Source organism: Clostridium sp. DJ247 (assembly GCF_014231265.1).
Genome location: NZ_JABAIW010000017.1, coordinates 1 through 57,671, shown reverse-complemented (window position 1 = coordinate 57,671; position 57,671 = coordinate 1). Strand labels below are relative to the sequence as shown.

Here is a 57,671-nt window from a genome sequence, read left to right as displayed (position 1 = left end):
ATCTTCATCTCTTGTACCTTGTACAATAATCCCTATATTACTTGTGTTATTTGATTTATTAATGATATCTTTTATAAGTTTTATACCATTTTCATCAAATCTCAAATATCCATATTTGCAGCATGTTCTATAGATAATTCCATAACCACTGGCAGCATTCTCAGGTGCTAGTAAAAAGTCTTTTGTTATAGTTCCTGGTGCTCCAAGCTGCTGATATTCACTACCTTTAAAATAACTTCTAGTAGCTACCACACCACTTATCTCTTCATTTACTGGTGTCTCTGGTGTAGTTTCTGCCTTAGTATCTTCAGTAATACTTGTAACTTTAATAGTATTTCCAATCCAATACCAGAAACCTTTAGGTATTACTTTAATTTTTCCCTGTGCTGCTGAATTTTCTATAAAATTCTTGATAAGTTCATTGGAATCTTTATCAAATGGGAAATACTGTTGACCACCACAACTGTGTACATAATAACCATATCCACTAGCTACACTTTCAGGAGTCAAGAGGTCTGCTCTAGTTATATCTTTTAGCGCTTCATCTTTAGCCAATATTGCTTTTGAAGCTAATTGACCTGATATATACCTCTCACGTATTACTTTGGAGGTTATAATGTTATCACCATCTACCACTCCTTGTACTAATACTGGTATATTGCTGATGTTATCTGCCCAATTTACATACCATGACAATAAACTTTTTGCAGATTTGTTTCCAGCATCGTCAAATTTATAGAATTTGTATGTGCCATCATTTTGTTTTACTGCAATACCATAACCACTAGCTGTACTATCTGCAGCAACAATGTCATCACGCTTTACTGTAGTTGGATCACTGCTTTTTTCAAAGGTGTTCTTAGTAAGTATAATACCAATAAGCTCCTGTTCCTCTTGAATTGTTGATATTTTTAGAATATCCCCATCTAAAACCCCATTTACTTTTATTCTTAAATCTATATCCTTTGCAGTTTTATCTAAAATAGTTTCTTTTGCAAGCTTCTGACCATCTTCATCAAATTTATAGAACTTATATTTTAGCAACAATACTATCAGGAACAACCCCAACTCCACCTAAAACTTGAATATCTGATTCTGCAGTTAAATTTGATTTTAAATAACTTATAGCATTAGTGGTAGCTTCAGAAGTTTCATTATCTACTAAAACTGATGGTGCAGCATCTTTACCTGCTAGCACTGATGCAACTAAAGCATCTGCATATCCATCACCACTAGAATTTGCTACATAAATTTTACTCGTCTTTATATCATCCTTAAAAGCAGCTAAAACTTTAAGATTTGTATCAAATCTATCTATACCTCCAATTATTCTGTTAACTCCATTAATTGCTTTATAGGTATCATCATTAATAACAAAGTTAGTTCCTACTACTGTAACCTTTGATTTGTGCTCATTTATAAAACTAGTAACAGGTTTTATGTAATTCAAATCATTATTTCCAAGTAACAGTATTTCTCCTTTTGCAGCTGCAATTGGTGCAACAGACAGTGCATCTGAAAATCCTTCTCCTCCAACTAAGATTGCATTAGATGGATCTACACCTAGTTCTACAAGTTTTTTTGCCACAGCTGCATTTGTCTCATATCTATTATTTCCTTGAAGTTCCACAAGATTATATAATCCCTTTAAGGAATCTCTTACTTCCTTTGAAACAGAAGCATTTCCTCCTATAACATATATATTTTTAGGTTTCAATTTATCAAGTGCTGTCTTTGCATATATATTTAGACTTTTTGAAGTAGTTAAAAGTATTGGTGCATTTAGTTTTTTAGCTAACACAGAAGCACTTATTGCATCTGCATATCCCTCACCAGACACTAATACTACGTTATCTGAAGTTGTCCAATTGGATGTAGCTACTTGAGCAGCTGTTTGATATCTGTCAGAACCACTGGTTCTTGTTACTTGTCCAGATGCTGCTTTAACAATTTTGGAACTTACAGCAGTTGCTAAAGTTGTGATTGTTAAAGTTACTGAAAGCATAAAGGCCAATATTTTTCTATTGTTCATTATTTTACCTCCCAAAGATTGATTTTCCTAAAAATAAAAAAACTAAGAATCCCTTAAGGTTAAAGGAGAATCTTAGCCTCTAGTTTTCTAGTTAGCTATAAATATGCAATAAATCAAACGTAAAAAACAATTTCAAGCATTCCTATAGGTTTACTATTTTTTACTTATTTTAATATAATTTTTATTGCATGTCAATAAAAATTAAAATATGGCTCAACCACGACTTTTGTGAGTAATAAAGACAACTATTAATTGTATTACTAATGTTATGGCAAAAAAGTTGAAAAGCATCCGATACCTCCCATATGATTATCTTGCACAAAAAAACCAAAATAAGGTGTGATTATCGAATGCCTTTAGACTTTAATTTTATAGAAAATCTAATAGGACTACAAGATATTAAGGTAACATTTTTAAATGTAAATAATGATATAGTTGAAATATATGCAGAATCAAAAAACAATTCAGCTGTTTGTCCTAAATGCAATAAAGTAACACATAAAATCCATGATTATAGAATTCAATCCTATGATCATTTGCCCATCTGTAATAAAACAACTATCATACGCTTAAAGATTTGCAGATATATGTGTGAATGTGATTTAGATCATCCATTTGATGAAGTATTTTCGTTTATAAGAAAATACCAGCCTCATACTATACCGTTTGAAGAGTTTATCTTTAAACTTACCTGCAAAAACACTATAAAGAATGTAGCTGAATTACTTGGATTTAGCGACAATAAAGTTCAACGTATATTCAATCATTATGCAAAGATTAAGATAGCTACAAAAGAGAAAACACCTCTTGTTTTCTTAGGCATTGATGATATAACAAAATCCAAAGGATATATATATTACACAGTAATCTACAATCATGAGACTGGTGATGTAGTATCATTAATTGATGGGAGAACAAAAGAAGATGTTGTTAAATACATTACAGAAAATTTTACTAAGGAACAGCGTGAAAGTGTTTTAGCTGTATCCTTAGATATGAGCAAAACTTATGCGTCAGCAGTATTAGAGTGTTTTCCTAATGCAGCCCCAGTTACTGATAGATTTTATATATCTCAGGCACTCCATGTGGCAGTAGATGAGGCAAGAAAGCACATCCAAAATAAAATCCGTAAGGAAGATAGTGATAAAAAGAAAGTATTTGGTATACGCTGGGCCTTTTTAAAGAATCACGAGGATTTAAAAGTAGAAGAAGAAAAGCTCTTGGAGCCAGTTTGTATGTGAATACCCAATGCTACGCGCTTGTTATGAGTTAAAAGAAGAGTTTAGAACATTTTTTCACATAACAAACATAGAAGAAGCAAGTGTTTATATAGATTATTTCTCAGTTCTTGTGGATGAAAGCGAAATACCAGAATTACAATCTTTCTATAAAACTCTAAATAATTGGAGAGAATATATACTCAACTATTATTATTTATTTATAAGCAACGGCTCAACTGAGGGCAGAAATCATAAACTAAAAAACATTAAGCGTAGGGGTTATGGCTACCGTAACATTGATAACTTTAGATTGAGAATATGTTCCGAATGTGACTAAACTTGGTTATATAGTAATTCATACCTCTTAACTCAAGGATACTATAAATATAGTATTGGGAAGTAAAATCCTATATGTGTTTATCTTTCACTATTACTAAAATGTATACTGTATTACCAAAAACGTGATTCCATATCAATGGAATATGATTGTATTATTTTTGAATATATTTTTACACCTATTAGGTGTTTTCCCAAAAGTCGTGGTTGAACTATTTTTTTAGTTTACCATAAACATTTTTTATAGATCTATACTTAGTTCCTCAAAAATATCCGTTCATATGTATGCTTTGTTAACAAGTATTGCTAAACAGTTTTTATCATATTCTAAGCTCCAATAATACTTCTCTGTCATCAACATTTGCTGTAGACGGCATAGCACCTATATGTTTTCTGAAATAGACTCTGCCAAACTTATAAATATTAACATCTTCAATTCTAAGAAAGGCCAGTTATATCTAATAAATTGTATGAGAATATATCGTATTAACTCTATAATTTTATAAAAAACCTTCGGGCCTTTCAAATTTAGAATTAGTTACAAAAGCTTAAGAATAGTTATCTTAAGCTATTTCTATAACGCCGAACTTAAACATCCTCAGAGTTAACTGCCATAAGATCATCCACTAAATAAACTGAAATAATTTCACTACGGATAATTGCTGAATATTACTATTTCTTTGATTTTTAATACATGCTAGAGTTTTTCTATCTGTAAATGTTACTATTACTTTAACCAGCACAACGGGTAAACAGATCTATTGTATCGAATATATGTTATATCTTTAATTAGACAAGCTTAATAGTTCTGATAAAAAGCTACTAGTGGAAACTAAATTCACATGTGGAAAACTCTTACTCAAAGTGCATATTGAAATCATTACATCTTTACTTATGCACATATTATAAAGGAACCAATTAGAGTATCTATTACCAACCTTTACATATATACTATTTTCATTAATTTCTAACGAAAACGAGTTTAGAGGAATATATAGACCTTTACCCTCGGCTTTTATATAGCTTTCCTTTAAGGTCCAAATTTTGTAAAAGTAGTTTTGTATCAGTTCTTTCGGTTGGTTAACTATTGCATTATATTCATATTCTGAAAAAAATCTCTCTGCGATTTTTAAGTCAATCTCTTTTATTGTCTCAACATCTACACCAACTGGTGTATCATCAATAGCACAAACTACCCAGTTTCCTGAATGAGATATATTAAAATAAATTCCACAGGGTTTAACCAAGACTGGCTTACCATATTCATTTTTTTCAAAAATCAAATGTTCATTTTTAACTCCTGTCTTTTTGCATATTAGGTATCTCGCCAAAATATCTCCTAAAAGAGTCCTTTGAGAATCTTCAAACCTATGGAACCGACATATCCGTTCCTTTTTATCTTTTAGCACAAACCCTAGTAACCTGTCGAAATCACTCTTACATAAATCCTTCTCAATTTTTAATATGTATATTTCAAGCATATTGCTCCCCCTAAAATTATTACCTAAAAAATACTGTGTCTCTTCATTACTAAATTTTCTGCTCCAATTACCACGTAGCTATATAAATATTTATAAAACAAAAATGTATCATATCAATTATTGATTTCATATATTTATAACATACTCCTAAGGAACCGTGAATGAAGTTTTCTCTTTCACGGTTCCCATAAGTATTCATATCAATCTTTATATTCCTACTAACTCTAACCCTATCACCATTAACTACATTTGTAGCTACTATATTTCTTTAAACTTATTGACCTCCCCCTCATAGTATCTTTCATATTTATATCAACGTCTATAACTACAGTAAATTATTAGCACTTATTCCCTTCATAATTTCAAATTCTATTCTTTACTCATATTTTTCTATGTTAAAATACTGTTAGCTCTTTCTAATATTTCTGCTGCTCCATCCATAATCATTAATGCTATTTTATCTACATTCCTATTTTTCCATAACTCCAGATCTGTTCCTTTAACCCATTCATTGAAAGCCCCTAGAGCCGGACTACAGCTTATGTTATAATTTATTTTATTTCTTTTTTCGCCTCTAATTGCCTCCTTTTTTGAATTTTCAACATACCACTTAAAAACTAAGGCTATTTCTGGATTGCTACAGTTATTTATAATTTCTAACTCTTCTTTAGTAATATTTTTCTTACATTCTTCCAAAATATCATTAATTGATTTATTAAAATATCTCTCTTCTAGCTGAGTCTTAGTTTCGCAATCTAACTGTCCTATAGAGTTTGTATTTTTAAGTAATTGATATAATTTATTTACCCTTGCTGAAAAAAAAGACCCTTTTTTTATTACTTGAGCTTTTCGACCTAATTCAAACATCTCCAGGGATGGTATATATACTATGTCATCTACGTTTACTTGTTGCAGCAATTCCTTAACTTCAACACTAGTACCACTTTCTACTGTGCATTGATTTATAGAACCTGTTAAAATAAACTCTGCACCAATTAAAAATACTCCAGCGGCAGATTCTGGAGTTCCTATCCCCCCAGCTACACCGATTTTTATATCTTTAGCTTTAGGAAACTCTAAAGCTAACTCATTTCTTAATCTAAGGATTGTTGGAAGTAGACTTAAAATGTTTCCTTGCTCCGTTGATCCTGCTGAATCACCTTCTATACATATATCATCAGCTACAGGGATGTGTTGAGCCATTTTTGCTTCTTCATCAGTTATATCGTTATTCTTTAGAAGCTTACTTATCACTCTACTAGGTGGCGGAAGCATAAACATCTTAGCAACATGTGGACTAGAAACTTTGGCAATAACTTTATTTCTACACTCTATATTCCCAAGTTTATCCTTTCGCAAACCCTTTATTCTATATTTAACTAAATATGAGGATAACGTAATATATGCTGATGCCTCAATAACTTTAACATCCCATCTTAGTAAGACATCCACTAATGTTTTTTCTTTTTGTGGAGTTATAGGATCAAAGAATAGGTTAACACCGAATGTTCCCTTATTATTTAATTCTTTTTTAATGTATATGATTGATTTTTCTGTCTCCTCAAGACTTATACCTTTTGTCCCCAGAAACGCCATACACCCACTTTTACCTGCTTTAATAACTAGTTCCTTTGATGAGACTCCATCACTCATGCTCCCCAATAAATATGCATATTTTAACCCATATCTGTTCTTAAAATCAGCATTTCCTAATTTTCTTCCTAAATCTCCTAGGGTTTTTATCTCACCACTAACAATTCTATCTTTAGCTGTGCTCTCACCTGTATCTTCTATAACCTCTAGTTCATTTTTAAGTAAACTGATTATTTCATTAGTTTCTTCTAACTCCGCAGATTCTTGATTTTCTTGAACCTCACCATTCTCTTCTGCAATAATTAATGGCTTTGCCTCTCTCCTTATAGTTCTTATCAGTCCCTCTATAACGCTACCTGGGCCAAGCTGTGATATTTCTATATCTTCTTTTTTACCCATTAGATAACACACCGTTTCTGTCCACTTTACACTACCAACCATTTGTCCTACCATATTAGTGACTATTTCTGAATATTTATAAGGTCTTGCTGTTAAATTTGAAATTATAGGAATAGATGGTGTTGAAAACTCAAATTGAGAAATATACTCTTTAAATTCCTTTGCTGCATCGTTCATATATCTAGAGTGAAATGCACCACTTACTTTTAATATTACATAGGCTCTAGCTCCACTTTTTTCAAAGATTGCTTTAGCATTTTTAATATCCTCACCAGGACCTGATATAACGATTTGTTTTGGTGCATTTAGATTTGCTATATCTATACTATCAAAATTATTGTTTATAATACCCCTAACCTCGTATTCAGTTAAACCTATTACAGCAGCCATTGCTCCTCCAGTAGCTGTATTCATAAGTTCTGCCCTTTTTCTAACAATTTTTAATCCTGTTTCAAAACTAAAAACCCCTGCTACCTGCAATGCACTATACTCTCCCAGACTATGCCCTGCAACAAAATCAGGCTTTTCTTTCTTGTCCTTAATAGCCTTTAAATACGACAACACATTTACAACGTATAACGCTGGTTGAGTATATTTTGTTATACCTAATTGCCTATCTTTATCTTCTAAACAAAGAGCTTCTATAGAATACCCTAGTACTTCATCTGCAATTTTTACAATTTCCTGAAACTCCTTAAACAAATCCCTCCCCATACCTATAAATTGTGATCCTTGTCCTGGAAACAGATATGCTTTCATCCGCTTTTCACCTCTTTACCTTATAATATATTTTCTATACAGTATTCACTGACTTGCTTAAACTTCTTAACTTCACTACCAAATGGGGTTATAACTGATAAAATATTATTATTATATTTTTTCCCCATAATATGTTTTGCTAAATTCTCAAGTGTTCCTGATGTTCCTAGATCTATATATATATGTTCTCCTATACTTTGTAATGTTTTAATTGCACCTCTAAAATTCATAGGTTTCCTTAAGACATCCCATAAAAAATTATCATCGATGGCTTGTACAAGAGTTCCTCTAGTTGATGAAATTATATTGATATTTGGTTTATTATATTTAATATTTTTTAAATACTTTGCATACGGAGAATGTAAATTGTCAATACCACTTGAATGAAAAGCATAACGTACCGGTAATTTAAGCCCAATTATATGCTTTTCTTTCAAGAACTTTTGAATGTCTTCTACCGCATCATCATTACAAGCTATTACAAAATGACCATCATAATTTGTTGCTATAACCTCTGCCTTAGTATTTAGCTCACTATTCTCGTGATATAGTTTCACATTATCTAATATAGATATCATTGCACCATCTTCACAAGTTTCCTTTAACAAATCCACTTGTATAACTATGAGTTCCAAAACCGATTCAACATTCAATACCCCTGATACCGCCATTGATACATATTCCCCTAAGCTCACCCCTAGCAAATACTTAGGATATATTCCATTTTCTATCATAGTTTGCGCTAGTGCATATTGAACCATGAATATTGTAGGATGTGTGTAAAATATATCATCAAATCTATATTCCTTACTATCACTATAATATAATCTGTCTATACTATACTTTCCTGTTAAGTTGTAAAAAAACTTATCCATTTTATTCATCCAATTTCTAAAACTTTCACTATTTTCATACAATTCTAGACCCATCTTATTATACTGGGATCCTTGACCTGAAAACATAAAAACTAATTCTTTCCCCACTGCTTACCTCCTCCATAATAGTCCTACAATTTTACAGTCAAACCTGTTTCAGATTTAATGTTCTACTGTTATTTTCTCTATTTCTAAATCTTACAAATTTGTCTATATCATAAATTTGAAAATATATATTTGTTTCTTTCAAAGAACCTATATCTTTTCCTGGTGGTTCACCAAAAGAGTGTCCTGGATATACGTGTATATTTAAAGGTATAATCTTACTTAATCTATTAATACTATAATACATGTCTTCCGCTGATCCACCTGTTTCATTACAAAGTCCACAACCTTCTATAAATATAGTATCTCCTGTAAATAAGTTATTTCCAGTCCAATAACAGGTACTTCCCTTTGTATGTCCTGGTGTAACTAAGCACTTTATCTTTGTTTCCCCAAGACTTATTACCTCCATATCCTCTACACATTTTAAATTTGCACATTTGTAATCATAGTATTCAACTTCATTTTTTGACATATATACATCCGAATTGAAGTTGTTAACTATTTTCGTTACCATGTTAGTATGATCAAAATGCGAATGCGTAAGCAATATTTTCTTTAACTCAGCATCATTCTTATACAATATTTCTAGCATTTGTGACAAATCCCAAGAAGGATCAACAACAAATGCGCCTTTAGTAGACTTATCTATTCCTAAATAAGCATAATTACAAAATTGCATATATTTTGTTTTTATTATATACAAATCGTATGTTGATTCCATTGATTGTCCCATCCTAACATCATTTTGAAATTATTCTTTTAATTTTAGATCATTACTCTCAAAGTTTACGCGAAATACTTGAAATTCAAAATTTTTAATCATTTAAATTCAATAGATAGTTTTAATAAAATATTGTAACAAATAGATTCAATCTATTTGTTACAATTCCAACATATCGCAAAATAAACAGAAATTCAATTATACTGAAAAATTTATAATTATCTTAACTATATCTAATGATTACGAAATAATTGGAACTTTCTCACCATTAGATTCAATTATTCTGTTTCAATCAAAATTTCTAATTAGATACTAATGAAACAGCTCCAATTCAAATACTGCTTAAAGATAACTATAAATATTTCCATAGAGTTTGGATTCTTGACTATAGGCTCACTTCCATGCTAAGTGTATTTAAAAGAGGCTATATTGCTCAGCCTCTTAAATAAATACATATCTTATATTTTCCTCAAACGAAAAACTCCATTAAGTTTATCCAATTCTTCGAAGGAAGCGTGTCTTATTGCATCACGTGGTGACCACAGCGGCACCTTAGTCCAAATTGCAAGAACACCACCAGGTCTTAAGACTCTACAAATTTCCTTTGAGATTTCCTTCATAGAAATAACTGGAGCTGGTACAACACCATAAAGAAGAACTAAATCAAACATAGAATCTTCAAAGGAGGAATTCATGGCATCATCCTTTTTGACTATAACATTTTTGATATTTAATTCATCAACTTTTCTTTGTGTTTCTTCAACAGCTACAGAATTAATGTCTGTAGAATAAAGTTTCCCTTCACTACCCAACATTCTCGAAGCAGGTATGGAAAAAAAACCAGATCCACACCCAATCTCTAGGACTGTTTGACCAGGCTGTATTCCTGAACCCCTTAGTAACATCTCTGGATCGTCGTATTTTAGTCTTGAAGGACTATCCAGCCATTTTAACATTTTTCTATAAAACCTTCTTCCTCCTTCAGTTTCACCACTTAATAAAAACTCTCTTATTCCCATTATTAGACCCTCCCTAATTCTTATGTTAGCGTAGCTGTTTGCGGAATTCCACAAGTATTGACTACCCTAACTTTTAGCCGTTAGGCTTCTATACTTTCCTCCATTATGAATTAATACATGTATCTACACAAAATTTAAACGTAGTGGAGGAGAATACCATATTTGTGTGGGTAAAATTAAACAAAATACCATTAGGCAAATTTTTATCAAAGATAACTGTAACAATATACAAGGTACTTCCAATTATGGATTGATTAAAATTTTATTATTCCATAGTCTTTCATAAACCTTTAATGCAACCCTTCGTGTTATAATTGAATCTCTAACCAAACAAAAATAAACACGAAAGATTGTCATCATATTTAATTCAATTATAATTCATTCGCCTTTTTTCTATACAAAACTGCTTTTACTGAAAGCAAATCTTCTTTTATATTTGCCAATATCTATGTTATATGCCTGGCTTAACCCTCTACTCTACGTCAACTATATTATTCGCCTCTTTATGCTTAGGTTGTTTTCTGCCAGTATTAAATGCAAAAAATAACGAAAATATAAGTAGTATGCAAGAGCTCTTAAAGGTAAAATCAAACGCTTCAGAACTTTTAGTTTTTAGCGTTAATGTTCCATAATCAATCAACTTGGAAATTTCCTCTTTCTCCGCATTAAACATTGCCTCTACCTCAATTTTTTTATCGGAGCTTGTTTTTTTCAATTCATCTTCTTTTTCAGAGTCTATTTCCCGTAGTACTTCAATTTTATCTGTCTTATCTGATTTTGGCGTCAACTGACTTACATTATTAATCATATCAGCTTTCTTAGTAGGTTGTAATTTTGTTGAAGCCTGTATCTTGCTTATAAAACTTTTCTTTCCTAAATCAAAATATGAATCAACTGAATTATTTAACACAGTTACAAATATAGCTATACCCAGTAATACCCCTATCTGCCTTGACATATTGATTACACCTGATGCAATACCTATCTTTTCTTTTTCTAAAAAGTGTACTGAACCCCCAACTAACGCTGGAGCACCGCATCCCATTGCTATACCTAGTACTACTAAAATAGCAATAATTTTACTTTGAGGTGTATTAGGTGTTAACTGTGATAACAAATAGTTCCCTGCTACAAATCCCAACATTGAGATTATGATAAATAGCCTATAACCCACCTTTTGGTAGAACTTGGGAGTTATTATAGAGGCTATCATAGAGGCAATGGATAACACACATAGTGTCACTCCAATTTTCAAATTCGAGACTTCTTGAATATTGTTCATAAAAAAGTTTAACAAAAATAGAGAAGGTGATAGCGCAATACCCAAAAATACCATGCAAATAACTGAATTCCTAAAGTTTCTTTCCCTAAAAAATTTTAGTTCTATCATTGGTGCCTTTACTTTTGTTTCTGCGAAAAAGAAGAAACCTAAAAGTACAAAACTTCCTACTAACATTGAAATTATCCTTGATGATGTTATTCCATAATCGCCAGTTTTTATGAGCGCTAAAACAAATAAACTCAATCCTAAAGTAAGTAACACAATACCAATAAAATCAACTTCTTTAGATGTTGTTTCGTCGTAGGACTCTTTAATTAAGAATACAGTAATAAAAATAGCTATTAGTCCTAATGGAATATTAATTATGAAAATCCATTTCCAACTAAAATACTCTACTATAAAACCACCTACTGGAGCTCCAAAAGAAGCTGCAAAACTCGCCGTTGCACCAAATGCTGCAGCAATTAAAGCATATTTCTCTTTTCCTAAGATTTCTACTGCCATAGGTATAACTACTGGAGTTATAATCGCCGCACCAATACCCTGAATAGCTCTAAACAATATTAGCATTCCTATTGTTTCAGAACTAGCACAAAGTAAAGATGAAAGGGTAAATATAGCTAAACCTATTAAAAAAAGTTTCTTTCGTCCAAACTGATCAGCAATCTTAGCAGCTGTTACCATCAAAACACCTAAGGCCAAAGCATATATACTAGCAATCCAACTAGTGGTATTTATAGATGAATTCATATACTCTCCGATTTTAGGTGAAGCAATATTTATTATAGTTGTATCTAACTGAGCTAAAAATGTACCTATCAATATTGCTATAAACCCAAATTTTCTAGTAAGTTTCTCATTCATAGTTAACTCTCCTATTAAAATTTATATTTTTTCCTATATTTAAAATATTATACTAATTTAACAAATTTTATGATTTTATGCAAGTTTAATTAAAAATATAATACATTAGCCTTTCATTACTTATATGGAATTATTGCCTTTATTATTCAATATAAATCTCCTTTCAATGATAAAATAAAACGCTAATCTCATTTCATCATTGATTTGGAGATTTTTTAGCTCCAACGATTTGTTACAGCCTTATTGTTTCACACCAGAATAACTAATGGTTTAAAATAGTTAACACTATTCACCAGTTTCCTATAATGTTATCTTTAGTATAGATACTTCATTTCAAAGCCTTCAAAAAACTCTTTTGCTTCTTCCGGATCATTAGAAACACCCACACATAAAGGTTTTCCATTAGGTCTTTGTAGCGCTTTTATAACATGTTGAATGTACGTGTAGTTTTGGGAGAATATTGATCCCGCCATACCTTGTAATATTAAACTCATTAATGTTCCTACATGAGTATTTGTATTGTAATAAGGCATATTATTACATATGCTTATTTCTTTAGATAGCTTATCTGCAATAGGAGCAAAAAATCTGAAAAGTTTTTCAATAAACGCTTTGTTAGTATCAGCTGATATAGTTTCAGTTAACTCCCCACATTTTCCTTCTGAGTCTGTATATCGGAAGCAAAGATTTAAATCAGATACTTTTTCAACACCTCCGTTAGCTCCGTACTTAATATGTTTTTTGTAATCTGATATAATTAACTCCCAATTCACCCTAAATCCATTACTAAATTGTTGTGTGCTACACTGATTAAAATTCCCATCGTCATAATAAGAACCTTCAGAAGTTTCAACCTCATCAAATTCCTCCTTATCTTGAGTTTTGAATTGCTCCACAAAGGACATAGCACCTAATAATATTTCTTGGAAATGAAAACAATAAAGATTCTTTACTGAAAAATAAGAAAGATTCTCTATATCAAGCTTCAGTCCAATTAGTCTTTTTTGTAGAATCATAGTAAGATATTTATAGCTACATACAATACCCATACTACCAGTGAAATTAGGATCAAGGTGAATACTTCTAATAACCTTATCGTTATCGAGCGACAAAGTAATTATTACCGATAAATCAATATCTCTTTTTTGCATTCTCGTATTGGTTCTTTGCCAACCAATAACATCATACCCATCTTCTCTTCTTACAATTTTTGTACCTCTTGATCTACTAGCTATATAGTTGTCTGAAGGACAATCAGGACGATGAATGTTGTTATACGCCTTATATCTAATGTCTTCAATGGATAGATTGTTTTCTAATAAAAGATACTTTTTCCCCTTTACATTCATTGATTCTTCTCCTGTCTACTTAAAAAAATCATACGCCTGTCCAATAGTTGAAATTTCCATCAAATCATCTAGTTCTACATTCATTTTAATATTAAACTCATTTTCAATATCACCAATTAATGCATAGGTGGAGAGAGAATCCATTCCTAAATCATTAATAAAAGAAGTTTCTTTTGTTATTTTATCAATAGAAACATTAAACCTCTTTGAAATAAATTTTACAAAACCTTCATATGTTATTTTAGTATCCATACTTTACACCTCATTCAAATAAAAATTTTTCATTTTCAGGAACTCCATTTTCAGCCCAATCTTTTAATTCATTCTTTTTTACTTTTCCTGATAAAATAATAGGCAACTGCGAAATAAAGGTCACAATATCTGGTATTTTATAGTTGGCAATTTTCCCCGTACAATAAGCTTTTATATCAGTTGGCGTTAAATGCTTTCCAGCCTTTGGTATAACAAATGCTACAGTTTGTTCACCTAATACCTTATGTCGTTTCCCAACTACAGAAACATCATAAATATCTGGGTGAGTCTTTATTACTGATTCTATATCGCTAGGATAGATATTAAATCCTCCACGAATTATCATATCTTTTTTCCTACCAATAATTGTAACATTTTCATCATCATAGAATCTCGCTAAATCCCCTGTATAAAGCCAACCATCATCATCTAAAACTGCTTTTGTTTCTGCTTCTTTTTTATAGTAACCCATCATAGTATATCCACGAATGGCCAATTCACCTATTTCCCCATGTGGGACTTCTTCTCTTTCATCATTTACAATTTTCACTTCAATTCCTGGAAGTGGTCGTCCAACAGTATTAAGCCTAATCTCCTGACTGTCTCCTGGCAATGTTAACAATACAGTTGCAGTTGCTTCAATCAATCCATAAGCGTTTAACAGGATACAACCAGTTACCTCTTCAATCTGTTTTGCTAGAGCTGGAGTACAAATATCGCCAGAAACTATAACCTTTTTCAGAGATTTCCAACTACAAAATTTCAAGGTTGATGTTGTAAATAATAGTGACCACATAGTTGGCTGAGTATGAAAAAGAGAACACTCCCCTTTAGATATAGATTTTAGAATCTGATTTGGATCAAAAGTTGATAAGAATTGAGTTTTAGTTCCTCCTGCAAAATTACAAAGAAGAGCTACAAAACCCTGAGCAGCATAAAGTGGAGCTATAGAAATTCCATGATCCCCTGATATTTGCCAATAATCATTGGTAAACTTTGATGTTTGAACTAAACTTCCGTGACAAGACATTACTCCCTTTGGATTACCTGTAGTTCCAGATGTATAAGCTAATAATGCAACATCTTGTGGAAAAACTTGTTCAAACTCAATTTCTTCCTCTACAGGCTTGAAAAGCTCCTTTAGTAATACATAATTTTCCTTTACAGTATCTTGATGTTCATTTCTAATTATCCAGTTCTGTGCAGAAGGAACCTTTTCCTTTATATTTTCAAATAGAGTTACATAATCAATTACACCTATCTGATCCGCAAATATCACAGCATCAGGGTCACAATCAATTAGAACATTAGCAATTTCAGGCTCTTCCCAACGAGTACTAAGAGGAGTAGGCCATGCTCCTATTTTCATTAGAGCAAAATAAAGAAAAATAAATTCCTTACAGTTTGGTAATACTATTGCTACCTTGTGATTTTTTGATATACCAAGTTTTCGTAAGTTTTTTGCAAGAGTTACACAAATTTCGTGAAATTCTTCAAACGTAAAGTGTTCTTCATCAAATATAAGAGCTTCTTTTTTTGAATTTTTCGCACAAACCTCATCAAGCAAATGTGGCATTGTATCCGTTGCAAGATACTCTATTTTGTTTGTCATTTTATCATTTAATAACTTGTTCATACTCATAGTTAACCTCTCTCTAATTCATCATTTCATTTAGCATGCTTACTATTGATGAAGGAGTAGCGAATCTAGCAAAATCTATATTCTCCAATTCTAGGGCAATGTCGTATTTCTGCTCAAAAACCGAAAGCATTTTAATTAGATCAAAAGATTCAATAAGTCCCGAGTTAACTAAAGGTGTGTCACCTTCAATTTCTATATCCTTTATAGATTCTATATTACCTTTTAAAAGTTCAATGATTTCCTTTATTTCTAATTTATTATTCATTTTTCCCTCCATAATTTTGTATTTTACCAAACTAAACAGATACAAGCCATACTATAACCTGCTGCTGTAGCAATTATAACTACACGATCCCCAGGTTTTATTTTACTAAGTGTCGCTGCTTCATACATAGCCATAGGCACACCACCAGCACATGTATTTCCAATTTTCTCAATGATGGATATAGTTTTTTCTTGTGGAATATTGAGTGAACGACACATTTCCTTCTGCAGATATTTCGTTACCTGAGATAAGATAAAAAAGTCTACAGAATCAACTTCCCATCCTGTTTTTTCTATACATTCTTTGAAGAAAACCGGAGCTGTTTCATAATTGTCTTTAATAATCTTATTTGTCTCGCCACTTAAATAGAACTTATCCGTATCTCTAGGGAATCTTACCCCTCCTCCCCAAACTACGTTTTGATCCCAGTACTGGCCCATAGATAGTAAATGAGTATCTACAATTCCACGATTGGTATTTTCTATAGCTGATAAAACAAAAGCAACTCCGCCATCACCAACAGAAAGGGTAGCATTCTTTCTTTCCAACTCTTCTCTTGTTTCGCAATTAAACTTAATCATTCGTGAAGGTACTTCACCTGAAGCTATAAGAACATGTTTTGCCTTACCGCTTCTAATTAAACTATCTGCTAAATCAATGCCATTAACAAAAGCGTTACACGCATTTTTTACGTCAAAACAATGAGCGTTAATAGTACCCAACTTACCATGTATAATATTAGCTGTAGCTGGCTCAGCAAAGTCCTGTGTAATAGCGCAAAATATTACAACATCAATATCCTCTGGTTTTAGTCCAGAACTTTTTAAAGCTTCTTTTGAGGCTTCTATAGCCATATCAGAGCAATGTTCATCCTCTGCAGCATAGTGACGTTTATCAACTCCAGTAAATAATTTCACCATACCATTACGGATTCCAAACTTTTGGAATCCAGCCATGTCTTCTACCTCTTTACTGTCAACAACTCTTTTCGGAAGGTATCTACCTACACCTGTTACAACTGCTGAAATAGTCATTTTAATCTTTCTCCTTTTTCATTTTATTTTCCAAGTATTTGTCCTTCAACAATTCCATATTCTTTTACAAACTCATTTATCTTTATCTTTTTTAAATCACTGTTGAACAACTGGTTTACTGATATTATTGAATCTGATATACTAAAATACATTCTAGACTCGTCGATTTTAACTATTGTCCCACCTTTTACTTTTTGTTCATTGCTAGATTCTTTCCTAATTGAGCTAAAAAAGAATTTTTTTCCGTTAAAAGTAGAAGAAGGATAGACAAAATCGTTTTTCATGGGATAAAAACAGAGCCCTCGTATAAATGAATCAATTCTTTGAAAATCCCACTCATAATTTACCATTCCTTCAAAAGGAATATCTTTCTTACTATAATAGGAAGCCTTACTTTCATCTTGAACTATAGGTTTAACTCTATCATTAATTATATTTGGAACAATTTCTTTAAAGAGAAGAATTCCCTCGTTAATAGATTTCATAATAAGGGATATTGCTGTCGCATTTTCTTCTACCTTAAATAACCTCACCCCAATTATATTTCCTGTATCAACACCATCATCTACATAATGCCAAGCGACTCCATGCTCCTTTTCTCCATTTATTAAACACCAAGAACAAATATTTACCCCTCGATATTTTGGAAGCGGACCGTTATGGAAATTAATCACTCCGTATTCAGGAATATTCATTAAATCCTTCTTTATAATTTTGTAACTATTAATATTAAATATTAAATTTGTGCCGGATTCACGAATTCTATCTAGTACCGAAGATGAATTTATTTTTGAAGATTCTACCAGAGGAATACTATTATTTTCGCAGTATGCCTGAAGCATTTTAGCTGATACATTTTCTGGATCTCCAACCACCAAAACAACTTCTGCTTGTTGCTGTTCTTGCAATATTTTGATACAGTCAATAGCCATTTTTCCATTGCCGATCACAACAATTTTTTTCATGATTCCTCTCCTTATTTTAATTCTTTTACTATATTAACTCAGAATATTTATATCCAAGTTTATCAAGACTGATTTGCAAGTACTCTTCTGAAATTTCTGTATTTACCAATTCAAGAGCTCTTTCTCTTGTCATTTCGTTTCTCCTAACAAGAGTACTTAACTCAACTTCATGCTGAGAAAAGCCAAAATGATCTACAGCTAACTTTTGAGATACAAAGTTGAAAAAACAATTAGTGGAATCTTTAGGCCAACTAACAGCCGGCATCTTAAATTTCAATTCCTTTTTTAGCAATTCTATAATATTTGCTTCATTATAATCAATAAAAGAAAATGGTGATAGTGTCTTGATGTCCCCAAAATTCTTATAAAAATAGACTGCTGAATTCTTTAACACTTCAGCAATTTCTGAAAATTCATCATTTTTTGCCAACTCATTATTAACATTTTCATCAGAAATTTTATAAATTGAAAAAAGTTCTGTGTGCTTGAGATATTCCTGACCCTTTGTGTATCCCCCAAGAATCATATTAATACTATTTTGCCTTGCAATTTCTCTGAGATGTAGGTCAAGGATACTATGGCAAAGCCTACAATAATAGATAGGCTTCTTTGTAGCTAAGAGATATTTAAAAATCTTCTGATATACATTGGAACGGTAAATCAAAAGGTCGACACCCAAAATATCTGCAGCATTTTTATTATTTTCATACATCTCTGGAAGTCCAAATCCGTTATCAATAAAAACAGCTAGGGGATTAAGGTTTAACTCTTTTTTGGCAATATACAATGTCATTAAACTGTCCTTGCCACCAGATACTCCAACCATACAATCATATTTACTGTCTTTTCCCTTTGACATTTCTATCTTTTTAAGCAAAACTTCTTTATCCCGTTTTATTAATGTCTGGTTTTTTTCATTACTAATAAATTCATTGTAATCATTACAAACGTTGCAAACTCCATGCTGATCAAGCGTTATTTTGTCTTCTACCACAGGCATAACACACTTTTTACATCTACTCATTATAATCCCTCTCTAAATCAACTTACTTTTTTATCGAAACATACTTTTCAATTTCTGCTAGGGTTTCTTTGTCCCAGCGGGATACATCAATTCCTTTTTGACATAACAATGCATATGCCAGACGTTCAATACCAAAAGCGAAGCATGAAGAATGGCTAAAGCCCTGATCACTCTTTATATTATAACGTTTAGTAAAGTGAGTTCTGTGGTAATTCGCAGAAGATGCTGCAATATATGTATTTGAATGTGGTAAAAGAATCTTAAATTCTTCTTTTGAATTACCTAAAAGCTGAAAATACTTTAACTTATTATAGTTTCCTGCAAAGAAAGAATCATTTGCTGTTTCAATGCTACAATCCAAATTAAATACATCACTCCAAAAATACCATAGTTTTTTAGATCTTTCTATTGCTTTACCTATAAGTTCATCCGTTCCAATAAATACGAACTCGGCCATCGTAAACTCATTAAGTCGAGCAAGTTCTGTTATATTAGCTCCCTCATTTCTAAAACATTTTCCCTTAACAAAAAAGGATTTTAAGCCTTCGCTTTCAAGAATTGTACTATCAGCAATTAATGAATATACAGGAACACAAGAGGCATTTTTAAGTACTGATGTGGGTGTTTTGATATTTTTTAGAAAATCGTCAGTTACTCCGTTTTTGGAAAAATCATTGATAGTATTAATATCATTTCTAAGTACCGACTGAAACATTATATGATGCGGAAAGTTATCAAAATAACCCCCTTGTTCAAATTGTTTCAAAGGGTAAAGCTTTGGGAATTGTATATCCTTGTGCTCAGGGAACTCAATCTTTATAAATTCTCTTACCTTTTTAAGAAAATATCCATAGACATTTTTAAATAGACCACTATAAGCAAAAATTCCAGGCATTATCTGAATAACATCACCTTGTTCTATTAGAGTTTCAAATATAGGTTCCTTATTTATCGTGTCCTTATTAGAATTTTTATATATTGTTTTGATTTTCAGTTCTTGCCCTTTTTTTAATTCATTTGAGTTTATCATATCTCTTAATTGATTAATATTTTTCAATACTATATCCAAATACTTTTCATCCTGAAGTTGTATTTCAACCTCGTTATCAAAAAACTTAAAATCAACAATATGTTCTGAAACATAAGAAATCATTTCTTTAAAAAACTTTTTCTGCTCACCACTAAATGCGCTAATATTATAATTAATCTTTGACATATGAACCTCCAAAATATTATATTTTTTAGCAATGACCGCTCGCAGGTCCGACGATTTATTATATATCCACATGATATTTCTACTTGCGAGACTTAAAACTTCAAGTTATAGCCTTAATTAACCATTATATTCATATCACCTCTAAGCTCCCACAAATCACCCCCCTTCATGACTTTATCTGTTCACATAAGTATCATTATTGATTTATCCTTGTACTTTTTAAAACTATACTTTTACCTTATTCCTTACCATTTCCTCAACATTTTTAACCGTTAGCTCATAATGCTCCTTGATAAAGTAATCAGATAGTTGAGATATTGTTGAATAATCTAACAACAATGCCTTTGACAATTCTCCATAATAATTTTCAAGCATTCGAATTAAATTCATAAACATAACTGAGTCAATACCAAAACTCTCAAATACCTCGTCTTCTTCTATTTTTGTCAATGGAATTTTAGTGGCACTAGAAACAATATCTTTTAACAGTTCAACAGTAAGATTCTTTAAATCGTCTTTTTTCGTTGTTTTTACTTGTATAGTTTCAATCTTTTTCTCTTCAACGTTTATAGTAGCCTTTTCAACTTTTTGTACACTGTTATAAATTAATGAATTCTTAATATGTTCATTTACACATAGCATTTTATCAAATGGATATACAGGAATAGATTTTTTTAATGGTCTTTCTTCCTCATGCAAAACATCCCAATTAATCTCAATACCATCTACCCATAGTCTAGCTAACTTTTCCACTTTTTTGCTCTTAATTAAGAACTCTATTACAGCTTCGCCATCATCTCCAACAACAAGAAAATGATTGTCTCTGTTTTTACGATGCCCTTGAAAAATATCTTTTTCATTTCCTAGCTCTCCTTCATAATATCGACTAAGCAATGAAAAGAGTGCCGCCTTATCTGTAGCAATAAATGCTACTCTATGATCCATTCCTTCACGTCCTATTTGTGTCATGTAGGCTATTTCCTTTAAAGTTGCCTTTTCAATCTCTTCCTCACTAATAATGAAATCCATCATTTTTTTCACATATTCTTTTAGGCTACTTTTTTCTTTAGCAGAAAATAGAATAACTTCTCTTTTATTAGTTTCTTCTTCTGTTGATTTAATCACCGGAACATCCTGTAGTATCATAAAACAATTAGCTCCTCCTACACCAAAAGAATTTATGGCTGCATATTTTTTCTTGGATGTCCATTCTTGTGTATCATACGGAATAAAAAATGGTGAATCGCTAAGCATAATTGAAGGATTTAACTCTTTAACATTCGCACACATAGGTATTTTATTATTTTTCATACTCAAAATTACCTTTGTCAGCGAACAAATTCCAGATGCAGATTCAAGATGTCCTAAATTGGCCTTAGAACCTAATGCGCAATATTTTTTCTCTTCAGTAAATTGAGAGAATGCGTTCTTTAACGCCTGAACCTCTAGCGCATCTCCAAGGGATGTTCCCGCTCCATGTGTTTCTACGTAGGAAATATGTCGAGGGTTAACATTTGACTGCCTAATACACTTGTCCATTACTTTAACTAAGGACTTTAAATTTGGTACAAAGTGTCCTGATCCAGTACCAGAATGGTTTATTGCTGAGCCCTTAATCACAGCATAAATATTATCTTTGTCTTTTATTGCCTTTTTCAAAGGTTTTAGCATAACCATGCCACAACCTTCACCTGGAATATAGCCATTCGCATCTTTATCAAATGTTTTTTCTACTCCATCTAGGGAAACTATTCCCATATTACTAAGTGTTATATATTTATTTTTATTCAAGCTTAAATTAACACCGCCGGCTAAAGCAAGATCACACTCACCGTTTAAAATTGCCATCCGTGCCATGTGAATAGCAGTTAACGAAGAAGAACATGCTGTCTCTACAGTCAAACTTGGGCCAGTTAGATTCATAAAATATGAAATTCTATTAGCCATATCATAAGCACAACTTCCTTGATTGAAATACTTACCTGTCCTACCTGAGGCTTCAGCAGCATTCCATGTAAAGTCATCATTCATTATTCCTATATAAACGCCAACTTCCTTCTCTGCAAGGTAACGTCGCGTGTATCCTGCATCCTCTATTGTATGCCAAGAAGTTTCTAATAAAAGCCTTGACTGTGGATCCATATTTTCCGCATCAAGTGGTGATATAGCAAAGAAAAGTGGGTCAAATTTTTCAACGTCATCAATAAATGATCCCCATTTACAGTAGGTCTTTCCTTCTTTCCCTACCTTTTCATCGAACACAGAACTAACATCCCAACGGTTTGGCGGAACTTCTTCAACACAGTTGTGCCCTTCACTAACTATATTCCAGAAATCTTCTAAAGTATCAGCTTTGGGATAGCGTCCACTTAACCCAATAATAGCAATCTCATCGTCTCTGCATTCTGATACCTCAATTGCACTTAAATCTTGTTCTATTTCTTTTAGAGTAGAAGAGAATTCATCTATATCAGCTTCTATATCTTTTTCTAAAACCGATTCCTCTAGTTTTAAGTTAAACAAAGTAGATTTTATTTTATCTACTCTACCAAAAAGAACCTGCAGTCCTTCTTCGCCCATCTGAAGAGCTGTTTCAAAAGCCTTAATACCTGCTTCACTTTCCAGAAGAGTCATTCCACTTCGCTCAGCAATTAATTTTAAAGTTTCGGTATCTACATGCATCCCACCTTGCGCCCAAAGCGGCCAATTGATAGATATTGTTTTTCCATGTCTTTGTCCTTGAACTTTATAAACATTTCTATAACTTGCAAAGAAATCTAAAAAGCTGTTTGCATAAGCATAATCACTTTGAGCCATATTTCCCCAAACTCCAGATATTGAAGAAAAAAGGGCAAAAAAATCAATATTTAATTCCTTTAAAGCTTCATCAAGGTTCAGCGTTCCGAAAATCTTAGACTCTAATACAGCTCGTATATCTTCCTCTCTTTTTTCAATAACAAAAGCATCACGATTGATTCCTGCTGCATGAAAAACGCCATCAATTTTACTAAAATTTTTAATAGATTTATCAATAATCTCCTCAACAGCCTCTTTGTCACTCAAATCACAAGACAGGTAAATTGCATCTCCTCCAAGCTCTTTTAATGATGAAATTATCTTTCCCTTTTCAGCATCCATTTCTGACCGACCAACCAGTATTAAACGAGCTTTATATCGTTCTGCCAAGTAGTTTGAGAAAATAACTCCTAATCCCCCGACTCCACCAGTAATAAGATATACACCATTTTGTTTTATCTTAATTCCTTCTTCTAAATCAGCTGGTTCATCAACCACTACTGTCTTTCTAACATAACGTTTAGTGGCATCAAGTCGAATAAATTGTCCTTTCTTCCAGTTGTAATAAAACTCTTTCAAAATCAACTCGGGAAGGTTTTTGTCAATTTTTAATTCCTTTGAAATTTCCATTGAACTATAAATAAATTTTGGATTTTCAAAAGCAAGTGAATATGCAAAGGCCTGTACCGCTTTATACAGAGGATTGGAAAGCCCATTACTTCCCTCATTAAAAACAAATAATAATTCACATTCCTTTTTTATAGTCATTATAGCTTGAGAAAGAAAAGTTAAAGATAAAACACTTTCCCTTATAATGTCTTTCACGTTATCTTCATTTAAATCAGATTCTCTATCTCCCCAATAATGAATTACTTTGTCAATGGTAACCTTGTTATTTTGCAGAGTCTCAAAAAGTTTCTTATAATCTTCACTTGATGCTGAATTAATAAAATAGTTATCATTTTGAATCTTCTGAAACCTTTCTCCTGGTCTGATTAAAACTATTTTGGCGTTTCCACTCTTCTCAACATATTCTCTAAATAGTTCACCAATTTTCTTATCTCTTACAAACAAGCAGATAACTTTTTCTGCAAGAAGTTCTGGATTTAAATTTTCCATCTCCTCATTGACCATAATCTGTTTTCCAAAAATAGTTTCATCTTTTCCATCTTCGCTGATTTGTGTGGTTTCTCCATCTTCAGAATTGTAGTTATCAGCGTAATTTTTAAAAATATAATTTGAAAGTTCAAGAATATTGCTGTATTCGAAAAGCAAAGTTGGATAAAGCTGAACACCTAATTGATTTTCTAAATTTTTAACTATTTTTAGAAGTTGTGTGGAATCAAGCCCTAAGTCATAAAAACCAGTTTCTATATCTAATGAAGTACCATCCTTTGAAAGCATCTTTCCAACCATTATTGCTATATCCTTACAAATAGTTTCAATTGACACTTTCTCTTTTGTTTGCTTGATAGGAGATTGAACTTTTTCTTTTTTTGTTTCAATAGGGGATTGAGTATTCATACTTTTGTTAACCACCTTCGACTCCATTTCAAGATTTTTTATTAAATTTTCGGATCTTATTTGTTTAGCTGCTAATCGGTCAATAGTCGCAACTTCATTTCCCTCTTCATCAAGAAGTAAATAGCTACTATAATTTATGTCCTCTGAAGAACTAAATTGATTCTTTTTAAAGGCTAGTATGTAACATACCTTTCCTGTTGACTTAAAAGCACTGAATTTCTTAATAAATAGGGGTATATATGGTTTACTTGCTTTTAAACTTTTTTCATGATAAATAGCAGGGATAATTGTTGAACAGTCCAGATACGCAGGGTGAAGATATGAGTACTGAAGATATTGCTGTCCAAGCTCACTTAAACTGACTTCACCTAACAAGTAGTCATTACCATGATAAATTTTTCCTAGACATTTCATAAATTCATAATGATTTATCATGATGCCTCTAGTAAAAGCATACATTTCATCAATAGGCATAACAGATGTTGCTTCACCTATTAATTTTTTAATATTAATTTTTAGAGGAGATCTATTATTAGTAAAAGTTAACTCACATTCTAAATTAAGGTCTATCTCTTCATCTACAACTTTTCCACCAATAATAGCTTGACTTTCTGCTTTAATATTCCAAGAACCCTTATTCTCTATCATGGATAAAATTATCTTCTTATCAAATTCATTTGAAGTAACAATAGGTTTTTTAAAAAGGATATTACCAAGTTCAGCTTTAGTTGTATCAAATCCTTTTTCTCTTAACATTCTAAAAATCAGGTCCAAAAATGTGACTCCAGGCATAATTCTTACATCATGTACACGGTGGTCACGAACGATATAATCTTCGTTATTTATTCTTGTCTCAAATTTAATGATTTTTTTTCTTTCCATCAGATATCTCCATTTATACTTTACTTTATTTTTAATGAAAGTTTATTTGGCTCTTCCATTCAAATACATAAGTCATAAAAGTCTCATTTTCAATTTTTTTAAATTTTAAAGTTCTTTTAATGCAAAAGTAATACTACAAATTAAGTTTATATATTTGCGGAAGAGCCGTTTATCTTATGTGTATTTAATTCACCTATTAAATTCTAATCTTCATTAGAGTCTATACTCTTAAGGGTAAGCATAGAAGTCATCCGATTGTCGTTATGTTTTATATTTTCAGAAACTCTCTCACTTTTCTTTTCAACCCAGAAAAATTTTCTGTTTAACTTTAACTCCCCTAGCGGTTTTCGCTTTACACCTTTAACTAAAGAATGATGAGCATCAGAGAGTATCATATGAACATTAGTACCACCAAAACCAAATCCACTTATTCCTCCATAACGGAAATCACCTATAGGAATCCAGTTTCTCAATTCTGTATTTACATAGAAAGGAGAATTCTTGAAATCAAAACGTGGATTCGGATTAGAACAATTAAGTGTAGGCGGTAGTTTCTTATGATATATAGAGAGTGCAACTTTAATAATACTTGCAATACCTGCAGCACTTAATAAATGCCCTATATTAGTTTTTACACTTCCTACTGCACAGAATTCATTTTTATCTGTATTCATTCGGAAAACATTGGTTAAAGCTTTCAATTCAATAGGATCACCTATCTTCGTTCCAGTTCCATGAGCCTCAATATAGGAAACATGAGATGCTGGAATGTTTGCGTTCTCTATAGCCATTTTAATTACTTCCTTCTGTGCCTCAGGATTTGGCGTTGTAATGCCCATTGTATGACCATCATTGTTAACCGCAGCCCCTTCAATAACAGCATAAATATGATCACCATCTTCAATTGCCTTATCCAAGGATTTCAATAACACAACTCCACAACCCTCACCTGGTACAAAACCATTTGCATTTTCATCAAATGTAAAACATCTACCATCAGGTGAAATAGCACGGCTTTTACTAAACATTAAATAAGGTTTTTCATCTAATAATATATCAACCCCACCGGCAATTGCCATTTCTGATTCCCCTGATTCTAAACTTTTGCAAGCTAGTTTTACACTCATCAATGAAGAAGAGCAAGCTGTATCAACAACAAGGTTTGGTCCTTTAAGATTTAAAAAGTGAGCTAAATGTGCTGCTATGAAGTTCTGTCCGATACCAACAATAGTATCAGCTTTAGCATAATCAATGCCTTGTGAATAGTTTGAAACTCTTGAACCAACAAAAACTCCTATTCTTTTATTTGAAAGTTCCTTATTCTCATACCCAGCATCACGCAGACATTCTATTCCAACCTCCATAAACTGACGTACAAGTGGATCAATATGTGGGGCAATCTCATGCTTTAAATTGAAATAATCTGGATCAAAATATTCAATATCTTCAATAAATCCTCCCCACTTACTGATACTTTTTCCATCCTCATACTCAGTACTATAGAACTTTTCAACATCCCATCTTGCTGAAGGGACCTCTTTTATACATGAAACCCCATTTACTAAGTTGTTCCAGTATTCCTCTTTATTTTTTGCTTCTGGGAAATGACATGCAATTCCTATTATGGCAACCTTATTACTCATATTATTATTTTTGTCTAAATTAGTATTTACATTTAGCCACTTATTCTCCATAAAATCATCATCCCTCCTAATTTCAAGAGGAGAAAATTCTTTTTCTTCATCATTTTCAATGCATTCATCGCTTATGATTTCTTCATCACATGCAATATCTTCATCTAGTTTATAATCGGAATCTATACGCTCACTCAAACTATTTATAGTAGGGTATTCTATTAATATTGATGGCTCTAAGTGATCATTTATTTTTTCTTCAATCTTTGATACCAGCTCAGCAATAATTACAGAATCTACACCAAATTCTCCAAAAGGTGTATTTAAATCAAGATCCTTTACTGAAATTTGCAATTCCTTCGAAAACATTTCTACAAGCCACTGTTTTATGTTTTCTCCATTTTTACGCTTAGCTACCTTTGGTTTCTCTATTTTTACAACTTTCATTGATGGAACATCTAATTCAGCCTTAGGATTGAGTATACTTTCTTTACACGCCTTAAGAACATCAGGTTTAATCATACAAGGCATAATTACGCCATCCTGCATAGAATATTTTACAGCTTTTTCAAACAAGTTAAGTGCTTCATGATTTTTTAACCCTGACAGTCCAAACTTACTATAATAAGGATTCTTAACTTCACCCATTCCAACCTCTATCCAATTTGGCCACTGCAGAGACTTATAATAATTGTTTCCTTGAGCATTTTGGTACCTCACAAAGTAGTCCATATAACTATTTCCTGCAGCATAATCACTAACTCCAGAAGCTACTAGAGGGATTAAACCTGCAATAGATGAAAATAGTATGAAGAAATCAAGGTTATCTTGATTAAATACTTGGTGTAGCACTTGTACCCCTTCTACTTTTGGCTCTAATACGGATAGGATGTCATCCATATCTTTATTAATAAAAGATGGATTACGATTTATAACTAATCCGGCACAATGTATTACACCGCCAATTGACCCTAAATTCCTCCTAATACCGCCAAAGAAACTACTTAAATTCTCTTTTTCTGTCAATGAGCCCATATAAACCTCAATAGATACACCAGACTCTTCAAGAGATAACAAAAATCTTAACTTTTCTTTGGTTCTCTCACTTATTGAGGAATCATTAAGAGCATTACTCCAATTCTCTTTTTTAGGCAACTGCTCAATACCCATTAAAACTAGCTTTCTTGCGCCTTTACGTATTATATACTTAGCCATTTCGGCTCCTATGCCACGAGTTCCACCGGTAATAACATAAACTTTTTCTGAATCAATTATAAAATCATTTTTTAGCATACTGTTATCAGCTTCGCTAATTACTGGAGTATATCGTTTTGCATTTCTATATACCACCTCAGAATCAATGATATTGTTCAATTCTTTCTGAATAATTTCTCCCAACTGTTCTACATTACTTAAAGAAAAGTCCATATCAATTCTTTTAGTAATCACTCTCTTATATTCAGATCCTAACATTCTAACAAATCCACCTGTAACTGCACCTGTAATGGACTTAACTACAGAATTGCAACTTTCCATGTTAGCTGATATATGGATTATCTGGAACCCTTCAATCCTTATATTTTTAATACATGATTGATAAAAAGCTAGCTTGCCTAGACTAACTGGAGCATTTTCCACCTGTAACCCTAAATCTGAGATATCAATTATTCCTTGAATTTTCCTACCATTAGCTATAAATCTACCTATTTCATAACCTTCGTCTTTTTCATAATAATTAAATGCAAAATCATTACCGGTTAAATTCAACTTGTCGTTAACAATAATTACTGTTTGTAATCCTATATGTTTTATAAGATCATGTACAGAGGAAAGATTATCTTTGTTCGCTAAAATTACATAAGTGCCATCAGAATTAGGATGATAATTACTTACCAGTTCCCTTTCTCTCCAGGACTTCTCAAGTATCATGCTTGAGTAACTCTTTTTTACCTCTGCTATCCCCACAGTATTCCAATTGTTATCAAAGCTGTCTTCGAAAATCCAACAACGTTGCTTTTCAAAAGGGTAAACTGGGATGCTTACTTTTTTAGGAGCATTCTGCTTTGAATATAGTTTATCCCAATCTACGTCTACACCTATTGTCCAATATTTAGCCAATTTCACTAAGTCTTTGTTTTCAAGTAGTGAATCTATTATCTTGGATTCCTCTATGTCCTCAACGATAAGGTTAAGGGTTTCAATTGAACTTTTAGTAGAACCACTAAAGCAGTTATCCATGCTACTTTGCTTCTTGCTAAAGCTTTTTAACTTTTCTAGCAGTTCTTCCATTGAAGAACAAATAATCACCAAACGTTCATCCAGATTATTTCTTCCCACCTGAAGGGTATAGGCTATAGATTCAAGACTGATTTTTTCAACAGGAACTTTAAATATATCCTGAACTTTGTTTTTATTATTTTTTCCATAGTATGCAGAAATCTTGTCAATATTAATTATATAATTAGCAAACTCCACCAAAGAATTACTTGTCATTAATTTATTAAAGGCAATATCAGTACCGTAATAGTCATTAACTGAATTAAGCCATTTGTTTAAATTTATATGATCAACACCATATTCTGCGAATGATTCTTTAGCATCAATCTCGCATGAGTCAACATTTAATATATCTGCGTATAACTCTATAAGGTCATGAACAAGTAATTCTTTGACTTTTTCCTTATCAAAGCTAACTAAATAAGAAGTCTGTGCCAAATCAGTAGAGTTGTTAATAACCCCTTCTACAAACTTACTAAGTTGTTCTACATACACTAAAAGCCTTTCCCTATTTCTTGCAGAAATCGGAACTACTACCACGTTATCGGTGTCATATTTTGTATTTTTAGGTTCAGAATATTCTTCAATAATTAAGTGGGCATTTGATCCTCCAGCACCAAAGGCACTTAAACTTGCTCGTCTAGGATACTCCTTTATAGAACCATTTTCTTCAATTTTTGTAGTTTTCCACTCTTCACATGTTTGCTGTACATAAAAAGGAGAATTCGTAAAGTCAATATTAGGGTTCAATATCTTTGAATGTAAAGATGGAACATAAGTTTTATATTTCATTTGTAACAGTATTTTAGTTAAGCCTACAATTCCTGCTGCTGCTTCAAGATGTCCAATGTTAGATTTAATAGAACCAATGGAACAGAACTGCTTTTCATTTGTATTAAATGCATTTTCAAGTCCTGTAATTTCTATTGGATCTCCTAATGAAGTTCCAGTTCCATGAGTTTCAATATAACTAATAGTTCTTGGATTTACACCAGCTCTCTTGAAGGCCTTAGCGATTACTTCAGTTTGTGCTTGTGGATTTGGGACTGTATACCCATTTGTTCTCCCTCCATGATTAATAGCTATCCCTTTAATAACGCCATAAATATGGTCCTTATCCTCTATTGCTTTTTTTAGAGGTTTCAAAAGTACTGCACCGCATCCTTCTCCAGGCACATACCCAGTTCCACCTACTCCAAAAGTTCGACATCTTCCATCCTTTGCAGCAAATTTTCCCTGGCTTAAAAGAATATGTTTTGCCTTATGAAGAGTTAAGTTAACTCCACCAGCGATAGCCATGTCGCAATCTCCATTTTGCAAACTTTCACAAGCAAGATACATAGCATAAAGTGAAGAAGAACACATTGTATCCAACGCTAAACTTGGTCCACTAAAATTGTAAAAATATGAAACCCTGTTAGCAATAGAAGCAAATGATGATGTTGGTAACGGTCTTTTCTCTCCTATGTTTGACGCATATAGTTGATAATGATTCCACATAGCTCCTACAAAAACACCAACAGCTCTATTTTCAAGATTTTTTCGGCTATAGCCTCCATCTTCAAGAGTATGATGGACAGTTTCAAGAAATAATCTTTCTTGAGGATCAATAAGAGCAGCTTCTTTTGGACTAATATTAAAGAATAATGGATCAAATTTATCAATGTCATCAAGGAAACTACCCCACTTTGTATAGGCTTTACCTGTGGCATTTTTATTCTCATCATAGATTTCATTGCTATCCCATCTATTGGATGGAACTTCTTGAATAAAATCATAACCTTCTTTCAACTTTTGCCAAAAGTCTTCTAAGTCTTTGGATTGTGGATACCTACCACCTAAGCCAATAATAGCAATATCATCCCTAAGTATCTCTGCTTTCTGCTTAGTAAAGAATCGTGATTTTTTTATCTCACCCTCACCTATTTTATTGCTTTCTTGAGTCATCGCAACTTGTGCAACCTTTTCCTGAACCTTAATGCCGCTTTTTTCAACCAATTTATCTATATGCTTTGAAAGAAAATACTCAGTTAAGTCTGCTAGAGTTTTATACTCAAAGAAAAGCGTTTTAGATACTTTTCCAAAATCCTTCTCCAACTTATCTGTCAAGCTAAGTATCACAACTGAATCTATACCATACTTTTCAATTGGATCATTTAAATTTAGTCTAATTACAGGAAGCTTAATTTCCTCAGAAACAAGATTTTTCAGATAGTCAGAGGTATATTTTCTTAGCTTATTAATCTCTTCTTCTGTTACTGTATTTTCAACTACTTCAGCCCTTTTAGTCATAAATCGATCCTGCATAAGAAAAGGTAATCTTTTAATAACATTTTCCATTCCTTCAGCTACAGCTACTTGACTTCCTTCATACATTAAGCAGTCTTCAAAAACTTGCAATCCATTTTCTGTCTTTAGAGGAAGTAGTCCTAACTTCTCCGTAATCAACTGTTTGGCAGCGCCATCAACTTCCATACCGCCATCTTCCCATAGTGGCCAGTTAATAGAAATACATTTACCAGAGCGTTTTCCTTCACTACACAAATGATTTCTATATTCTGCATAGTTATCCTGGAAACAATTTGCATAAGCATAATCAGATTGACCAATATTTCCAATAAAGCCTGCCAATGAAGAAAACAACACAAAAAAATCCATCTTTAGTTCTTTAGTACATAAATCAAGGTTTATAGTTCCATTAACCTTTGGTTTTAATACTGCTGCCGCCTCTTCAATAGTTTTCTTTAACACAAAAGAATCTTGATTAATTCCTGCCGAATGGAAAATACCATCTATTCTGTTATGTGTTCTTATTATTCTAAATACTGTTTCCTGAACACTATTGTAGTCCGATACATCAGATTGCATATAAATAAATTCAACATTTCTACTTTCTAATTCCTCTAGCTTTGCAGCTTTTTGTTCACTTAATTGTGATCGCCCAATTAAAACAATCTTTATTTTTCCCTTTGCCTTTTCAGCAAGATATTTTGCAAAAATCAATCCAAGTCCACCAACGCCGCCTGTTATCAAATATACTCCATTTTCTCTTAAAGAAATCGCAGATTTAGAGTGTTCTATTTTGAGTTTATGCATAGATTTTACAAATCTACATCCATTTTCATACTTTACATCAACATATTTATCTTTTGCACAATACATTTCCTGCCATATATAATCTGCAAGTGATTCTCTTCTGCTGATGCAATATACATTTCTAAGTTTCAATTCTGGACATTCCAGCGTTAGTGACTTATTAAAACCGCTCATTCCCGAATAAAGCGGAAGAATTTCTTTATCATGATAAGAAACAAGAAGAAATTCAATTTCGTGTTCAATATGAAGTCCGATTAATACTTGATTAATATATAGTATATTTCTAAACTCCTCCATAAACAGACTTACATTGTTAACATCACTTTCCTCTGGCAATAAATAAATAATTTTCTTTGGATAACTTCCCTGATCCTTTAAAGTTTTAAAAAGCTTAGTTAATTGATCTTTATTAGTAGTATCAACAAAGTAATTATTGTTTACTTTTTCAAAAGCATTAGATTTATAGATAACTACCTTATCCCAATTATCCATCTTACCTTTAAAAGGTAGTAATGCTTGTTCATTGTTAGTAAAGATAGCAACTTTATAAGGCACTTTTGGAAGCGTAGTTTCTCTATTTAACTCCAAAGCACGCCACTCACTAGAATATAGCCCAATACTTGTCTCTTCATCAGACTGACCAAGACCTATATTTCTATTTTTCCTATCTATTTTCTTGATAACAAAATCACTTATGGTAACTGCTACTTTACCATCAGGGTTAATTATCTTAATATCATATTTCTTTATATCGTCAACTTCGTTTCTGCTTTCTTTATGCTTCTTAACATATGAATAACACTCTGCTTTAGGGGAAGAATAAATTTGAATATCCCCAATAGCTATAGGCATAAAGAGGAAATCCCTACTGCTATCATTTAATAAAAATCCAAAAGAAGCGTGGAGTGCACCATCCATAATTGAAGGGTGAAGTAGATATTGATCAAATTCAACATCAGATTCTTCAAAAATCTTAAGGGTTGAAATCACTTCGTCATTATTATATTTTATATCTCTAATCACCTGCATAGCAGAACCATACTTAAAGTCTTTCTTCTCTAATAAACGGTAGCATTCATCATATGAAATTACCTCATTACATCTCGACATAATTTCGTTAACATCTATATATTCTGCTGATTCTACCGAAGGATTTATTGCCTCCGCAAATACTTGCCCTTTTGTATAAATCTCTTTCTCTCCATTACTCAACATCTTAAAGATTTGAAAATTCATGTGATCATCTTCTGGTTCAAGGGTAATAGAAACACTCTGATTTTCTAATGTGTAGATAAAAGGTTTAAGCCAAAAAACATTTTTCAATCCATAAACTGTACTCTTTGTTGAAATAGTAGTAGCAACAGCTGCCATTTCAATACCTGCAACACCTGGCAACAACGCTCGATTATTCACCATATGATCCTGGAAGAAAAACTCCTTTCCCGAAAATGTAGAGCTAAATTTCAATTCGTAAAAATCTGATTCATTGTTCTGAACTAACGGGTGTATTCTCTCAATTTGTGGTTGTTTCTCTACCCCAAGTGTTTCTACAGATTCATTTATCCAATACGATTCTCTAGCAAAAGGATACGTTGGCAGGGAAACAATCTGAGGCTTTAAATTGTTATATAGTAAATCCCATGGTATATCATTACCTGAAACCCACAACCTTCCGAGTTCATTCCAATTTTTCTTTGCTAAAAGTTCCTCTATATACTGAGTATCAACACTAGTCTTTGAATCGCAACTGCTATAAAAGATATCAGATGATTGACTTTTATTGTTTACAAAAGATGATATCTTTTGTTTTAGCTCTTCTATAGATGAAACCTTGCAGGCAAAACGGGTGTCATAGAAATCCCTTCCTGTTTGTAAAGTAAATGCAATTTCCTTGAGCGTAATATTAGAATTTGTTTCAATAAAGTTGTATAAGTTTAGTAAATATTCTTTTAATCGATCATCCTGCATTGCAGAAACTATAATCAACTCTGGCTCGTTACTCTCTACAATTAATTTATTACTATATTCTTCAAAAATTATATGGGCATTGGAACCACCAGCACCAAATGAACTAATACCTGCTCGTCTAGGACATGAAAGCATCTCATCATTTTCTTCCAACTGTGGAGGTACCCAGTTTTCCAGTTTCCTTTGAACATAAAATGGAGTATCCTGGAACTTAATATTCGAATTTAGTTTTTCAGAATGGATAGACGGTACTAGTTGTTTATTTTTAAATTGAAGAAGAATCTTTGTAATCCCCGCTATCCCTGCTGCTGCTTCCAAGTGACCTATATTGGATTTAATAGACCCTATGGAACAGAACTGTTTATCTTCAGTAAAACTCGCAAAAGCCTTCTTTAATCCTGTAATTTCAATAGGATCACCAAGTGGCGTTCCAGTACCATGTGCTTCAATATAACTAATTGTCCGAGGGTTAATTCCAGCCTTTTCATATGCATCCCTTATTAATGTGGCTTGTTGATTAGGATTAGGCACAGTATATCCATTTGTTTTACCACCATGATTAAGCGAACTACTTTTAATCACACCGTAAATGTTATCCTTATCCTTTATGGCTTGACTTAAAGGCTTTAGTAAAACCGTTCCTACACCTTCACCTGGAACGTAGCCATCCCCTCCCTCTCCAAAACTTCGACATTTACCATCACTAGATGAAAAGTTGCCTTGAGCAATCAAGAGATATTTATTAGGATGAGTGGCTAAGTTAACGCCTCCTGCCAGAGCTATGTTACACTCACCTTGAGCAATGCTCATACAAGCAAGGTGGATTGCTGTCAATGATGATGAACACATAGTATCAACTGCCATACTTGGACCATTCAAGTTATAAAAATAAGAAACCCTATTAGCAACTGAAGCAAATGATGAACCAGGAATATCCTCCAACCTACCTGCCCCATATAACTGATACTGTCCCCACATAACACCTACAAAAACACCAGTCTTAGTTTTCCCCAACTTCTTTCTAGAATAACCTGCATCTTGAAAAGTACTAGCCGCAGTTTCCATGAATAATCGTTCATTTGGATCCATTAAAATCGCTTCTCTTGGTGATATATTGAAAAACATTGGATCAAATTTATCCACATCCTCAATAAAGCTTCCCCACTTACTGTAGGTCTTCCCCACTTTATTCATTGATGGATTATGTATATTTCTATAATCCCATTTACTAGACGGTATTTCAGTAATAAAATCTGTGCCAACCTTCAGTTTTTCCCAGAATTCATTTAAATTTTTAGACCCAGCATAGCGACCTGCTAAGCCTATTATTGCAATATCTTCTCTCTTCACATCTCCAGTAGTCGACGTAGATACATCGCTCCAGAAGCGAGATTTAGAGACAGAATGCACTTTTTCCGGATGTGCACCATCTTCCACCTTTTGCTCTTTAGTTTCTTTCTCTTTAAAAATATCTAACAACTGTACTTTATAGTCCTCTATAAAGTATGCTGTAAGTTCACTAATTGTTTGATATTCAAAGAATAAGGTTTTAGAAAGTTCACCAAAGTATTTTTCTAATTCCTTGGTTAAGTTAATAATCATAATGGAATCAATTCCATATTTCTCAAGAGGTGTATCAGACTCAATACTCTCTGTATCAATTTTACTTTCTGCTGATAATATCTCTTTAAGAAATGTAGACGTCTTACCAAAAAACTCTGTTTCATCAAACTGATGATTTATCTCTTTGTTTTCAATTTTTATAGTAGAATATTTCATTTTATTCAACTTCGAGAGAATATCTTGCTTTTGTCCTAAAAGAACAAGTACACGGTAACTGGAAACATTTAAAACCTCTTCAAAGGCCTTAGTACCCCAATATCGGTCTATTGGTGTTAAACCAAGAGCTTTATCAAGAGAAGAAACCTTTTCATCTATTTTCATGCCCCCAACTTTCCACAGTGGCCAGTTAACGGACAATGTTTTACCGGATCTAATATTTTTATGTCGTAACTCCTCGCGGAACTCGGAATAGAAATCCATAAAAGAGTTTGCATAAGAATAGTCACATTGACCAATGTTACCGAATAGTGCAGATATTGAAGAAAAACAAACAAAGAAATCGAGTTTTTCATTAATTGTCGCGTTATCCAGGTTAACAACACCAAGTATTTTAGAAGAAAAAACATCATCAATTTCTGTAACGGTTTTATTAAATAGGAAAGAATCTCGTATGGTACCTGCACTATGTATGATACCATTTAAAACTTGATACCTATCTTGAATACTGTTGATTAGTTCTTTTACTTCTACAATATTCGCTATATCTGCTTGGAAATAAGAAACTTCTCCACCCTTTTCCTTTAAAGTTTTTAATTTTTCTTCTTTTGCCTCATCAAGCTGTGAGCGACCGCACAATATAACCTTTGCTGAGTATTTCTCAAGCAAATATTCTGCAAAAATCAATCCTAGGCCTCCTGCTCCACCTGTTATGAGATATACTCCTTTTTCTCTTATCTTTACCTCATCAGAATTAGTAGAAAAATCCGAAATTGCATACTCGCGAATTTTTCTATTTCCATCTTCATAAAAAATCTCTCTATCCTCTTCACATAATCTTGCAGATTCAGCCATAATAACTTCTAGTAGTTGTTTACTCTCGGGTTCAACTTGACTCATTTCAATTTTTAATCCTACATTTTTATAGTTGAAATTTGGATTTTCTAAACGTATGGTCTTGGCAAATGCTGCAAAAGAACGTGCCGCTGGATTTCCTTTTTCATCTGCTTTAAAATGATATACATTAAGTAAGTTAACCTTTTTCCTCAGTTTCATAGATAACAAGGCTTTACTTAAATAAAAAGGAGAGAAAAAGCTACTAGATAACATTTCCTTTACACTTTGACTCATTGGATCAGAGTAATATGAATCTAATCTATGAATTATTAATTCAGGCAATAAGTTTCTGTCATTTAAATTCTTAAACAGATTCAAATAATCTTCTTCATTTTCAATATTAATCTCATACAAGTATTCACTAATTTTCCTAAAGGTTTCCCCAGGAGTAACCAGTATAGGGGTAACTTTGTCCATTTCAGTTTCCTGTATCAACTTCAATAACTTTTCAGTCCTATCTAAAATTAGATAACTACCCGAAACAATTTCACCTTGTTTACTAACATCCGTCAAAATATCTTTATCACTAACATATATTAACTCAGGTTTAAATGAAGGAAGTGCTTGCTTCTTAAGAACTAAATCTTGAATTCTTAAAATTGGATCCTTATCATTGTTGAATACAGTTATATTAAACTTCTTTATAGACTCATTATCTTCTTGATATTTTACTTTGAAAATATGCGCATAACATTCATCACTTAAAGAATCTATTACGTTTATTTCACCTACAAAGAAAGGTAAGTAAAGGCAGTTATCACTCTTCTCTTCCTCAAATATAAAGCCTTTTACACTCTGGAAAATACCATCCAATAGTGATGGATGCAAACAAAAATCATTACTAAACTCTTTAAGCTCAGTAGGTAATTTGATACAGGATAGCGCTTCTTCATCACCATACCATAATTCACTTACTGATCTAAATCCGGATCCATAATCAATCCCGCCCTCAGTAAAAATTTTATATAACTTATCCTTATCCATATAACCGTTAAGTTTTTGCTTAATAGTATCAATTGAAGACAGGTCATCAACCCTTTCATATTTAAACTCTTCAAAAAGAATTTTCCCTTCAGCATTAACCAATTCTTTTTCTGTTTCTGGAGAAGATATAACGTAATGGACATCTTTTCCATAGGGGTTTAATGTAATGGAAGCTGTCGTTTCCCTATCCCCGTAAATAAGTGGACTTAAAAAATAATTATCTTTTAGTGTAAAAACTTTTTTTTCTGCAGAAAGTTCACCTGCTGCCAATGCCATTTCAATATAACAGGCTCCAGGAAGTATTTTTTTACTATTAATTATATGGTCTGAAATAAAGAAATCTTTGTCGCTCAAATATGTTTTAAAACGCTGTTCATGTAAAGTAGAAACATTATCACTAACTAGAGGATGAAGTTTATTTCCTTTATTTTCAATCTTACCGTTATTATCATCTTTAATCCAATATGCTTTGGTATTAAATGAATAAGTTGGTAAAGAAACTCTACGACAATGAATATTTTGGTACAGTAAAGCCCAGTCAATAAAATAACCCTCTTTATAATAGCTACCAAGCATATCTAAATCATGTTTAAAATTTTCTAAATTAACTTTCTTCGTGGTCAGCTTTTCAATTATTGTTTTCGCATCTTTGTTGTCCAAGTCACCATCAGTTAACTTTACTGAATGGGTAAACTCCTCAAATCTATCTAGCACCTTATTTAATAGCTCAACTAACTCTTCCAGGGAAGAAACTGAAAAAAACAATCTTTCTGAAAAATGATTACGTCCAGTTGTCAAAGTAAAACTAACATCTTGTATAGATTGATCCTTATTACTCTTTAAAAAAGTATAAAACTTGTTAACACTTTCATACAATGAAACCTTCGTTTTTGCAGATAAGGTAATAGGATAAACCGGTAATAAATCGTCAGTTGATTGGGATTCTAATACTGGAGCTTCTTCAAGAATAACATGAGCATTAGTACCGCTGAATCCAAATGAACTTATAGCAGCTCTTCTTTTATTTTCTTTTTCTATATTCCAATCATGTAGTTTCGTATTAACGTAGAAAGGACTATTTTTTAAATTAATATGTTCATTTACCTTTTCAAAATTAAGAGAAGGCACAAATTGCTTATTCTTCAAACACATTACAGCCTTAATTAATCCTATGATACCTGATGAAGCATTGGTATGTCCTATATTTGTTTTTACAGAACCAATAGCACAATATTGTTCTTTATCAGTAAAGGTTCTAAAAGCCTCGGTAAGCGCTTCAATCTCAATGGGATCACCTAACTTTGTACCCGTTCCATGAGCCTCCACATACCCAATTGTCTGTGGATCTATGCCATAACTATTGTAAACTTTTAGTTCAAGATTTTTTTGTGATTCCTTACTTGGAGCTGTAATACCATTGGTACTTCCATCTTGATTTATTTCTGCTCCTTTTATAACGGCATAAATATTATCACCATCTGCAATAGCTTTTTTGAGAGACTTTATTATAACAACTCCGACTCCTTCACCAGGCACAAATCCGTCAGCTCTATTATCAAATGTATAACATTTTCCTGTAGGAGAAAGCATGCCTGCTTGGCTACTCAGTATATAAAGATTCTGATTTGAAAGAACACAAACTCCGCCAGCAAGGGCCATCTCACAATCACCCGCTAGAACACTCTTACAAGCTAATACAAAAGCAGATAATGATGATGAACATGCCGTATCTACTGAAATACATGGTCCCGTCAAGTTCATAACATAGGATATTCTACCGGATAAGACAGCAGCATCATGACCTGTCAACTTATATGAATCTGTTCTAATGCTTTCATCCTGGATATTTTCAAAATAATCTCCCTCTCTAGCACCAATAAACACACCTACTGATTTACGACTTAGTTTCTCAACAGCATATCCTGCATCTTCAAATGCCTTCCAGCATTCTTCAAGGCATAGACGTTGTTGAGGATCCATTAATTCAGCTTCTTTGGGAGAAATATTGAAAAATAGGGGTTCGAATTGTTCTATTCCAGACATAAAACCGCCCCATTTGCTAATAGACTTATTTCCTCTTTGAGGTATAGGGCTATAATATTTATCTGTCTTCCAACGTGTTTGTGGTACCTCTGTTATTAGGTCACATCCATTTTTAAGATTTTCCCAAAATTCTTCTACTGTAGCTGCTCCAGGAAAACGGCCTGATATACCTATTATTGCAAGGTCTCGTGCTTCTACATCTAAGTTAACATCTCTGGAAGCATCTAAAACTAAAAGCCCCTCCTTAACGTTATCTTTAGTATCCACATTTTTCAGACTTGAAATGTATGTTGCTAGGCTTTTTATAGAAACATAATCAAATAGAGAAGTAACACTTATATTGATTACAAAAAATAAATTAATTTCTTTTATAAACCTGACAGCATCAATAGAATCAATACCCATTTTTGAAAATTCTACATCTATCTTAATTTCAGATTCTGGTTTTTCAACAATTCCAGCAGTTATAGAAATAAGTTTCTTTTCTATATACTTAAACTGCAGATTATTTTCATTATTACCTTCATCCTCAACAATTTGTTGATTATAAAACTCCCCAGCTATTTCTGTACTCAGTTTCATTCGATCTAGTTTACCGTTAATCGTCCTTGGTAGCTTATCAAGAGCTATTATTACAGGAGGAATCATATAATTCGGCAACCTTTCTTCAAAATGTTGCCTAACATGCTCTTCTGTAATCGTTTCGCCCTCCACAGGGACAAAAAATGCAACTAATCTATTTCCTCCGGCTGATTTTTCTTTAACAATAACAGTACTTTCCTTAATTTTAGAAAATTCTCTTAAAACTTTTTCAACGCCACCAACATCTATTCGTTTTCCATTAATCTTAACCTGAAAATCCCTTCTGCCAATTACTTCTATCATACCATCAGCACGATAACGAACTACATCGCCCATATTATATAGCCTTGAATTTTTATCCTCTGAAAAAGGATTTTTAAAAAAATTCTCTTCTGTTAAATCAGGTCTATTGATATAGCCTCGTGATACTGGAGCCCCTCCTATATGAAGTTCACCTTGAATACCTTGAGGTACTAGTCTCTTTCTCTTATCAAGAATATAAACCGAAGTATTAGAAATAGGTTTTCCTATTGGAACTACATCTAGTTTTCCATTGTTCCAGCGCGAATCAAAATATATAACACCGTTAACCTCAGTTGAACCATAATCATTAGATAGAATAGCATCTCCCATACGACTACGAAACTCATTAAATAAATCAGCAATCAAAGGCTCTCCAGCCGTAAACCACAGTTTTAACAACTTTAATCTTGAAGCAATATTTTCTTCCATCTCCAACATCATCTTTAGAAGAGAAGGAACCACAGATACTCTAGTGACTTTACGTATTTCTAATTCATTAATCAAACTTACAGGATCTTTAACCACTTCGTCTGGAAGTATAACAGTAGTAATACCCTGAAGCAGTGCACCAAACATTTCCAAAAGCGACGGTATAAAGTTAACAGTTGTACGCTGCGAAGCAACTTCGTCATCACTAAAAGGATACTGATTCCATAACCAGTTAAGCCTATTCAAAAACTGTTGTTGCTCCATGGCTACCCCTTTTGGTTTACCCGTAGACCCTGTGGTATACATTATAAAAGCTAAATTTTCAATAGTGCTTCCACTTTCTATTTTTTGCTCAGGTGCTGATTTTCCATAAAAATCATTAATTTTTAGTAGGCTGCCTATAAATGAAGGAAGCTTAGACTCTAATTTTTCTTCTGTTATTATTACTTTTAATTCTGTTTCATTTATTATATGATTTATATAATCTTCAGGATATGACAAATCTAAAGGTACATAAGCACCTCCTGCTTTTAATATACCTAGGATAGATGCTGCAGTAAGTGGAGATCTTTCAAGAAAAACTCCCACAGGGATTTCAGGACCAATGCCTTTTTGCTGTAATTCTATAGCAATGACTGAAGAAAGATTGTCTATTTCCTTGAAAGATACTTCATCATTCTTATAGATATAGGCCGTCTTTCCATGGTTCTTCTTAACCTGTTTTGCAAAAAGATCAACAATAGAAATTAATTGAAAGGCTTCTTCATTTTTATTTAATTCGTAAAGAAGAGTTTGCTTTTCAGCATCAGAAAGGAGTTCTAACTCATAAATAGAATTCTTTGATTTATCAAACATTTGCCTCAATGTATTTAAGTAATGTCCAATAAATCTATTTATAGTTTCTTGTGCAAATAAATTTTTATTATAAATTATCTGCCCTGATACTTCTTGTCCATTTTTGCAAATAACAATTGTTAAAGGGTACTTCTTATCGTACAACTTATGAATGTTTGTAGCAAAATTAACATTAGTATACTCACTTTGTTCATCCATAAAAATAATATTAATAATAGATTCCTGTAACCTATTATCAATATCCTTTAATGGAATACCCTGTACTTTAGTCCCAAAATCGTAAGCTTCTTCAACCTTTTGTGAAAAAGTGTCAACTTTCTCGTTTCCACTAAAAGCAGTCCTAACAAAAACATTATTTAGAATAGAAAAACAAGTTTCTCCTCTATGTAGATAATCAAATTCCACAATAAATTCTTCATTATTAGTATAATTATATAAAACTATATTCAAAGCCCCAATAAGGTAATCAGCGTTTAAAATTTGAATTTCCCTTGAAATTTCAAAATTACAGGTTTCCCTCTCATAAGTAGTTTCTTTTCCTACAGAATAATCAAAAGGAAGACCACTTAAAACGGGTGCATCGTAAAATAACTTTTCGAAGTATTCTGATTTTTCAGCGTAATCATTTTTTTCCCACTTAGATTTATATTCTTCAACAATATCCTTTCCATATTTTGAAAGCTTTCTATTATTTTGAACCTCACCTGCGCTATTAATAAAATAAACTTTTCCATTTATTATAACTGGCCTAACATTTAATGTATCAAAGACCTTCGCTATTTCTCCAGTATTCATTAAGCTACACCTCCTCTAAACTGAAAGTTCTTCTTTCTTATCTATTTAAAATTTGTTTCCATCATTGGGAATTTTTCCGTTATAATGGTAATAGGTATGTTATCAGAATAAACAATGTAAGTCCTGTCATATAATATTTCGTCCTTCTTAATCTGAAAACCCTCGGCAAGATCCCCCACTACACTAACTGTATAACTAATAAATTCCTTATAAAGTGGAATTTTATACCTATTCCATATGTATCCAATAGGTGTTTGTGATTTAACTAATTCGTCACGAAAATTCGGCGAAAGTTTATCAATAGCAACATAAGAAGTGGCATAAACATAATTCCTTTTTGATGTTTTTCCCTGAAGAAAAACGTCCCGCTTTAGAAGCATTTCTTCATCACATAAATTTAGCCTTAATTTCACACTATCACTAACTTCAGAGGCTTTAACAAGTGATTCGAAAATTTTGAAAACTTCAACTTTTTCAAAAAAAAGTGTTTCAAGAGTTGTAGTCAATGTGCCGTTAGTGCTTAACATTAATCTAGTACCTACATTCAAAGAAGATAAGTCTATATCGCCCAGTTTCATTTTTTCAATCTCGAGTAACATTTTTTCCCTCCAAATAATAAAATAACCAACAGAGTAAATTGTGCAATTAGATATTTATATTTTATACAATTACATGCTGTAGTTAAACCTAGCAACAATTAGCATGTACACAATTAATGCTTTGTAAAACAACAAATATGAAATCACCTCAATAAACATTCAACTAACATTTAGTGAATCTGATAAATTTGAAGATTTAGCTTCTTTTCAAAATATCAAACTTATATGTTTTTCGTAATTAATTGTAATATTTTGCATAAATATTGTACTTTTTCTTGATTCCCTATTTTTTTAACTTATATACATATCTTACAACTTTATTTATTTTTTGTCAACATTTTCATATTATTCAATTATATTATATATATGTAATATAATTGAATAATATTATATATACACTCTACAAATAAACTTAGTTCGTACAGCAACATTAGCTATCCAGTATAGCTCACACAGATAACATTATGAATATAATTCCATACATCCACCTGCAAATAAAATATAATTATTCGATTAAATTTGTATTCAAATTACTTTCTTCAACATTTTTATTCTTTTTCTTCATTTGATAGTTTGCCAAGGCAGTATATAATGCAGGTACTACTACCAATGTAAGAATAGTTGAGAAAAGCAATCCAAAAATTATAGTGATAGCAAGTGGACTAAATAGTACATCTCCTGATAGAGCTAAAGATAGAAGTCCAGCAATAGCGGTAGCTGCTGTTAAAATTACAGGTCTTAATCTTGCTTCTCCAGCATTTATAACAGCTTGATGTAATCCTACACCCCTATGACGTTCATTTTCGATAAACTCCAGAAGTACTATTCCATTACGTACAACAATTCCTATAAGAGAAACTGCTCCCATCATAGACATAAATCCAAGAGGTTTTTGGGTTATAAAAAGTCCTAAAAAGCTTCCCGCAAAAGCTAAAAATATAGTACTCATTATCAAGATCGGATAAGCTAGTGAGTAAAACTGTATTGTTATAATTAAAACAATAAGAAATATTGCAATAATCATCAATTCTCCCATATTCGAAAAAATATCTGTTTGCTCTGAGGTTTCTCCACCCTCTTCCCATCTATAACCTTCTGGAAATTTTATGTTTTGGACATAAACTTTAGCCTCATCCATAACATCTGTTGCTGTACGATTTTTTACTTTAGCTGTAACCGTAACTACCCTTGATAAGTTTCGATGCGGAATTTGGTTAATTGAAAATGTAGGCCTAATTTGTGCAATTTGTGACAATGGAATCTGTTGCCCAAGGGCATTTGTTACTGATAATTGTTGAAATGTAAGAATAGGATTTTGCTCTGATTTTTCTACAAACATTTTGATATCAATCATATTTTTACCATCATCAAATTGACTTACCTTAGTTCCTTCACTTACAAGACGAATAGCGCTAGATAAATCTTTATAACTTACTAGTTTTTTATCCATCAAACCTTTATCTACTTGGAACTCTAATGTATAATTTGCAATCCCCATATCGTCCGCCACATCATAGGTACCAGAGATTGTAGCTAGTTTATCTTTCAACTGTTGGGAAAGCTTTCTAAGAGTATCAATATCCTGTCCATAAATACGTATAGAAACTGGATCCCCAACCGGAGGACCTTCTTTTAACTGCTCTGGCACTACTCTTGCTTCAGGGAAAAGTGTTTTAAATTTTTCTGCCCATTCTTTGGTTACCTTTGCTGTAGTAGTTTTATTTTTATCAACTCTAACTACAATCTGCCCTAATTCTGTTGTATTTCCACTTCCACCATTGTCATCGCTATTAAACATTTTAGGAGCACTTTGACCAGCATATGCAGAAACTAAAGTAATATTAGGTTGCTTTGAAATCCAATCAGATACTTTCTTAACAACTGTGTTAGTTTCCTTAATACTACTTCCTGCCGATGTAGATATATTTACGAGCATCTCAGCACGGTCCGAATTTGGAAAAAGTTCTATCGGCGTAACTAAAGCAAGGCTATAAGATAAAATGCTAATTGTCATGGCAATAAAAGCTACTTTTAAGGGTCTTTTTAAAATCTTAGGCATTAGTACATTTCCATACCATTTTGATAATTGCACTAAATATTTCCCCAATAACCCAGGTGGTTTTGTATAAACGGAAACATCCTTAGGATGACGTTTTTCATACCATTCACGAAATATAGGTATAATAGATAGGGACATAATCATAGAAGCTGCCATTGTTAGCGTAATAATTATAGGTATAGGGTGAATAAATTTACCAGCATCCCCATCCAGAAATGCTAGTGGCCCAAAGGAACACATTGTCGCTAATGTAGCACTTAGAATAGAATAAAATACTTCATTACATCCATTTACTGCAGCGTCTGTAGGAGGCTCTCCAAGTACCGAAAGTCTTCTTTCTATGTTATCATTTACTACCACTGCGTCATCTACTAAAATTCCAAGAACTATAATTAAAGCGAGGATAGATATTTCATTCAACGTAATATTAAACTGAGGTGCAAAAGTTAACCCTACTCCAAGGGAAATAGGAATTGCTAATGCAATAATAAAAGATGTAATGAGATTTAACCCTAAGGAACATACTAGTAAAACAGAAAGAATAGCTATACAAGTTTCTTTTCCTAAATGTGTAAAAAGTTCATCGATACGTTCATTTTGAGAATAAACATTTTCAACCTTTGACCAAGCTGGTAGAGACTTTTTCAATGAATTCTCCACAGCATCTACCCTTTTTTGTAATGAAGGAATATCAGTACCTACCTCTGCATTGATACTAATCGTAATACAAGGTTTCCCATTATGATAAGCATAGCTTTTTACTTTTTCTGTTGACATGAATATTTTACCTATATCTTTAATATAAATAGGAAATCCATCTTTAGAATTTTTAATAATAACTTTATTTAGCTCATCTACATTACGATTTTCTGGAAGGCTAAGTTGAAATGACCTTCCATCGTTATCAAAATTCCCCAAGGGAACTCTTTCATTTTCTGACTGTACTGCATTCATAACCTCTTCCTGGGAAATTCCATACTCTTTTAACTTTTGAGCACTAACCTCTAAAGTTACCTCTTGGTTAGGTAACCCATCAATGGTTACATCAGCTACTTTAGGAATAGTTCTAAGTTGGTCTTTCCAGTTCTTTACTAAATCTCGAAGTGAATAAAGCTGTTCCTGAGTTTCAGCAGTAATATTTATACTCTGAACAAAACTTCTCTCTAAGTCGTCGTTGACTACAGGAACCTCCGTGTCTTTTGGTAAATCTTTTTCTGCATCTTTTACCTTATTCCTAAGTTTATTCCATACATCTTTTGTATCTACTTTATCCTGAGCTTCCACTGTTATAGAAGAAACGCCTAACGTAGAATGAGATGTAATAGTTTTTATCCCTGATATACCCTTTATATTTTCTTCAATCTTTTTTGTAACGGTTTGTTCAATTTTTTCAGGAGACGCTCCAGGTAAAACTGTAATTATAGTAGCTAGATTAACAGAAACATCCGGTGATTCTTGTTTCGGCATATTAAGAAAATTTACAAACCCCGCAAAAACAACCATTACAAAAAAAACTATGGTTATCTTTCTCCTTCTTACCAAGTACTTAATCATTTTTGTCTCCTCCAACCGCTTTAATGGAATCATTATTAAATAATCGGTCTGCACCTTTAACTACTAATGTATCCCCTTCTTTAAGTCCAGATGTAATTTGAAATTTGTTATTAAACATGGTTCCAACTCTCACCTCAGTCTTTACAGCCTTACCCCCTGATGCTAAAAACACATAGCATTTTCCATCTCCTGTATTTATTACTGATTCCACAGGAACAAAGAGCCCTTCTTCTCCTTCTACTTCGTGTAAACAATTCACAACTTGGCCTTGTACCCAATCATGATTTGGATTTTGCACACTTACCTCAACACCTATAGTTCCAGTGGATTCATTGGTAGAAGGGAAAATCTTAGTTACAATCCCTTGTTTAGAGGTATCATTTAGCTTTAAGTTCACCTTATCCCCTAGTTTCCATAAAGATATATCACGATCTGGTACTGGTAAAGTAACCTTCAACATATCTAAATTCCCAATTTTATAAATAGACGTTCCAGCCTGTACTAACTGCCCCTGTGACTGATCTTTTTCTATAACAATACCATTTATAGGAGCCTTTAATTCTGTTTTTTCCAAAGTTAAGGCTGCTTGTTGTTTAGAAGAAAGTTCTGCATCGTACTGGGCTACAGCCTGATCTATAACCTCCTGTCTTGATCCATCCAACATCATAGCGTAACCTTGCTTTGCATACTCTAAATTTTTTTCACTAGTAATCGCTTGATTTTGAGCATTTTCATAATCATTTTTTGAAATAGCACCAGATTTAAAAAGCAATTCAGCGTTTTGTAAATCTTTTGCAGCTTTTTCATAAACGGCAGTAAGACTCTCTACATTAGCTTTTTGTTGTGCAATTTCTTGGGGCCGTGAACCGTTTCTTACTTGGTTTAAACTAGCTTGGGCTTGCATTACACTAGCATCAGCCTGATTAAGCTTCTCCATATACTCCTTTTTATCTAAAGTAGCTAAAGTTTCACCAACTTTTACTGTATCTCCTTCTTTTTTATTTAAAGAAAGAATTACTCCATTTACTTCGAAAGAGATGGTAGCTTCATCTGCCGCTTTTAAACTTCCTGATATTTCAGATAAGTTCACCATTTTCTCCTTCTTTATAGTTGCAATTTGTACTTCTTTTACACTTCCCGTCGCATCTTTCTTTTCCGAACCACAAGCAGTACCAATCATACCTACCAATGAAATAGTTAAAATAATAATCATTTTTCTAATTTTCATTTTAATTTTCCTCTCTTATTTATTAGTTACTTGTCAAATATCACAAGTGTTAACTCTTTCAACCTTTTATCCATAAGAAATTTTAGCAGTGAATTTTAACCTTCACCTGTTTTTTTGATAACTACAAATCATGTAAGTAATTAATATTACTTGCTACCATTATATTGGTTTCATACTCCATATTTTCCAATGTAAAAATTAAATGGATAACCCAACCCCACGAATTAAATGCATTGAGAAAAATATATCTATATAATGAAAGCTGTTGAATTGTTAAAGACCGAGGTTTATAAGCCTATGTGAAACATTTTAAAATACGCACTTTATATCTAACTTTTGATCTATATCTTCCTTTGGCATATCTCCCCTCCTATTCACTTAGGTATTGTCAAAAGTTTCAAAGTAACTTTTCTTTTAACCTTTTTGATTTAAACATTTTTTATATGAATAACTTTCTCCCCAAAACTTTTTAGATAAATTATCGACTTGCGAAGTTATAATTACCAATAAAAAGAAAGGATCAAGCTATAAGCATGATTAATGAGCTTCTTGTTAAGTACATCATTTTACTTAAATGTAGTACTCCACGCCTTAGAATCTATTATATTTACTACGTAAACTATCATATGTCTTCAAGACAAGCAACCTTAATAATTAATGTAGTTATAGGACAAAACCCATGGTTTCAATAATTCAGATGATTCCTTGACTTGTGTAATATTGTTTGTGACATATTTCAATTTTCTAAGAACCCATTTAACACTTAATAATAAAGTACTAGTTCAAATACCTGAACTTGAAACCCTAAGGACTATGCCACCTCGTTAGTACAAGCTATTTTATATACACCTTATAATAAAGAACTATCGTTCCTTATTATGAGAAAAAATTTTCACATGAATTGCTCCATGCCTTTCATGTGATAGTTAACTAAGGTACTAATGCTATTTTCAAGCCAATCTTCACCTTTGTAATTTTCAGCTAGTTCAATTATTCCTTCAATAAAGTTTTTAGCTAATATAGTTAAAATTAACGGATCTTTTATTAAGTCTTTATTTACTTGCATTTCCATATGATTATTAAGAATACTAACTATTTGCTGCTTAAATCCCCCATATTTTGTTCCTTCACTTCTGTTACATATAATAACAAATCTTTTTCGATCAGTTATCATAATTTTTCTAATTAAACTACTGATGACAACATCCATTCTTTTATCATTGTCATCATGCCTGAAAAATGTTTCAACACAATTTATGCAATATTTATAGAATCCATCGGTTATTTCATAAAAAATAGCTTCTTTATTTTTATAGTATAAATACAAATTACTAACACTTATGCCTACTTCACTAGCAATACTTCGGGTAGTAGTATCCCTAAATCCTTTTTGGTAAAATATATTTTCTGCAACATCTAATATTTTGTTTTTAATCTCTTCCTTCAAAACTTGCATAATAAAGAACCTCCGTTCTTTATTATTATATTACTGAGATCCTTTTATGTCAAGATAGTTATTTTTTGTGCTTGCCTTGCTTCCACAGAGGTTCTCCTATAGCATCATGAGCAAGAGATAAAGCTTAGAGAACTTGCCTACAAGTGGAACAGGGTATTACCTCTATATCGCAAATTATTTTGTTTACCTATAAAAATCTTTTAAACTGTTGATGTTTCTTTCCTTAGAGATATTGTTTATATGATTTTTATATCCGCCAGTATCCTTCTATTCAATAATTTTTATAAATAAATCAGGTTATAGCTGAGCCTCACCCATGATAAACTGAATGAGCTTAATAATAAAATGTGTCTTAAACAGAGGCTTATTTCTTATGCTCTTATATCTATTTCCATCGCTCTTTACGAGTTAAAAATACTATTGGTGGAATATTTGTCAAGGACAACTGTGGTAATTTGTAATATATTTAAAATTATTATTAGTATAGTATTTTATTAAGTTTTCAAAGATTAAAAATCCTCTTATTTCACAGTTAAAGTTTCATACTCAAAAAATTCTTCATACGTTTCCCAGTCAGTCCTTTCTATCTGTTTTCGATATAATTCAATTCTAGTTCTAAAGATTTTCTGCTAATCTTTAAATTGCCTAAACACCGTTTGTCTAACTAATTTCTTAAATTTATAAAGTATGGAATAAGCATATTTAGACCTGTTAACTAAAGCGATAACTATTTATAAACATGATACATGCATTTAATGGATTTAGTGTGTCTCTCTATTGGATTACTTTATCCAAAGCATAAAACTGGTGTAGATGCAGCATTTACATTAATGTTATAAAAATTGCCAATATGCTAGCTTATGTATCTACGTTATCTGAAGTTGTCCAATTGGATGTAGCTACTTGAGCTGCTGTTTGATATCTGTCAGAACCACTGGTTCTTGTTACTTGTCCAGATGCTATTTTAACAACTTTCGAACTTACAGCAGTTGCTAAAGTTGTTAAAGTCACTGAAAGCATAAAGGCTAATATTTTTCTATTGTTCATTATTTTACCTCCTAAAAATTGATTTACATAAAATAAAAAAACTAAGAATCCTTTAAGGTTAAAGGAGAATCTTAGCCTCTAGTTTTCTAGTTAGCTATAAATATGTCATAAATCAACCGTAAAAAATAATTACAAGCATTCTTATAGATTTACTATTTTTTACTTATTTTAAATAATTTTTATTGCATGTCAATAAAAAAACAGAATATTATATATATTATGTGTGGATTTAATGAGAATTTATTAATAATTTATGAACCGAATAAAACTATTGTGAATAAATTTTCATCTGCATTAGGTAAGTACAAAAAATAATAAAGTAATGAACATATTATAAAAACCTAATATATTCATTACTTTCTTTAAATATTCTTCAGTTATCTTTTTTCGGTAATAAAACTATAAATTCTGTTCCTTTATCTAAATTATTTTGTACTGTTATTTTCCCTTTATGGGAATCTACAATAGCTTTTGCTATTGCTAATCCTATTCCAGCCCCCCTGTTAACCGGTCTCTTGACTTATCTGCACGATAAAACCTTTCGAAAATAAATGGTAAATCTTCATCGGAAATGCCACATCCTGTGTCTTTTACACTTATTTTTACCATATCCTCTATTTCTTTTCTCGTATGATGAATTGTATATGATTTTATTTCATATTTACCATCCCAATCATGGTAATATTTATTCATATTTTTCATCATACGATCTAACATCTGTTTACACAGTCCATTATTATGAACAGCTGCATCCCATACTACTTTACCTGAAGTATCACTTACTTTAACAATCATACCCTGTTCGATGGCATTAACTCCTATATTCTCAATAGCAGTATAGTTCCATATTCCGTTATCACTATACTGTTTGCCTATTAAATCAGTTATTTCTTTGTTTTTGCGCTCTTGATTACGTATAGTGTACACTCTAAACTGTTTTTCAACAAGTACATTTGTCATAATATTTATTATTAATATACAAATAAGTGCAACCAGTGCATAAGACAGTGATAACCTTGTTTTTAGACTGCTTTTCATATAAAAGAATCCCCTCTCTAAACGCCACCAAACTTGTAGCCTACACCACGTATAGTTAAAATATATAATGGAGCTTTAGGATCATCTTCTATTTTTTGCCTTAAGTTTTTCACATGAGAATCAATGGTCCTATCATAGCCATCAAACTTTTCTCCTAAAACAATAGAAATTAACTCTGCCCTTGTAAAAACCTTCGTAGGATACTTGACTATTATTTTAAGAATATTGTATTCAATAGGCGTAAGGTTAACTATGTTACCTCTTTTTTAACTTAATAATTAAATCATTAATTATTAAATCACCATTGTTAAATGAACTTAAATTAGACAGTTCATCTTCCTCATCCTCAGCTCTTCTAAACAGTGCTTTTACTCTAGCTACAAGTTGTCTCGGACTAAAGGGCTTTGTAATATAATCATCTGCTCCTATGTCAAGACCCTTGAGTATATCATCTTCTTCTGTTTTTGCTGTAAGCATTATAATAGGGACCTTTGACCTAGCTCTTAAAATTTTACATAGCTCTTCACCAGAGATATCTGGAAGCATCAAATCTAAAATAATAAGGTTAGGATTTATCTTATCAAATAAATTTACAACTTCCTGCCCGTTATATGCAGAGTACACAGAATATCCACTATTTTCAAGATATGATTTCACTACCTCTATAATTTTTACCTCATCATCTACAATAAGTATTCTTTTTTCACACTTATACATACTAAAACCCCATTCAAGCTTAATCTTTTATTTATATATAATATCAATCTTCACTTTAAAATCCTTATTTAAATAATATTATAATAAGCTTTCTAGTGCAATGAAGTATTCTTGTCTCTTATTTTATATCACACAATTGTTGCCAAACTACTTTTCAGTTAGCTTTCCTTGTAAATAGCCACAACTTAAATTTAACTTATACGTAGGAATATGCTGCCAAAACTGAAGGCACATTTAAAAACTTTTTTGTCAGTCTTAGTGAAGTGTTTTTAGAAAATCTTAGAGCCTTATATATGTTTGAGCATAGCGAGTTTATATAAGGTTCTTAGATTTTCAAAAACACGAACTTTAGACTGACTAAAAGTTTTTAACGTGCCGAAGTTTGGCAGCATATTCCGGAGTATAAGTTAAATTTCGGGCGTGGTTATCTATACCTAAAACTAAATAGAGTCCAAGAAATCCTTTAACAAATTTATAGATACTTGCTTTCTATATCTTTTATTAGACCTTTGGTCATCTATTGGGTTTATTAACTTGGAATATTCATTTATGATTTCATCTTTAATTAAATCCACATCTTTTATACTTTTTCCAATTAATTTATTTTCTACATCCTTTGATTTCACTATAGTTGCTGCTACCGCTCCAAATGATATTCTTATATCATCAATAATACGATTGTTAAGTTTTGCTAAAGCAATAAATGAAAGCTTAGCAATTGCTGTTGCTTTTCTTGTTCCAACTTTTTTATAAGAATATTTATTAAAATCTACTAAAGATATTTTTATCTCTTTTAAAATTTCATTCTTCTTCATAATGTGTTTTCCAGGTCCTGTTATAAAATCTTTTATAGGTATTATTCTTTCTTCCTCTACACTTTTTACAACCAGTTCTGACTCTAAAGCATATAATAAAGGCAATATATCCGCTGCTGGAGAAGCATTACAAATGTTTCCTCCAATAGTAGCTATATTTCTTATGGCAGGGGATGCTATATCAGCAATTACTTCTTTAAAATAATTTGGTACTAATTTACTTTCTCTAATTTCAGAAAAAGTACAAGCTGCACCTATATATAAGAATTTCTCATCTATATATATTTTTTTTAATTCCTTCAAGTGGCTTATGAATACAGTGCTTTTATCAAAACTAGGTATTAGCCCTGCTGGTCTTTTTCTTCTTACCATAAGATCCGTTCCGCCAGATAAAATTATAGTTTCTTCTTTATTTATTATACTTAAAGCTTCTTCTAAATCTTTAGGTATATGATTTACCATGCAGATTCACCTCTCTTAGCTGCTAGTTTTACAGCTTCGATAATTTTGTCATATCCAGTACATCTACATAGGTTTCCAGATATCCCCTCTCTTATGTCAGCTTCATTTGGTTTTTTATTATTACTTAATAATGCATAGGATGCCATTATCATACCTGGAGTACAAAAACCACATTGTACTGCACCAGCATCCTCATAAGCTTCTTTTAGAATATCAAATTGTTCTGTATCTTTTAAGCCTTCAACTGTAATAACCTTTGCTCCATTTACATTTCCTACTGGAACACAACATGAGTTAACAAGTTTTCCATCTATAATAACAGAACAAGCTCCACACTCACCTTGTCCGCAGCCTTCCTTGGGCGCTATTAATTTAAAATCCTCTCTAAGCACATCTAATAGTCTTTTTACAGGATTTACTTCTATGGTTACTTCTTTATTGTTTAAATTAAAATTAATTTCTACTTTCATCTTCCATTACCTCCATTATAGTTTCAGGAGTTACAGGTATTTGATTTAGTGTACGTCCTATAGCATTTTGTACTGCTATGGCATAAGCTGACGGTGATCCTACTAAAGTAAGCTCTCCTGCACTTTTAGCTCCAAAAGGGCCATAATTATATGGACTGTTAACTAGTTTACTGTAAGTTTTAGGGAAATCTTTAGCTGTTGGTATAACGTAATCTGTATTTGTTCTTTGAAGTAATTGTCCATTTTTAGAATTCATAACCTCCATACCAGCGAAACCAAGTCCTTGAACAACCCCACCTTCTATTTGGCCTTCAATTATTTTTTCGTCTATTGCATTACCAATATCATATACAGCCCATACTCCTTTTACATCTACTTCATAGGTTATAGGATTTACCTCTACTTCTACTACGTTAGCTCCCCAGGAATAAGTATTATAAGCATCTCCTACAAAGTTTTGAGCATCCCAGGAAAATCCTTCTGGATGTTTATAATCCTTTGTAACTTCAAATTCATCACTGCTATCCCAATTATTCTTCATCTCTATAGCAGCATCCTGTAGTAATTTTCCAACGATCATTGTGGTTCTTGACGCTACTGTAGGTCCAGAATTAGGTACTCTATCCGTATCTGGATTAGTATATATAATATTTTCTATTGGAATACATAAAGCATGTGCTACAATTTTTCTTAAACCTGTAGTAACACCTTGACCCATTTCTACATTTGATATAAGTATTTCTACACTACTATTATTATATTTCCTAAGCTTTACTTTTGCCTTTATTATATCTCTTTCTCCATCGCCAGTAAAACCGCCTCCATGAAAAAATACAGAAAGCCCTATTCCCTTAAATGAATTTTCATTTTTATACTGCTCATATTTTTTACTATAATCAGACATTTTATCTATGGTGTCAATAATTTCTGGAAGTAGTATATCTTCTCTAAAAATTCCACCTGTTGATGAATAATCCCCTTTCTTTAAGAGATTCTTCTTTCTAAATTCCAAAGGATTTATATTAAGCTGTTTTGCTATATACTCCATATGCATTTCAACTGCAAAGAAGGATTGAGGTGCTCCAAAACCCCTGTAGGCTCCACTTACTATATTATTAGTAGCAAAAGCTCTTCCTCTAACCTTTACATTTTCTACATCGTATACTCCTACAGCAGCAAATATAGATCTTTGAAGCACTATATTTGTTATTCCTGAGTAGGCTCCTGCATCAAATTTCACATCTGCTTCTACACCAATTATTTTATTATCCTTATCTAAATAAGTTCTTAATTTTATATGAGATGGATGTCTCTTGGTTGTACATTGTATATCCTCATCTCTATCAAAGATAAGTTTCACTGTTTTCTCAGTTTTTAACGCCGCTACAGCTACCTGTCCACCAAGAAGTGAAGGATATTCTTCTTTTCCTCCAAAGCCACCACCTGTGTTACTTTGAATTATTTGCACTTTGCTTTCATCAAAACCTAAAGCTTCTACTACAGCATCCTTAACATAATAAGGACATTGCATAGAACCTATAACTTTAACACGTCCATTTTCAAAAGACCCTACCATACCTTGAGATTCTAAGTATATATGCTCTTGATACCCTGTCTTATACTCTCTCTCAAATACATGTGCAGCTTTAGCTTTAGCAGCTTCAATATCCCCTTTTGAATACTTATAATCTGCAAAGCAGTTATCTTTACCATATATAAGTTCTTTACACTGTTCAGCCTCCTCCATGGTAAAGACAGCCTTTAACTCCTCATAATTTACTTTAATTTTTGAAACTATTTCTTCTACTTTTTCTTTTTCTGGCCCTACAATTAGAAGAATTGGTTCACCAATATAATTTACAACATCTTCTGCAAAAAACGGTTGATCATAAATAATTATCCTTACTTTATTTCTTCCAGGCACATCGCTTTTATCTACTATATAATAATTATCTGGTATATCAGGCAAATCAATTGAAACTATCCTAGCTCTAGGTTTTGTAGATCTTAAAGTCTTAGCATAAAGTGCGTCCTGAAAATCCATATCAGCTAAATACTGAGTAGTTCCACTAATCTTTTCTGCCACATCCATTCTTTTAACCGGCTTACTTATTTCCTCAATAAGCATAAACATCACCCCTCTAACTAATTTACTAAGTTTTCTCGATAAACTACTTATAAACTTACTTTACACATACCTGGCCGAAAGTTCGGTTTTAAGTTTATTTATCTTCACAAATTTAATAACTTTCTATAATCCTCCATTGTATCTATATCCATTAAGATACCCTTATCAGGAACATCTACAGTTTTAAAACCTTTTGAGTTTATAAAATCCTTCATACTTTCAAAGCTATGATTTTCTAAAAGTTCTTTTGCTAATACAGTTTTCATCAATACTGGGTGGCCTTTTCTTCCTTGGAAAGTTGGAATAGTAATATCTCCCTGTACTTTTAGAAGAGATTTATAAGTTTCACTATTAATGATAGGATAATCTCCCGGAGTAAAGAAAAACTTATCTCCTCTTAGACTACTTATTCCCTTCTTCACAGAACTTAACATACCTTCAACGTAGTTTTCATTAAAAACCACATATACGTCTTCATAGTCCTTTAAAATATTTTCTATTATTTCTATCTTATATCCGCCTATAACATAAACCCGTGAACAACATCTCTTCATGTTACCAACACAATTTTCAATTACAGTTTTTCCATTAAAGTCTAAGGCCATCTTAAATGTACCTGCTCTAGAAGAAAAACCTGCTGCTAACACAATTCCTTCCACTTCCACGTTAACCACCACCTATACAAAAAGCTGTATATGTACAGCTCATTAATAAAATACTACAGTATAGGGTTTCTTGCTGGAAACTTAACTTATACGTAGGAATATGTTGCCAAAACTGAAGCACATTTAAAAACTTTTTTATCAGTCTTAGTGAAG

General features: G+C 32.2%; 31 protein-coding genes and 1 pseudogene (1 of these 32 running past the window's edge). 2 read left to right on the top strand and 30 right to left on the bottom strand.

What is annotated here, in order from left to right; genetic code table 11:
* On the bottom strand, positions 1 to 1,062 hold the 5' portion of the coding sequence (locus tag HGI79_RS08835) for a hypothetical protein (protein WP_185650353.1). The gene continues 690 nt to the left of window position 1, outside the view; the window shows 1,062 of its 1,752 coding nt (coding positions 1-1,062); the start codon lies at positions 1,060 to 1,062; its stop codon lies off the left edge, out of view.
* Positions 1,031 to 2,032 (bottom strand): cell wall-binding repeat-containing protein, encoded by a 1,002-nt coding sequence (locus HGI79_RS08830; protein WP_185650352.1) that lies wholly within the window; start codon positions 2,030 to 2,032, stop codon positions 1,031 to 1,033. The genes HGI79_RS08835 and HGI79_RS08830 overlap by 32 nt, the downstream gene beginning before the upstream one ends.
* 350 nt (positions 2,033 to 2,382) lie before the next feature.
* Here HGI79_RS08830 and HGI79_RS08825 point away from each other — a divergent pair, with 350 nt between their 5' ends.
* Positions 2,383 to 3,273, top strand: coding sequence for an ISL3 family transposase (locus HGI79_RS08825; protein WP_185650351.1), 891 nt, complete (start codon positions 2,383 to 2,385; stop codon positions 3,271 to 3,273).
* A 7-nt stretch (positions 3,274 to 3,280) separates the two neighbouring features.
* Positions 3,281 to 3,589: a transposase gene (locus HGI79_RS23210; RefSeq protein WP_185650350.1), complete on the top strand. Its 309-nt coding sequence runs from the start codon at positions 3,281 to 3,283 to the stop codon at positions 3,587 to 3,589.
* Between the two features lie 784 nt (positions 3,590 to 4,373).
* Here HGI79_RS23210 and HGI79_RS08815 read toward each other — a convergent pair.
* The 28 genes and pseudogenes from HGI79_RS08815 to HGI79_RS08685 form a co-directional block, all read right to left on the bottom strand.
* A complete protein-coding gene (locus tag HGI79_RS08815) occupies positions 4,374 to 5,069 on the bottom strand; it encodes a 4'-phosphopantetheinyl transferase superfamily protein (RefSeq protein ID WP_185650349.1) in 696 nt (231 codons plus the stop codon).
* 390 nt (positions 5,070 to 5,459) lie between these two features.
* On the bottom strand, positions 5,460 to 7,820 hold the full coding sequence (fabD, locus tag HGI79_RS08810; protein ID WP_185650348.1) for an ACP S-malonyltransferase: 2,361 nt from the start codon (positions 7,818 to 7,820) through the stop codon (positions 5,460 to 5,462).
* Between the two features lie 20 nt (positions 7,821 to 7,840).
* Positions 7,841 to 8,803: an acyltransferase domain-containing protein gene (locus HGI79_RS08805; protein ID WP_185650347.1), complete on the bottom strand. Its 963-nt coding sequence runs from the start codon at positions 8,801 to 8,803 to the stop codon at positions 7,841 to 7,843.
* A 37-nt stretch (positions 8,804 to 8,840) separates the two neighbouring features.
* Positions 8,841 to 9,524 carry an MBL fold metallo-hydrolase gene (locus HGI79_RS08800; protein WP_185650346.1) on the bottom strand — a complete coding sequence of 228 codons (684 nt, stop codon included), beginning with the start codon at positions 9,522 to 9,524 and terminating at the stop codon, positions 8,841 to 8,843.
* Between the two features lie 458 nt (positions 9,525 to 9,982).
* Entirely contained in the window at positions 9,983 to 10,543 is a 561-nt protein-coding gene (locus HGI79_RS08795) for a class I SAM-dependent methyltransferase (RefSeq protein WP_185650345.1), read from the bottom strand.
* A 472-nt stretch (positions 10,544 to 11,015) separates the two neighbouring features.
* Positions 11,016 to 12,689, bottom strand: a complete 1,674-nt coding sequence (locus HGI79_RS08790; protein ID WP_185650344.1) for an MFS transporter — start codon at positions 12,687 to 12,689, stop codon at positions 11,016 to 11,018.
* Positions 12,690 to 13,003: 314 nt separating this feature from the next.
* Positions 13,004 to 14,038, bottom strand: coding sequence for a hypothetical protein (locus HGI79_RS08785; RefSeq protein ID WP_185650343.1), 1,035 nt, complete (start codon positions 14,036 to 14,038; stop codon positions 13,004 to 13,006).
* Positions 14,039 to 14,053: 15 nt separating this feature from the next.
* Positions 14,054 to 14,290 carry an acyl carrier protein gene (locus HGI79_RS08780; RefSeq protein ID WP_185650342.1) on the bottom strand — a complete coding sequence of 79 codons (237 nt, stop codon included), beginning with the start codon at positions 14,288 to 14,290 and terminating at the stop codon, positions 14,054 to 14,056.
* Positions 14,291 to 14,300: 10 nt separating this feature from the next.
* Complete coding sequence (locus HGI79_RS08775) at positions 14,301 to 15,932, bottom strand: class I adenylate-forming enzyme family protein (protein ID WP_185650341.1); 1,632 nt, start codon at positions 15,930 to 15,932, stop codon at positions 14,301 to 14,303.
* A gap of 13 nt (positions 15,933 to 15,945) precedes the next feature.
* Complete coding sequence (locus HGI79_RS08770; protein WP_185650340.1) at positions 15,946 to 16,197, bottom strand: phosphopantetheine-binding protein; 252 nt, start codon at positions 16,195 to 16,197, stop codon at positions 15,946 to 15,948.
* 23 nt (positions 16,198 to 16,220) lie between these two features.
* Entirely contained in the window at positions 16,221 to 17,231 is a 1,011-nt protein-coding gene (locus tag HGI79_RS08765; protein ID WP_185650339.1) for a 3-oxoacyl-ACP synthase III family protein, read from the bottom strand.
* Between the two features lie 23 nt (positions 17,232 to 17,254).
* Complete coding sequence (locus tag HGI79_RS08760; protein ID WP_185650338.1) at positions 17,255 to 18,196, bottom strand: methionyl-tRNA formyltransferase; 942 nt, start codon at positions 18,194 to 18,196, stop codon at positions 17,255 to 17,257.
* Between the two features lie 28 nt (positions 18,197 to 18,224).
* Positions 18,225 to 19,220, bottom strand: coding sequence for a phosphoadenosine phosphosulfate reductase family protein (locus HGI79_RS08755; protein WP_185650337.1), 996 nt, complete (start codon positions 19,218 to 19,220; stop codon positions 18,225 to 18,227).
* Between the two features lie 22 nt (positions 19,221 to 19,242).
* On the bottom strand, positions 19,243 to 20,436 hold the full coding sequence (locus HGI79_RS08750) for an aminoacyl--tRNA ligase-related protein (RefSeq protein WP_241428170.1): 1,194 nt from the start codon (positions 20,434 to 20,436) through the stop codon (positions 19,243 to 19,245).
* Between the two features lie 225 nt (positions 20,437 to 20,661).
* Complete coding sequence (locus tag HGI79_RS08745) at positions 20,662 to 25,638, bottom strand: SDR family NAD(P)-dependent oxidoreductase (RefSeq protein ID WP_185650336.1); 4,977 nt, start codon at positions 25,636 to 25,638, stop codon at positions 20,662 to 20,664.
* A gap of 203 nt (positions 25,639 to 25,841) precedes the next feature.
* Positions 25,842 to 43,280, bottom strand: a complete 17,439-nt coding sequence (locus HGI79_RS08740; RefSeq protein WP_185650335.1) for a non-ribosomal peptide synthetase — start codon at positions 43,278 to 43,280, stop codon at positions 25,842 to 25,844.
* 41 nt (positions 43,281 to 43,321) lie between these two features.
* A complete protein-coding gene (locus tag HGI79_RS08735; RefSeq protein WP_185650334.1) occupies positions 43,322 to 43,879 on the bottom strand; it encodes a chorismate pyruvate-lyase family protein in 558 nt (185 codons plus the stop codon).
* 505 nt (positions 43,880 to 44,384) lie between these two features.
* Positions 44,385 to 47,492 (bottom strand): efflux RND transporter permease subunit, encoded by a 3,108-nt coding sequence (locus HGI79_RS08730; protein ID WP_185650333.1) that lies wholly within the window; start codon positions 47,490 to 47,492, stop codon positions 44,385 to 44,387.
* Entirely contained in the window at positions 47,485 to 48,720 is a 1,236-nt protein-coding gene (locus HGI79_RS08725; RefSeq protein ID WP_207725744.1) for an efflux RND transporter periplasmic adaptor subunit, read from the bottom strand. The genes HGI79_RS08730 and HGI79_RS08725 overlap by 8 nt, the downstream gene beginning before the upstream one ends.
* 892 nt (positions 48,721 to 49,612) lie before the next feature.
* On the bottom strand, positions 49,613 to 50,176 hold the full coding sequence (locus HGI79_RS08720) for a TetR/AcrR family transcriptional regulator (protein ID WP_185650332.1): 564 nt from the start codon (positions 50,174 to 50,176) through the stop codon (positions 49,613 to 49,615).
* An 858-nt stretch (positions 50,177 to 51,034) separates the two neighbouring features.
* The gene (locus tag HGI79_RS08715; RefSeq protein WP_185650376.1) at positions 51,035 to 51,223 is read right to left on the bottom strand and encodes a hypothetical protein; all 189 of its coding nucleotides are present in this window, start codon (positions 51,221 to 51,223) and stop codon (positions 51,035 to 51,037) included.
* A 373-nt stretch (positions 51,224 to 51,596) separates the two neighbouring features.
* Entirely contained in the window at positions 51,597 to 51,689 is a 93-nt protein-coding gene (locus HGI79_RS23665) for a hypothetical protein (protein WP_395939532.1), read from the bottom strand.
* A 20-nt stretch (positions 51,690 to 51,709) separates the two neighbouring features.
* Positions 51,710 to 52,261, bottom strand: coding sequence for an ATP-binding protein (locus HGI79_RS08710; protein ID WP_395939529.1), 552 nt, complete (start codon positions 52,259 to 52,261; stop codon positions 51,710 to 51,712).
* A 17-nt stretch (positions 52,262 to 52,278) separates the two neighbouring features.
* Positions 52,279 to 52,978: pseudogene (locus tag HGI79_RS08705) on the bottom strand (response regulator).
* Between the two features lie 440 nt (positions 52,979 to 53,418).
* Positions 53,419 to 54,255, bottom strand: a complete 837-nt coding sequence (locus HGI79_RS08700) for a xanthine dehydrogenase family protein subunit M (RefSeq protein ID WP_185650331.1) — start codon at positions 54,253 to 54,255, stop codon at positions 53,419 to 53,421.
* On the bottom strand, positions 54,249 to 54,725 hold the full coding sequence (locus HGI79_RS08695; protein WP_185650330.1) for a (2Fe-2S)-binding protein: 477 nt from the start codon (positions 54,723 to 54,725) through the stop codon (positions 54,249 to 54,251). The genes HGI79_RS08700 and HGI79_RS08695 overlap by 7 nt, the downstream gene beginning before the upstream one ends.
* Positions 54,709 to 56,853, bottom strand: a complete 2,145-nt coding sequence (locus HGI79_RS08690; RefSeq protein ID WP_185650329.1) for a xanthine dehydrogenase family protein molybdopterin-binding subunit — start codon at positions 56,851 to 56,853, stop codon at positions 54,709 to 54,711. Before HGI79_RS08690 ends, HGI79_RS08695 begins: the two co-directional genes overlap by 17 nt.
* 104 nt (positions 56,854 to 56,957) lie before the next feature.
* On the bottom strand, positions 56,958 to 57,518 hold the full coding sequence (locus HGI79_RS08685; protein ID WP_185650328.1) for an NTP transferase domain-containing protein: 561 nt from the start codon (positions 57,516 to 57,518) through the stop codon (positions 56,958 to 56,960).
* Positions 57,519 to 57,671 lie beyond the last annotated feature (153 nt).

Coding starts and splice junctions, on each gene's coding strand:
- HGI79_RS08725 (WP_207725744.1), bottom strand. CDS start 48,720: ATGAAAATTAGAAAAATGATTATTATTTTAACTATTTCATTGGTAGGT.
- HGI79_RS08775 (WP_185650341.1), bottom strand. CDS start 15,932: ATGAGTATGAACAAGTTATTAAATGATAAAATGACAAACAAAATAGAG.
- HGI79_RS08755 (WP_185650337.1), bottom strand. CDS start 19,220: ATGAGTAGATGTAAAAAGTGTGTTATGCCTGTGGTAGAAGACAAAATA.
- HGI79_RS08700 (WP_185650331.1), bottom strand. CDS start 54,255: ATGGTAAATCATATACCTAAAGATTTAGAAGAAGCTTTAAGTATAATA.
- fabD (WP_185650348.1), bottom strand. CDS start 7,820: ATGAAAGCATATCTGTTTCCAGGACAAGGATCACAATTTATAGGTATG.
- HGI79_RS08690 (WP_185650329.1), bottom strand. CDS start 56,853: ATGCTTATTGAGGAAATAAGTAAGCCGGTTAAAAGAATGGATGTGGCA.
- HGI79_RS08745 (WP_185650336.1), bottom strand. CDS start 25,638: ATGGAAAGAAAAAAAATCATTAAATTTGAGACAAGAATAAATAACGAA.
- HGI79_RS08760 (WP_185650338.1), bottom strand. CDS start 18,196: ATGAAAAAAATTGTTGTGATCGGCAATGGAAAAATGGCTATTGACTGT.
- HGI79_RS08735 (WP_185650334.1), bottom strand. CDS start 43,879: ATGTTACTCGAGATTGAAAAAATGAAACTGGGCGATATAGACTTATCT.
- HGI79_RS08710 (WP_395939529.1), bottom strand. CDS start 52,261: ATGAAAAGCAGTCTAAAAACAAGGTTATCACTGTCTTATGCACTGGTT.
- HGI79_RS08720 (WP_185650332.1), bottom strand. CDS start 50,176: ATGCAAGTTTTGAAGGAAGAGATTAAAAACAAAATATTAGATGTTGCA.
- HGI79_RS08715 (WP_185650376.1), bottom strand. CDS start 51,223: ATGAACAATAGAAAAATATTAGCCTTTATGCTTTCAGTGACTTTAACA.
- HGI79_RS08825 (WP_185650351.1), top strand. CDS start 2,383: ATGCCTTTAGACTTTAATTTTATAGAAAATCTAATAGGACTACAAGAT.
- HGI79_RS08695 (WP_185650330.1), bottom strand. CDS start 54,725: ATGAAAGTAGAAATTAATTTTAATTTAAACAATAAAGAAGTAACCATA.
- HGI79_RS08750 (WP_241428170.1), bottom strand. CDS start 20,436: ATGTCAAAGATTAATTATAATATTAGCGCATTTAGTGGTGAGCAGAAA.
- HGI79_RS08740 (WP_185650335.1), bottom strand. CDS start 43,280: ATGAATACTGGAGAAATAGCGAAGGTCTTTGATACATTAAATGTTAGG.
- HGI79_RS08830 (WP_185650352.1), bottom strand. CDS start 2,032: ATGAACAATAGAAAAATATTGGCCTTTATGCTTTCAGTAACTTTAACA.
- HGI79_RS08815 (WP_185650349.1), bottom strand. CDS start 5,069: ATGCTTGAAATATACATATTAAAAATTGAGAAGGATTTATGTAAGAGT.
- HGI79_RS08790 (WP_185650344.1), bottom strand. CDS start 12,689: ATGAATGAGAAACTTACTAGAAAATTTGGGTTTATAGCAATATTGATA.
- HGI79_RS08785 (WP_185650343.1), bottom strand. CDS start 14,038: ATGAATGTAAAGGGGAAAAAGTATCTTTTATTAGAAAACAATCTATCC.
- HGI79_RS08795 (WP_185650345.1), bottom strand. CDS start 10,543: ATGGGAATAAGAGAGTTTTTATTAAGTGGTGAAACTGAAGGAGGAAGA.
- HGI79_RS23210 (WP_185650350.1), top strand. CDS start 3,281: ATGCTACGCGCTTGTTATGAGTTAAAAGAAGAGTTTAGAACATTTTTT.
- HGI79_RS08780 (WP_185650342.1), bottom strand. CDS start 14,290: ATGGATACTAAAATAACATATGAAGGTTTTGTAAAATTTATTTCAAAG.
- HGI79_RS08800 (WP_185650346.1), bottom strand. CDS start 9,524: ATGGAATCAACATACGATTTGTATATAATAAAAACAAAATATATGCAA.
- HGI79_RS08730 (WP_185650333.1), bottom strand. CDS start 47,492: ATGATTAAGTACTTGGTAAGAAGGAGAAAGATAACCATAGTTTTTTTT.
- HGI79_RS08765 (WP_185650339.1), bottom strand. CDS start 17,231: ATGACTATTTCAGCAGTTGTAACAGGTGTAGGTAGATACCTTCCGAAA.
- HGI79_RS08770 (WP_185650340.1), bottom strand. CDS start 16,197: ATGAATAATAAATTAGAAATAAAGGAAATCATTGAACTTTTAAAAGGT.